This window comes from Sphingomonas oligoaromativorans, assembly GCF_011762195.1.
GTDB lineage: Bacteria > Pseudomonadota > Alphaproteobacteria > Sphingomonadales > Sphingomonadaceae > Solisphingomonas > Solisphingomonas oligoaromativorans.
This window is the reverse complement of sequence record NZ_JAASQK010000013.1, coordinates 1-42,525: the sequence shown is the minus strand read 5'-3', so window position 1 is coordinate 42,525 and position 42,525 is coordinate 1. Positions and strand designations below refer to the sequence as shown.

Sequence of the window (42,525 nt, the reverse complement as noted above, 5' to 3'; positions counted from 1 at the left end):
CCACCCGCTACGACAAGACCGCCCTGTCCTTCGCCAGCTTCCTCAATCTCGCTGCCATCCGCAGGTGGTTGCCGCACTTTGTCAACGCAACCTAGTTCGACCATAGTACGATGTCGTATTGCGCCTGGATATTGATCCGATCGAATAACATCTTCAGCCTAGAAGCTCGTTGAGCCTGTTAATCAGCAGCATGGGATCGAACGGCTTGCGAAGAAAGGCCAGAACGCCGGCGTCCATCGCCTGCCTTTCCAGTTCGGGCGACGGGAATGCGGTGATCAGGATCATCGGCTTGCCGGTCTTATGAATCTGCTTGGCAAGTCTGAGGCCGTTCGTACCGGGCATATGGACATCGCTGATTATACAATCAGCCTCGTCGATCGCGAATGTGGCTAGAAATGCGTCGGCCGTCTCGAACAGGGTCGCTTCGTAACCCAGGCTACGAATGAGTTCAGCCAATGCAATACGCACGTCTTCGTCGTCGTCCACGACGGCGATCGTGGGAGTCGATCGGACAGATACACTCTCTGACACGAGTTGGAATTCTCCACCGGTCGGACGAGCATTGCCCGGCTGCGGGGTGCGTCGCAAGCCTACCAAGGTAGTCGTTCCCGAAGCAGCCAATTCGTGCATTGGATGATGAGAACTCATAATCTTCCATCATTCCGGCGATCGAAATGTTTGCCTTCGATGGACCGATGCCCAGCGTCGAACCGATCACCATCCGACCTCATAGCAAGGCGCGACGACGAAAAGCGCTGGGAGTCATTCCGATCGCGCGGTGAAAACTGTTCGAGAAATGCTGTGCGTGGCTGAAACCGCAGGCGAACGCGATCTCGGTCAGCTTGACGTCGCTCCTTAGCAACATCGTCTTGGCGAGTTCGAGCCGGCGATCATGGACGAACCGGGCGGGCGATCGCCCGGTGGTTGCTCGAAATGCGCGGCTGAACTGGCGCACGCTCAGCCCGGCGAGCGTGGCGAGTTCGATCAGGCCGATGGATTCGTGGAGGCGAGCGCAGACATAATCCTGCACGCGGCGGAACGCCGCCGGTGTCAGGCCGCCGCTGGCATAGGCATTGGAGGGCTCCGCATCCAATCGTGCGCGAATGCGAGCGACGGCCTGGAGCGCCCAACCTTCGGCCATCAGTGAAAAAGTCGCGTCGTCGCGCCATTGCGACAGTTCGCGGATGCTGCGCTCGAGGGCGGTGTCCGAAAACCCGATCAGCGGCTCCCCCAGCAGCGACTTGCCGCGCAGTTCGAGAAACGCGGGGTCGATGAAGAGGATATGATAGGTGCAATCGGGCTTGATGTGATGTTCGCCGCGGATCTCGGCTCCGGGTGGAATCAGCCCGAAGGGCCGGCGCGAAGCCGTGTCGGCCTGCGTTTTCCCGCCGTCGACGTCAAGGTCGTAGCGAGTGAAGCCGGTTTCCCACCAGAAGAGCGAGGCCTCCGGCTGGCGAAATCGCCAGGCGACGGGCGCGTCCGAATGGAGGCGGTTGGTTTCGAAACGGACGGATGGCGCCAGTTGCCGGTTCTCCGGGGTCACCCGGGCGCTGACCTGCCGAAAATAGCTGGGGCCCGTGGCCGAGGGTGCCTTTCCCGAAAATCCGTCAGCGCCCCGGCTCATGGTCGGCCGCCCCGACAGGCAATGTCAGTCAACCGACTGCGAATGCGACTTCGCGTCCGTCCGGCGCACGTGATGGCCGTTCTTTGCAATCGCGCCTCCCGCCGCAACGCTACGGTCGGCCTCGACTGATGGAGGCGATTATGGCCCAGACTGGCTTGGCTACCGGCACTACCGAGTTTGAGTTCGACTTCGATCTCACAACGTCGAGCGGCGTCGATCGGTTCTTCGCAATCACGCATCACGCCCAGCAGAAGGTGTGCGCCACGATTCTGCATTCCTCGCTGATCGATCAGTTGATCGATCGCCCGGAAATCGACCGGGATGCCGTGAAAACCCTGCTCGGCAACATCATGTCCGTGAGCTACGCGGCCGCCGGGGCACTGCACGAACTTCAGGGTCTCGTGCGGGACCAACTCACGCCCCAATCGGCGAGCCTGTCCCGCCGACGGCCCATGAAGCTCGTCGTGGGTTAGGTGCCACCGTCGATGCAAGTCGCGACACGCGTCCCTCATTCGCGATGTCGGCCCAGTGCCGAGACCATTCCAGCGGCTATCGACAGCGCAATTTCGGCTGCTCCGATCGCGCCGATGCCAATGCCGGCCGGCCCCTCGATGCGGGCGAGATCCGACGCGCCGATACCGGCGGCCACCAGACGATCAAGCCGAGCCGCATGGCTTCGACGCGAACCCAGGGCCGCCACGTAGCCGGTCGGCCAGCCGAGCGCCGCCACCAGCCCAGGATCGTCGATCTTGGGATCGTGGCTCAGCGTGACGACCGCGCTCGCCGTATCGGGGCGCCATGCCGAGATCGCTTCGTCCGGCCAGCGATCGTCGAGCACCGCGCCCGGAAACCGTTCCGCCGTCAGGAAGCGCGCGCGCGGATCGATGACGACCGGTCGCAGGCCCAAAGTGCCGGCAATGGTGGACAAGCTCTGCGCGATCTGCACCGCTCCCACGATGAAAAGCCGGCGCTTCGGCGCGTAGTCGTTGACGAACAGCCATGCGGACTTGCCAAGGGACGTCGCACTCCGTCCTGTCGCCAGGTCGGTTTCGATCCGGACATTCTGGCCGTCATCGCGGCCGAGGCGGATCAAGTCGAACAGGTACGGCGCGAACCCCGTTACGGACACCGGCTGGACAAGAACCTCGATACCGCCGCCGCAGGGCAATCCCACCTCCCAGGCGGAGGCCGTCGATATGCCGTATTCGCGACGCTCGCTGCGCCCCGAAGCGATCACCTCCCCGGCCAGCGCCAGCACGTCGCCCTCGACGCACCCGCCCGATACCGATCCCTCGAAACGCCCATCGGCATGGACGAGCATATGGCTCCCGCGCGGCCGCGGCGCCGATCCCCATGTCGAGATCACTGTGGCGAGGGCCATCGGCGAACCACGCCAGGCATGGAAGGCCATGAGGATCGTATCGTGATCGTGCATCGGAGGGAATGTCTACTCCGCCCGTCGGGCACATCGACCCATACGATGGAAGGTATCGGCTATTGAGGCATCGAAACCATCCGAGGGCATGGCTCCAAGCCGCAGCCCCGTCCCTTCGCCAGCGTCAGCATGGAAGCTAGAAAGCGGCTCAAGGCGTTGCGCTTCCGATCCCGTAGAGGCAATCCAACAGGACCGAAAGGCAAAATCTTAAATACTCAATGCCAATTTTTACCAAACAAATTCCAGAAATAAATATAAAATCCACCTATAATACAAAAAAATCTATGAGTTTCGTCGGATATAATAGCTACTACCTCGCCATTCATGCACATCAGCCTCAATAAATATTACACGCTTCATCGCGCTCGACAAGACCGATGCGACCAGACTGCTGACCAAACTCCGCCGCCAATGGTTCAACAAGCGCAAGTCGATCACGGCGCTGCTGCGCGAGGTGCTGTACAATCAGCCGGCGCAGCTTCTCGACAGCGACGCCGACAACAAGGTGGCGGACGCCGACCTCGCGCTCCAGGCGCTCGGCGGCGACCATGTCGCCTTCGGCTATCTGACCACGACCATCACCGTCAGCGACGAAGATCGCGAGGCCGTCGAAACCAAGATCCGGCAGGTCGAGCGGATCGTCGGCTCCCTCGGCTTCACCCGCGTTCGCGAGGGCGTCAATGCCGTCGAAGCCTGGCTGTCGTCGATCCCCGGCCATGTCTACGCCAATGTCCGGCAGCCGATCGTCCACACGCTCAATCTCGCCCACCTCATGCCGCTGTCGGCGGTCTGGGCGGGGCCCGCCGGCAACGATCATCTCGCCGGAATCACGCGGACGGAATGCCCGCCGCTGCTGGTGGCGCAGACGGCCGGGTCGACGCCCTTTCGCCTGTCCACCCATGTCGGCGACGTCGGTCACATGATGGTCGTGGGGCCGACCGGGGCCGGCAAGTCCGTGCTGCTGGCCCTGATCGCGCTGCAGTTCCGCCGCTACGCCCAAGCGCAGGTCATCATCTTCGACAAGGGGATTTTCAGCCCGCGCCGCCGTGCTGGCGATGGGCGGCACGCACCACGCGCTCGGTGCTTCGGACGGAGACGCCCTGGCGTTTCAGCCCCTGCTGCGGATCGATGATCCCACGGAGCGAAGCTGGGCCTCGACATGGATCGCGGCGCTTCTCGACGCCGAGCGCGTGACCGTCGATCCGCAAGTCAAGGATGCGGTCTGGTCAGCGCTCGGCAGCCTGGCATCGGCACCACCGCAGGAACGCACGATGACCGGCCTGGCGCTTCTGCTCCAGTCCAATGCGCTGCGCACCGCCATCCAGCCCTATACGCTGGACGGTCCGCACGGCCGGCTGCTCGACGCGTCGACAAGCGGCCTCACCTTCGCCGATGTCCAGTGCTTCGAGACCGAGGCGCTGCTTGGGGCATCGGGCGTCGTCGCGCCCGTCCTGACCTACCTGTTCCACAGGCTCGAGGAGCGCTTCGACGGCCGGCCGACATTGCTGATCCTCGACGAGGCCTGGATCTTCCTCGATCACCCGCTCTTCGCCGCGCGCATCCGCGAATGGCTGAAGACCCTGCGCAAGAAAAACGTGGCGGTCCTGTTCGCGACCCAAAGCCTGGCGGATATCGTGGGCAGCAGCATCGCGCCCGCGATCATCGAAAGCTGCCCGCCGCGCATTCTGCTTCCCAATGATCGTGCGATCGAGCCGCAGAGCCGCGAGGCCTATGCCCGGTTCGGTCTCAACGACCGCCAGATCGAGCTGATCAGCCGGGCTACGCCCAAGCGCCATTATTATCTGCAATCCGCGCGCGGAAACCGCCTCTTCGAGCTCGGGCTCAGGCCGATCGCGCTCGCACTCTGCGGGGCCTCCGATCCCGCCAGCCAGCGCCGGATCGATACCATCCTCGCCGAACATGGCGCCGAGGCCTTTGCCGACCGCTTCCTGCGCGACGCCGACCTTGGCTGGGCCGCCGATCTGCTTGGCCACTTTCCCGCTCCCCGACCCTCCAGCCCCCGAGGAGAAGCCGCATGACGAAGAAACGGTCCTTGAGGAAAGCCCTGACGGCCGGTGCGCTGCTGATCGGTGCCGGTGGATCGCTCCTGATGGGGGTCATCTCGACCACCACGCCGGCGCGGGCGCAGTTCACCGTCTTCGATCCCAGCAATTACAGCCAGAACATCCTGATGGCCGCGCGCACGCTCCAGCAGATCAACAACCAGATCCGGATGCTGCAAAACCAGGCACAGAGCCTGACCAACCAGGCCAGGAACCTGACGACGATCACGTTCCCCGAATTGCAGGCGACCACCCGGACGATCCAGCAGATCGACCAGCTGATGGGCCAGGCGCAGACGATCCAGTTCCGCGTCGCCGGGCTCGACCAGCAATTCCGGGCGCTGTTCCCGACCAGCTTCAACCAGGCGCTCACCAACGACCAGCACGTCGTCGACGCGCGTACCCGTCTCGATGCCTCGATGGACGCCTACAAGCACAGCATGACCGTGCAGGCGCAGGTGGTGGAGAATGTCGCCGCCGACGCGAGCACGCTCGACGGCATCGTCCAGCGCAGCCAAGGCGCCGAGGGTGCGCTTCAGGTCGCCCAGGCCACCAACCAGTTGCTCGCGCTCGTCGCCAAGCAGCAGTTCCAGCTCCAGACGCTGATGGCGGCCCAGTATCGCGCCGATGCGATCGCACGAGCCAATCGCACCCAGGCCCAATCGGATGCAGAGGGCGCGACCCGGAAATTCCTCGGCTCCGGCAACGCCTACACGCCCCGGTAGGCGCAGCCGGTCGGGCATCGGCGGGCCTCGCCCCTCCGCCGATGTCGCCGCGGGGCGTCGCAGCCTCCCCAGGCACGCCCCGCGGCATCCCTTCCTCTCGCCAGGTCAGCAGCCACCGTGAACGACCTCAATGTCATCGACATGTTCCTGCAGGCCTTCCTCACCTACATCGACAGTGGGTTCGGTCTGCTCGGCGGCGACGTCGGCTTCCTCAGCCGCACGCTCATCGCGCTCGACATCACGCTGGCCGGCCTGTTCTGGGCCTTGGGCGGCGAGGACAATGTCCTCGCCCGATTGATCCGCAAGATCTTCTATATCGGCGCGTTCGCGTTCATCCTGAACAGCTTCCCGACGCTGGCCGACATCGTCTTCCGCTCGTTCGCGCAGGCCGGTCTCACCGCTGGCGGCGGCGGCATGGCCGCAGCCGATCTGCTCAGGCCCGGCCGCCTCGCTGGGACCGGCTTCTCCGCCGCCTGGCCGCTGCTCGAGCAGGCGTCGCAGATGATGGGCTTCACCGGCTTCTTCGACAATTTTCTCACGATCGCGGTGCTGCTCATCGCGTGGCTGATCGTCATCCTCGCCTTCTTCATTCTCGCCGTGCAGATGTTCGTGACGATTATCGAGTTCAAATTGAGCTCGCTGGCCGGTTTCATCCTCGTGCCCTTCGCGCTGTGGAACCGGACGAGCTTCCTCGCCGAGCGCGTGCTGGGTCATGTGGTGAGCTCCGGCATCAAGGTCATGGTGCTGGCGGTCATCGTCGGCATCGGCTCCAACTTTTTCTCGCAGTTCACCACGACCCTGCAGGGACAGGAGCCCGACGTGGGCCAAGCGCTCAGCCTCGTGCTGGCGAGCCTTGCTTTGTTCGGTCTCGGCATCTTCGGGCCCGGCATGGCCTCCGGTCTCGTCTCCGGTGCGCCGCAGCTCGGCGCCGGTGCGGCCTTCGGTACGGCGCTGGGTGCCGGCGGCATCATCGTCCTGGGCGCTGCCGGCGCCGTCGGCGCCGCGCGCGGCCTTGCCGCAGCCGGTCTCGGCGCGGTCCGCGCCGGCACCAGCATGGGGTCGGCCGCCGGCACGGCATACAAGCTCGGTCAGGAAGCGAGCGGCTCGGCATCCGTCGGTGCGGGGATGAAGGGCATCGCCACCGCTACATCCGGTGCCGCCCGATCGCGCATGTCCGCCGCCCTTGGCCTTGGCGAGGCGGCCGAGGCCGGACGGCAAGGCGCGTTCAACGCCATGGTCGGCCGAACTGACGCCGGGGCCACCAGCGGTTCGAGCTGCGGCGATGATCCCCGCAGCATGCCCGGCTGGGCGCGGGCAATGAAAGACCAGGCCTCGGCCCGACACCATCGCCAGACAGCCATCCACGCCATCGGCCAGGGCGACCGCGGCGGCGCGGGTGCGACCCCCGATATCAAGGAAAGGGACGACTGATGCTCTTCAAGCGTGCCGTTCAGCGTTACGGCAAGACACCCGTTCCCGAGACACCCTTCCAGCGGGCCGGGCAACTCTGGGACGAGCGGATCGGCTCTGCACGGGTCCAGGCCCGCAACTGGCGGCTGATGGCGTTCGGCTGCCTGGGACTTACCACCGCGTTGTCGGGCGGGCTACTCTGGCAGTCCCTTCAAAGCCGCGTCGTGCCCTATGTCGTCGAGGTCGACAGGCTCGGCGAACCCAGCGCCGTGACGGCAGCCGAGGCGGGCTATCATCCGACCGATCCACAGATCGCCTGGTTCCTCGGCCGCTTCATCACCAGCGTACGGTCGGTCTCGCTCGATCCGGTGCTCATGCGGCGGGACTGGCTGTCGGCCTACGACTTCACCACCAGGCGCGGCGCGGTCTTTCTCGGCGATTATGCCCGCTCGGCCGATCCGTTCGGCCATGTCGGCGAGCAAACGGTATCGGTGCAGGTCACGAGCGTCGTGCGCGCCTCCGATCGATCCTTCCAGGTGAAGTGGATCGAGACCCGTTACGAGCATGGCACCCAAGCCGGGGCCACGCATTGGACCGGTATCCTGACCGTAGTGCTCAAGCCCCCCGCGAGCGCCGACGCCCTGCGCCGCAATCCGCTTGGACTCTATGTCGATGCCATCGACTGGAGCCGCGAGCTGGAACCCGGGGAGACCGCGGCCGGAGCGTCCTCTTCCTCCACGAGGCCGACCATGTCCCCAACTCCGCCGCCTCCATCGGACAAACCGCTCGATCCGAAACTCGCCCAGCCCCAGCAGCCCCCAGCGGAGACCCGCCCATGAACTCTTTTCTGGTCATAGGCCTGCTCACCAGCGCCAGCATCGCAGCGGCACAGACCGCCCCCCTCCCCCCGTCGCCGCCGGCCGTGCCCCGAGCGGCGGCGGCCACCCCGGTCGCCACCCAGCCGGTCCCGCCGCCGAAGCCGCGGGCGGAACTACCCCGGCCCGTGCCGCCGTCTCCGGCGGAATTGCGCGTCCGCGCCGCCAACCGTGCGGCGACCCTCGAGCCCATCGCGGCCGGCTATATCGACGCGATCCAGGTCTATCCGTTCAGCGACGGCGCGGTCTTCCACGTGCTCACCGCGCCCGGACAGGTGACCGACATCGCGCTGCAGCCGGGTGAAGTGCTGGGCGCGGTCGCCGCCGGCGACACCGTCCGCTGGGTGATCGGCGACACGACGAGCGGCAGCGGCGAGGCCAGGCGGACGCATGTACTGGTGAAGCCATTCTCCGCAGGGTTGGCCACCAACATCATCATCACGACAGACAGGCGGACCTGCCATCTCGCGCTCTCGAGCACCGAGCGTTCCGCGATGGTGGCCTTGTCCTGGACCTATCCGCAGGACCGGCTCATTGCGCTGAGGGCGGCGGAGGAGCGGGCCACAGCAGCGCAGCCGGTCGCGACCGGCCTGTCGGTCGACCAGCTCCATTTCGACTATGTCATCTCCGGAGATCAGCCGGCGTGGCGGCCCCTGCGTGCGTTCGATGATGGCCGCCAGACCTTCATCGAATTCCCGGCCACTCTCGGCACCGGCGAGGCACCCCCCTTGTTCCTTGTCGATGCCAAGGGGATCGCCCAGCTCGTCAACTACCGCGTGCAGGGCCGCTATTATGTCGTCGACCGGCTGTTCGAGACGGCCGAACTGCGGCTGGGCCTGAAGCACCAGCAGATCGTGCGGATCAGCCGCACCGGTCAGTCCGATACACGGCGGAGGGCGTCGTGACAGAGACCGCACCGCCGCAAGATGCCAAGCTCGACCCCGAGACGCTGGAGATACGCGCCCGCCCACCCCGCGCGGTCCGGCTCAAGCGCGGCGCGATCATCGCCATCGCCGCTTGCCTGTCGGTCAGTCTTATCGCCGTCACATGGATGGCGTTGAAGCCGCGCCTGTTCCATCGCGGCGAAAACCAGCAGGAGCTGTCGCAGCCAGACGTCCGGCCAACGAGCGACGGGCTGGCCGCCGCGCCGGCCACCTACGGAGACGTGCCGCGCCTGGGTCCGCCGCTCCCGGGCGATCTGGGCAAGCCGATCCTCGAACGGCAGCAGCAATTGGTGACAGCAGCGGATACCGGCGACCCGCAACTCCAGCAGGCGGAGGAGGCAGAGCGCGAACGCCGGATTGCCGAATGGAAGGCCGCCCGCGAGTCGGGCGTGCTGGTGCAAACTCATCCATTCCAGCAGACAGCCGATGCGGCCATCACCGCACCGGCCGCGACGCCGGCGAGTGCTCCTGGCAAGGTCGCGCTCGATCCGACAAACGATCTCAATGCCCAAGGTCGAAAGGCCGCCTTCGTGGCAGCGCTGGATCCGAAGGGCGACGTGAACCCCCACATGCTCACCGCGCTGGCCTCGCCCTACACATTGTCGGCGGGCAGCGTGATCTCGGCCAGTCTGATCACGGGCCTGCGGTCGGACCTGCCGGGCCTCGTCACCGCACAGGTGACCGAGAACATCTACGACAGCGCCACCGGCCGATTGCTGCTCATACCGCAGGGCACCCGGCTGGTGGGCAGCTATGACAGCGTCATTGCCTTCGGCCAGAAGCGGGCCCTGATCGTCTGGCAGCGCATCATCATGCCGGACGGGCGTTCGCTGCGCATCGACAATGTGCCGGCGACCGACCCCTCGGGCTATGCCGGCCTCGCCGGCAAGGTCGACTTCCACAGCTGGCAGCTTCTGAAGGGCGTAGTCCTGTCGACGCTGCTCGGTGTGGGCTCCGATCTGGCGTTCTCCGGTCAGAGCGACCTTGTGCAGGCGATCCGGATGTCGACGCAGGATCATGTCGCGCGGGCCGGCGACCAGATCACAAGAGCCAATCTCGGCATCCAGCCGACGATCACCATCCCTCCCGGCGCGCCCGTCCGGTTGGTCGTGCACAAGGATCTGGTCTTCGCGCCAGCGGGACAGGAGGGCTGAGATGGCCGATCTGAAGCTCGCGCAACTCCCTGACCGCAATCCGGTCAAGCTCAGCATCTCGGTGATGCCCGACCTGCATCAGTCGCTGGTGGAATATGCAGCACTGTATGCCCAGACCTATGGCCGCGAAGAGCCGGTCAGCGAACTGATCCCGGCGATGCTCGCCGCCTTCCTCGAAAGCGACCGCGCATTTGGCCGGGCGCGCGGAAACGGCAAATGACCTCGCCGGACCAGCCCGAACGTTTCCTGAAGCTTGAAGAGGTCAAGCGCCGCGTCGGGTTAGGCAAGACGATGATCTATCGGCTGATTCAGGCGGGGAAGTTCCCAGCACCTTACAAGCTCTCGCCCTTTGCCGCACGATGGAGCGATCGCGAGATCGTCGCGTGGATCGATGACGTGAAGGATGGCTTTGAGGGCAAAAGGCGAAAGGTTTGAAGGATATCAGCCCTCCGTCCCAGCGCGCCGCCGATAAGCCTCGGGGATTGCCTCGTGCTGTCACCTTCGTCAGCTGCCGACCAATCTCAGACATTTGCGCCAGTCGGTTCGAACGACCGCTTTCGGAAGGAGTCGTCGTTCGCCGAACGGCCAGGCAGGTGATGTAGCGTGACCGGTTCACAACTAGACGCTTTCGTGACTTCTGAAGTGGTCTGCATGATGGCGCGATTGCAAGATGGCCAACACTCTCGGCAGCCACCCCTTGCTTAACATCGGCATTTACCGATGCATATTGACCAAACAAATTGCATCGGTTATTTACGATGCATGGACACCGAGTCAGCTCTGACAGCGCTTGCCGCCCTCGCACACCCCACCCGCCTTGACGCTTTCCGGCTACTCGTTCGGCACGCGCCCGAAGGACTAGCGACCGGGGCACTCGTCGAGGCCAGCGGCCTGACCCAGAGCACCTTCTCCACGCACCTCGCCGTGCTCGCCAAGGCCGGCCTGGTGCGCGCCGAGAAGAGGGGGCGCCAGCAGATCCAGCGCGCCGACATCGACACGCTCCGTGCCCTGATGCTCTTCCTCGCCAAGGACTGCTGCCAGGGCCGCCCCGAACTCTGCGAGCCGCTGCTCGCCGATCTCGCCTGCTGCTGAAGGACACCCCGTGACCGACATCGTCATTTACCATAATCCCGCCTGCGGGACGTCGCGCAACACGCTGGCGCTGATCCGCAACTCCGGCGTCGAACCTCATGTCGTCGAATATCTGAAGAGCCCGCCGTCGCGCGCGCTGCTCGTCGAAATGATCGGCCGCGCCGGCATGGCGCCCCGCGACCTGCTCCGCCAGAAGGGCACGCCCTACGCCGAGCTCGGCCTCGACGACGCCTCACTCACGAACGACGCTCTCCTCGACGCGATGATAGAGCATCCGGTCCTCATCAACCGGCCGCTCGTCGTGACGCCGCTCGGCGTCAGGCTGTGCCGCCCGTCCGAGGCCGTCCTCGACATCCTCCCCGACGCCCAGAAGGGCGCCTTCGCCAAGGAGGACGGCGAGCAGGTCGTCGACGCCGACGGCCGGCGCGTCACCCCAGCGTGAACCGGCAGGCGGTCCTCGCCGAGGCGCTGGGTAGCGGGCTGCTGTTCGCCACCGTGATCGGCTCTGGCATCATGGCCGAGCGGCTCGCTGGCGGGAACGTCGCCGTCGCGCTCCTCGGCAACACGCTCGCTACGGGGGCGATCCTCTTCGTCCTCGTGACGATGCTAGGGCCAGTCTCCGGCGCCCATCTCAACCCCGCTGTCACGCTCGTCATGCGCCTGCGCGGCCGGATCGGGACGGATACCGCGTTCGCCTACGGCGCCGCCCAGCTCGCGGGCGGCGTGCTCGGCGTTTGGATCGCCCATCTGATGTTCGGCGTGCCGATCCTCCAGCTGTCGGCCAAGGTCCGCGGCGGCCCCGGCCAGTGGACGGGAGAGATGGTCGCGACCTTCGGCCTGCTGGTGACGATCCTAGGCACGGCGAAGCTGCGCCCGGGGCACGTTCCAGCCAGCGTCGCGCTCTACATCACCGCTGCCTACTGGTTCACCTCGTCCACCAGCTTCGCCAACCCGGCGATCACCGTCGCGCGGTCGCTCAGCGACAGCTTCGCCGGCATCGCGCCAGCATCGGTCCCAGGGTTCGTAGCGGCCCAGATCACCGGCGCGATCGCCGCCCACCTCGCCAGCGACGCCGTCTTCCCCGACATGCCCAAGGAACCCGCATGAGCCGCGTCCGCGTCCTGACCGATCCCGACCATCTGCCCGCGCTCGATCCGGCCTTCGTCATTGACCGGCCGGCGCTCGGCCTCGGCGACGACCAGCCACCGCCCCGCATCCTGCTGCTCTACGGATCGCTCCGGGAGCGTTCCTTCTCGCGCCTCGCTGTCGAGGAAGCCGCCAGGCTGCTGCGCCTGTTTGGTGCCGAGACCCGCATCTTTGATCCGTCCGACCTGCCGCTGCCCGACCAGGTGCATGGCGACGACCATCCGGCCGTGCACGAGCTGCGCGCGCTCTCGATGTGGTCAGAGGGACAGGTCTGGTGCAGCCCCGAGCGGCACGGCGCTATCACCGGCACCATGAAGGCCCAGATCGACCATCTGCCGCTCGAGATGAAGGGCATGCGGCCGACCCAAGGGCGGACGCTCGCCGTCATGCAGGTTTCTGGCGGTTCCCAGTCCTTCAACGCCGTCAACACGCTCCGCCTGCTCGGCCGCTGGATGCGGATGTTCACCATCCCCAACCAGTCCTCTGTCGCCATGGCCTATAAGGAGTTCGACGAGGTCGGGCGGATGAGGCCGTCCGGTTACTACGACCGCATCGTCGACGTGATGGAGGAGTTGGTCCGCGTCACGGTTCTCATGCGCCCGCACGCCGCCCAGCTGGTCGATCGTTATTCCGAACGGAAGGCCGCGAGAATCAAAACGGTTGCCGAGGATCACTCAGCCGCGGCCATCGCGACTAAGTGAAATCGCTCCAGTTTCGCGTCGCCTATCGGGTTCGCGGAGCACGATGCAGGCGCGACGCCGAATTGTATAAAACTGCCTGTAACCGGACAGCAGACGCATTCGTATCTGTTGTTAACTTGACGCTCCATGAGGTCCGACCGCATTTTATGGGCATGCTCCGCCATATGGTTTCGCTGCTGCTTCTGATCGCGCTGTTCGGCGCGGCGTCGCAGCGCGTGGCCTATGCCGCGAGCCCCACGCAGGCCGCGCACATGTCGATGAGCATGGCCGACTGCATGAAGATGATGCAGCAGGACGGTTCGTCCAAGGCCGGGGCGGCCAAGCACAAGGGCTGCACCCCCAACGACTGCGTGAACTTCATGATGGCCTGCTCGGGCCTGACCGCTGTTCCGGCGGTGGACGCCACGCCGACGCTCACCCAATACGAGCCGTCGTCGATCCATGACGCGGCGATCCAGCCGCTTCTGGTCGGCGAGTCGCTGCCGCCGGTCGTTCGTCCCCCCATCGCCTGATCTGAATCACGACCTCGCCGCTCGCGCGTCGCGGATATGCCGCCGCGTGCCCTCGGCTTGGTCTCATTCCCATACAGATCAGGACGATTCACGATGAAGACCATGTTCAAGACGGCCATGCTGGCCACCCTTTCGCTCGTCGGCGGTGCGACCGCTGCCCTCGCGCAGACCTCTGACCAGCCGGGCGGCCACTATGAATGGCAGGCCGCGCGCCAATACGGCCCGCACACCCAGCTCCAGGCGCCCCAGCGGGTCTGGGTGACCGCCATGGCGATGCCGGCGAACTGCTCGATGATGCAGGACAAGGCTCCGGCCGACCGCAAGACACCCAGCAAAGCGGGCTGATCCGGTCTAGGCTGAGCTTCGGCGGAACCGTCGTGCTGGTGGAGGCCTTGGCCCCCACCAGCATCCTCGCGTCATCACCGCAAGCCCGGCCTAGCCTCATCCGATCAGGGAGGCATCCATGAGAGCTTGCTTGCTCGCGCCGCTGCTCGCGGCGCTCCCCGCCATCGCCCATGCGGACCCGTTGACCTTCGACGCGGCGCTCCGTCAGGCCCAGATCTACGCCCCGTCGCTGAAGGCCAAGGCGCTCGGTGTCGACGCCGCGCGTTCGGCGCGCGGGGCCGCCGGCGCGCTACCCGACCCCAAGCTGGATGCCGGCATCGACAGCTTTCCGATCTCGGGTCCGCTGGCCTTTGAGCCCGGCCGCGACGACTTCACCTGGGTGAAGGTGGGCGTGTCCCAGGACATCCCCAACCTCGCCAAACGCCATGCCGAACAGGCGCGCGCCGATGCCGACATCGGCACCGCCACCGCGGGCAGCTCCGTCGAGGCACGCACCGTCGAGGTCGACGCCGCGCTGGCGTGGATCAACCTCGCCTATACGGAACGCAGGCTCGCCGTCCTCGACGACGTCCTGCACGGCCTCGATCAGGTCGTGAAGACCACGCCCAAGGGCGTCGCCTCGGGCGCCAGCCGTCCGGCGCAGACGCTGTCGGGCGACTTGGCCGTCGCAACCTTGCGCGACAAGCGTGCCGAACTGGTGTCCCAGATGGCGCGCGCCAAGGCGACGCTCACCCGCTGGACGGGTGATCCCGAACCGGAGATCGCGGGCCCGGTCCCCGATCTCGCCGTCGAACCTGCAACCCTCCGCGCCGGGCTCGACGGACATCCTTCGATCCGTCTGATCGACGCCCAGCAGCGACAGGCCGACGCCGACGTCCATGTCGCCGACGCTGGCCGCCGATCGGACTTCGGGGTGAACCTCGCCTATCAGCGTCGAGACCCGCGCTTCGGCGACTATGTCTCGGCCGGCGTCACCGTCAGCCTGCCCTTCTTCACCCGCGGTCGCCAGAACGCCGAGATCGGTGCGGCAGAGGCCAAGGCCGGACAGATCGCGGCCGAACGACAGGCGGCCCGCCGTGCACTGGCCGCTGATCTCGAGGCCGATCTGGCGGATCACGCCATGCACCACGAACAGTGGATGCGCGCCCGCGACACCCTCCAGCCGCTCGCCGAGCAGCGCGTGAAGCTGGAGACAGCCAGCTACGCCGCTGGCCGCGCCTCGTTGACCGACATGGCCGACGCCTACTCCGCGCTGGCCGACGCCCGCCTCACCACCCTCGACCGCGAAGCCCTGGTCGCCGCCGACGGCGCCCGGCTGACCCTTACCTATCGGAGCGACGACCGATGAAAGCCTCTGACCTCCTTCCCCGGACGCCAGCCGGCCGTGCCGCCATTCTTGCCATCGTCGCCAGCGGAGCCATCGGCTTCGGCGTGGGGCGAACGGCCGAGCATTCCCACGCCCCCACCTCTGAGGCTCCCGCAGGCGACAAGGGCAAGCCGCTCTACTGGTATGACCCGATGACCCCGACCCAGCATTTCGACAAGCCGGGCAAGTCGCCGTTCATGGACATGCAACTGCAGCCCAAATATGCGGACGAGCCTTCTTCGGGATCCGCAACGGCGCCGGCCGTATCGGTCGATGCCGGTCAGATCCAGCGGCTGGGCGCCCGGATCGTCGCCGTCGAGTACGGCAGCTTGCCATCCGGGATCACCGCGACCGGAAGCCTCGATTTCAACCAGCGCGACGTCGCGGTCGTCCAGGCGCGCAGCGGCGGCTTCGTCCAACGCGTCTACGACCGAGCACTCAACGACGTCGTGCCGGCGGGCGCGCCGATCGCCGACGTCCTCGTGCCCGAATGGGGCGGCGCGCAGGCCGAATATCTCGCGGTCCGAAGCACCGGCAACGCGGCGCTGGTTCAGGCGGCGCGGCAACGGCTGGCGCTGCTCGGCATGTCGCCCGGCATGATCGCCTCCGTCGAGCGCAGCGGACGGGCGCACAACGTGACGACGATCACCACGCCCGTCGGCGGCGTCATCAAGACGCTCGGCGTGCGCGCCGGCATGACGCTGGCGCAGGGACAGACGCTCGCCGAGGTGAACGGACTCAGCACCGTCTGGCTCAACGCCGCCGTCCCGGAGGCGGATGCGGCCCGGCTCAGGATCGGCGCGACCGCCAAGGCCAGCTTCGCCGGCTACCCCGGCGAGAGCTTCACTGGACGCGTGACCGCGGTCCTTCCGCAGGCCGACGTCGCAAGCCACACGCTCACCGTCCGCGTCGAACTCCCCAATCACGGCGGCAAGCTCCGGCCAGGCATGTTCGCGAGCGTAACGCTCGGCGAAGGCAACCGTGAGGCGCTGCTGGTGCCGAGCGAGGCGCTGATCCGCACCGGCACGCGCACGCTGGTGATGGTCGCCGAGGACGGCGGCCGGTTCCGGCCCGCCGAGGTCCAGCCGGGTGCCGAAGCCGGGGGCAAAACGGAGATTCTCGCCGGACTGTCGGACGGCGAAAAGGTCGTCGCCTCCGGGCAGTTCCTGCTCGATTCCGAGGCGAACCTGTCCGGCATCGCCGCCCGCCCGATCGGCGGCATGGCAACCAGCACGCAGCCACCATCGACGAAGCCGACGACACTCGCCGAGACCGTCGGCCGGATCGAGCAGATCGACGCCCAGTCGGTGACGATCAGCCATCAGCCGGTCCCGGCGATCGGCTGGCCGGCGATGACGATGAGCTTCCACCTCTCCGGCCCGGCGCTCGCGCGCGGGATCAAGGCCGGAGACCAGGTGCGTTTCGCTTTCGACCAGCCGCCCGCGGGGCCGACCGTCCGCCGCATGACCAAGGTGGCCGGCCAATGATCGCGCAAGTCATACGCTGGTCGGTCGCCAACCGGCTGTTCGTCGTCCTCGGCGCGCTGGCGCTGCTCGCGGCCGGGCTTCTCGCTCTTCGCTCGACGGCCGTCGACGCGCTCCCTGACCTCTCCGACACGCAGGTCATCATCCGCACGAGCTGGCCGGGTCAGGCCCCTCAGATCGTCGAGAACCAGGTCACCTATCCGCTCACGACCACCATGCTCTCGGTGCCGGGCGCCAAGACCGTCCGCGGCTACAGCTTCTTCGGTGACAGCTACGTCTATGTGATCTTCGAGGACGGCACCGACCTCTATTGGGCGCGCTCGCGCGTGCTTGAATATCTGAACCAAGTGCAGGGCCGCCTGCCAGCGGGTTCCAAGAGCGCGCTGGGGCCGGATGCGACCGGGGTGGGCTGGGTCTATGAATATGCGCTGGTCGACAAGACCGGCCGGCACGACCTCTCCCAGCTTCGTTCGATCCAGGACTGGTTCCTCCGCTATGAGCTGAAGACCATCCCCGGCATCGCCGAGGTCGCCAGCATCGGCGGCATGGTGAAGCAGTATCAGGTGCTGCTCGATCCGGTGAAGCTCGCCGCCTATGGCATCACGCAGCAACAGGCCGTGCAGTCCATCCAGCAGGCCAATCAGGAGGCCGGCGGATCAGTCCTCGAGCTGGCCGAGGCGGACTATATCGTCCGCGCCTCGGGCTATCTGAAGACGCTCGACGATTTCCGCGCCATCCCGCTGCGCACCACAGCGGGTGGCGTGCCCGTTACGCTCGGCAATGTCGCCACCATCCAGATCGGACCAGAGATCCGTCAGGGCGTGGCCGAGTTGAACGGCAATGGCGAGGTGGCCGGCGGGGTCGTCATCCTGCGGCAGGGCAAGAATGCCCGCGAGGTGATCGCGGCCGTGAAGGACAAGCTCGCCGAGCTGAAGAAGAGCCTGCCGCCCGGCGTCGAGATCGTCACCACCTATGACCGTTCGCAGCTCATCGATCGCGCGGTCGATAATCTCAGCCACAAGCTGATCGAGGAGTTCCTCGTCGTCGCGATCGTCTGCGCGCTGTTCCTCTGGCACATCCGCTCGGCGCTGGTCGCGATCCTGACCCTACCACTCGGCGTGCTTGCCGCGCTGCTCGTGATGCATGTGCAAGGGGTCAACGCGAACATCATGTCGCTGGGCGGCCTCGCCATCGCCATCGGGGCGATGGTCGACGCGGCGGTGGTCATGATCGAGAATGCCCACAAGCATCTCGAGCACTGGCATGCCGACCACCCGGGCGAACCCCTGACCAGCGACACCCGCTGGAAGGTCGTGACCGAGGCGGCCGCCGAGGTGGGGCCAGCGCTGTTCTTCAGCCTGCTCATCATCACACTCTCCTTCGTGCCGGTGTTCACGCTGGAGGCGCAGGAAGGGCGGCTGTTCGCGCCGCTCGCCTTCACCAAAACCTATGCCATGGCGTCGGCGGCGATCCTGTCGGTGACGCTGGTGCCGGTGCTGATGGGCTGGCTGATCCGGGGGCATATCCCGGCCGCGCAGGCCAATCCGGTCAATCGCTTCCTCACCCGGATCTACCGCCCGGCGCTCGACTGGACGATGCGGCGGCCGAAGACCGTCCTCATCATTGCGGGGCTGGTGTTCGCCTCCACTCTCTTCCCGCTGTCCCGGCTCGGCGGCGAGTTCCTGCCGAGCATGGACGAGGGCGATCTGCTTTACATGCCCTCGGCGCTGCCCGGCCTTTCTGTCGCCAAGGCGTCCGAACTGCTCCAGCAGACCGACCGCCTCATCCGCACCGTCCCCGAGGTGGAGAGCGTGTTCGGCAAGGCCGGCCGTGCTGAGACGGCGACCGATCCGGCGCCGCTCGAGATGTTCGAGACGACCATCCAGTTCAAGCCGCGCGACCAGTGGCGCCCCGGCATGACGCCGGCGAAACTGATCGACGAGTTGGACCGGACGGTAAAGGTGCCCGGCCTCGCGAACGTCTGGGTGCCGCCGATCCGCAACCGCATCGACATGCTGGCGACCGGCATCAAGAGCCCGATCGGCGTGAAAGTCTCGGGCGCCGACCTCGCCGAGATCGACCGCATCGCCCAGCAGGTCGAGACCGTGGCGAAGGGCGTGCCCGGTGTCAGTTCGGCGCTCGCCGAACGGCTGACCGGCGGACGCTATGCCGACGTCGACATCGACCGCGCGGCGGCCGCGCGCTACGGCCTCAACATCGCTGACGTGCAGGCCATCGTGTCGAGCGCAGTCGGCGGAGAGGAGATCGGCCAGACGGTCGAAGGGCTCGCCCGCTATCCGATCAGCGTGCGCTACCCCCGCGAGCTGCGCGACAGTCTCGACGGTCTCCGCCAACTGCCGATCCTAACGCCGTCGGGCCAGCAGATTACGCTCGGCAGCGTCGCGAGCGTCTCGATCGTCGACGGTCCGCCGATGCTCAAGACCGAGAATGCGAGGCCCTCGACCTGGGTCTATATCGACGTCCGTGATCGCGACCTCACCTCGGTGGTGGCCGATCTCCAGAAGGCGGTTGAGGCCAAAGTGAAGCTCTCGCTAGGCGTCAGCATCGCCTATTCGGGGCAGTTCGAATATCTCCAGCGCGCGATCGAGCGGCTCAAGATCGTTGTGCCGGCGACGCTGGCGATCATCTTCCTGTTGCTGTTCCTCATCTTCCGGCGGTTCGACGAGGCGGCACTTATCATGGGCACGCTTCCCTTCGCGCTGACCGGCGGCATCTGGACGCTCTGGTGGCTGGGTTACGCCCAGTCGGTGGCGACGGGCGTGGGCTTCATCGCGCTTGCCGGTGTCTCCGCCGAGTTCGGCGTGGTGATGTTGCTCTACCTGCGCAACGCATTAGCGGAGCGCGGTGCCGATCCCTCAGCCGATGACGTGGAGCAGGCGGTGCGGGAGGGCGCGCTGCTGCGTGTCCGGCCCAAGGCGATGACGGTTGCCGTGATCCTAGCGGGCCTGCTGCCCATCCTGTTGGGCCATGGCGCGGGCTCGGAAGTGATGAGCCGGATCGCCGCACCGATGATCGGCGGCATGCTCACCGCGCCTCTGCTGTCGATGTTCGTCCTGCCTGCCGCCTACCTCCTGCTGCGCCGCCGCCGAGCGGGGCGCGCTGTCTCTCAACCCTCTCTCAACCAAGGAGCCTGACATGAAAGCCATTGCTGCCTGCCTTCTCGCCTTCGCCCTGGTGCCCACGGTCGCATCGGCTCAGGCCATGAAGGACATGCCCGGTATATTGAATACCGCAATGAAGACCGGCAAAGGCGTCGGCGTCGTCACGGCGCTCGATTCGAAGGCCGCCAAGGTCACCATCAAGCATGGGCCGATCCCGGCGGTCGGCTGGCCGGCCATGACCATGACGTTCAAGTCCACACCGCCTGCGCTGCTCAGGAACGTCCATGTCGGCCAGGCGGTCGCATTCGACATGCGGACCAAGGGCATGGATGCAGAGGTGACGGCGATCCAGCCTCGTTGATGCAGGAGCTTGGCGTCGGCCTGCGTCAGCCGGCCGGCGCCAACGCCTCGAGGATGCGACACTCGGCCGTCGTCCCGCCCTCGCACGAGGTAATCAGGCGGCTGAGCTCGGCGCGGAGCGCCTGAAGGTCTGCGATCTTGCGGTCGACCTCGCGGAGATGATCGGTCGCGATCTCGTCGACGGTGCGGCAATCCCGGCTGCGGTCGTCGGACAGGTCGAGCAGCGCCCGCACCTGGTCGATCGAAAAGCCGAGATCGCGCGAGCGGCGGATGAAGGAGAGCCGCGCCAGATGATCGGCACCGTAGCGCCGGTAGTTCGCGCTCGTCCGCTCGGGCGGCGGCAATAGGCCGGTCTGCTCGTAATAGCGGATGGTCTCCACCTTGGTGGCCGTCGCCTCGCCCAACTCGCCGATCCGCATCCCTTGACCCTCTAGTTGCTAGAGGGTTCATATAGGTCTCCTCACCGAGTCGGTCGAGGAACGGGACATGGTTTGCAGTAGCTGCGCCTCCGACAGCGGGGGCCCGAAGACGGATCCGCGTTGGCGGCGCGCACTGTGGATCGCGCTTGCGGTCAACGCGACCATGTTCGCAGCCGAAATCGTCGCCGGGATCGCCGGCGGCTCACGCGCCTTGCAGGCCGATGCGCTCGACTTCCTCGGTGATGCCGCCAACTACGCGATCAGCCTCGGCGTCGCCGGCATGGCTCTCACTTGGCGCGCCCGCGCTGCCATGGCCAAGGGGGCGACGCTGGTGTTCCTCGGCGCCTACGTCCTTCTGTCGTCCCTCTGGGCCGCGTGGCACGGCAGCCTGCCGCACGCCGAGATCATGGGCGGGGTGGGGATTGTCGCACTCGCTGCGAACGGCATGGTCGCGCTCATGCTGTTCCGCTTCCGCAGCGGCGACGCCAACATGCGGTCCGTCTGGATCTGTTCGCGCAACGACACCATCGGCAACCTCGCGGTCGTCCTCGCGGCGCTCGGCGTCTTCGGAACCCGGTCGCACTGGCCCGATATCGTCGTGGCCATCGTCATGGCGACGCTCGGCCTCTGGGGCGGGACGCAGATCATGCGGCAGGCGCACCGAGAGCTTGACGTTTCTGCGGCATCAGCCGACGGATCGCACCGTCGTTACAGCCGCCCCGTGGTCTGATAGGAGGGATCGGTGCAGCGCCTCTTCGCTCTGATCATGTCTCTCCTGCTCGCCCTAGCATGTGGGACCGTCTCGACGGCACATGCCATGGAGCCGATCGCCACGTTCGACTCCCGAGAGGCCAGCCTTCTCGGTCATGTGATCGGCGACGTCGACGAGGTCGCGGCCGACGCCGACAAGGGCTATCCGCACCACCATGCTGCCTGCCACGACCATGTCGTAGGTCTGCCGGCAATCGCCGAACAGGTCGCCGTCGAACTGCCTGCGTCGCGACGCCTTCGCCCGATGGGCGAGGAGGTCGCCGCGATGGGCGATCCCGAAGCCACCCATCGTCCACCCCGAGCCTGACGCCTTCCCGAATCTTGGGCGGTGAACCGCCCGACCTTCGCAACGTCAGGAGCAATCGTCATGCATCGCGTCATCGCGGCCGTTTTGGTCGTGACGGCCTGCGCCGCCTCGGCACAGGCTCAAACTTCAACATCCCCCGTCCTCACCCTCTCCCAAGCCATCCAGCTCGCCCGATCCGCCGCACCCACCATGGACGCGGCCTCGGCGGGCGTCCGCGCCGCATCGGCGGCCCGTGACGTCGCAGGTCTCCGCCCCAACCCGACGATCAGCACCGACATCGAGAATGTCGGCGGCTCGCGCGCCTATAATCTGGTCGAGGCGCCCAAGCAGACGGTATCCGTCGGCGTGCCCGTGGAACTTGGCGGCAAGCGTTCCGCCCGCATAGCCGTCGCCGACGCGCAGGGCCGCCGCGCCGCGATCGATCAGGCGGCCACCGAAGCCGATCTTCGGCTGACCGTGACCAAAGCCTATGTCGAAGCCGTCGCCGCGGATCGGCGTCTGACAACGGCGCGCGCGCAGGCGACGATCGCAGACGACGCAGTTCGCGCCGCTCATGTGCGCGTGGCGGCGGGACGCGCGTCCCCACTCGAGGAGCAGCGCGCGGACGTGCTCCGCGTCAACGCGGACGCGGCCGTCGACCGCGCAACCAGGCTGGCGGAACTGGCGCACGCCAACCTCCTCCGCCGCATCGGCCGGTCCGTCCTCGGTCCGCTCGACGAACGATGGTTCGACCGCATCGACAGCTATGGTCCGACCCAGCCCCTGGACGCCGGACGGACGCTGGCGCTCGCGACGGCCCGTTCCGACGAACAGGCCGCTGCCGCCCAGGTGAAACTGGCACGATCGCAGCGCATCCCCGACGTGACGCTCAGCGCGGGGGCCCGACGGCTTCCGATCAACAACAATGTCGCGGCCGTGTTCGGGATCTCGGTCCCGCTTCCACTCTTCAACGGCGGGACGGCGGCGGTCGCGCAAGCGAGCGCCGAGCAGGAACGCGCGTCCGCGCTACGCCGTGCGGCCGAACTCGACACCGATCAGGCGGTCGCGCAGGCGCAGGCAGACGTGGCCAACGCCGTGGCCACGGCACGCGCGGCGTCCGGACCGGCGCTCGCATCTGCCGAGGAGGCCGCGCGCATCGCCCGCATCGGCTATCGCGAGGGCAAATTCGGGCAACTCGATCTGATCGACGCGGAGCGCACGCTCGCGGAGACCCGCGCGGCGGCGATCGACGCTCTGGCCGCCTTTCATAACGCGCAGGCGGAACTCGACCGCCTGACCACCACGATCTCCAAGGACTAAGCCGATGATGTCACCCCTCTACCGGGCGGCGTCGCCGCTCATCCTCGCAGCCCTGCTGGCCGGATGCCACGCCGAGCCCCCCAAGGCGGAAAATTCCGAGAAGGGAGAAGCGGCGGAATCCAAGGGCGATCCCGATGCCGTGACACTGACGCGACAGCAGATCGAAACCGCGGCGATCGAGATCGTCCGCGCCACCGTCGGCGGCAACGGCGGGGCCATCGAGCTTCCCGCGACCGTGGAGGCGGACCCGCAGGGGATGCAGGTCGTGTCGGCCTCCATCGCCGGACGCGTGGTCGCTCTCGACCGCAATCTCGGCCAACCCGTTCGACGTGGGGAAACGCTGGCGGTGATAGAAAGCCGGGAAGCCGCTTCGCTCAAGGGCGAAGTTGAAGCCGCTACTGCACGCGCCGCGCTAGCCCAGTCCAATCTGGCGCGCGAACAACGCCTCTTCGCTGAGCGCGTTTCGCCCGAACAGGATCTGATCGCCGTCCGCACGGCCGCGACCGAAGCCAACATCGCGCTCCGGCTCGCCCGCCAGCAGCTCTCGGCCACGGGCGGCGGAGGCGGTTCACTCAATCGCGTCGGCGTCGCTGCACCGATTTCGGGGCAGGTCATCGCCCGGAGCGCGGTGCTCGGACAGACGGTCGCGGCCGATGCCGAGCTGTTCCGCGTCGCGGACCTCTCGACGCTGTCGATCTCACTGTCACTGTCCCCGGCCGATGCCGGACGAGTCCGGTCAGGGGCGGTCGTCGAAGTGAAGGCGCCCGGTCGGAACAGCGAGGCCCGTGTGACCTTCGTATCGCCAGCGCTCGACCCACAGACCCGGCTCGTTCCCGTCATTGCCGCCGTCGACAACCATGCGGGCCAGTGGCGGGTCGGTGAGACCGTCACCGCCGCGATCCAGATCAAGGCGGGTGGCGGCGACGCGATCCGCGTGCCGCTTACTGCTATCCAGACGATCGGCAACAAGTCGGTCGTCTTCGTCAGGACGCCCCACGGCTTCAAGGCGACCCCCGTCACCTTGGGAGCGCAGGCCGGCGACAGCGTCGTGGTGACATCCGGACTCTCCGGCAGCGAGGCCATCGCGGCCACCAATAGCTTCACGCTCAAGTCCGAACTCGGCAAGAGCGAAGGCGGGGACGAGGACTGAGCCATGATCGATCGCATCGTCACCTTCGCGGTGGAGCGGCGCTGGCTCGTCCTGCTGCTGACCACCATAGCCGCCCTCATCGGCGCCGTATCTCTATCGCGGCTGCCCATCGACGCCGTCCCCGACGTCACCAACAACCAGGTGCAGATCAACGTCCGCGCCCCCAACCTCTCGCCGGAACTGATCGAAAAGCAGGTCACCTTTCCGATCGAGACAGCGCTCGCCGGCATCAAGGGTCTTGAGAGCACCCGATCGTTGAGCCGTAACGGCTTCGCCCAGGTCACGGCGGTCTTCTCGGATTCGACCGACATCTACTTCGCCCGCCAGCAGGTTGGCGAACGTCTCGTCGACGCGAAGGAGGCGCTGCCGGCCGGCGTGACGCCCGAGATGGGCGCCATCGCGACCGGGCTCGGCGACATCTACATGTGGACGCTCCACTATCGCGAACTGGGAGCCGAGCGGCACAAGCCGGGCGAACCCGGCCTCCAGCCGGATGGCAGCTACATCACGCCCGAAGGCGACCGTCTGGTCAGCGAAGCCGACAAGGCGACCTATCTCCACAGCGTCCAGGAATGGTTCGTCGCCCCGCAGATCAAGTCGGTGCCGGGCGTCGCAGGCGTGGATTCCCTCGGCGGCTTCGACAAGCAGTATCTCGTCGTTCCCGACGTCCAGAAACTCGCGGCGCTCAAGCTGTCGCTCAGCGAGCTCGCGACGGCGCTCGAGGCCAACAACAGCGCGATCGGCGGCGGAACCGTGGACCGCAACGGCGAGGGCCTCGCCGTGCGCGCCGATGCCCGTATCCGCAGCATCGCCCAGCTTCGCCAGACCGTGATCGCCACCCGCGAAGGTGTCCCGATCCTGCTCGGCCAAGTGGCGGACGTGCGGCTGGGCCAGGCCATCCGCCTGGGCTCGGCCTCGGAGGCGGGGCGCGAGGTCGTGACCGGCACCGCCGTCATGCGGATCAGCGAGAACAGCCGCACCGTGTCGACGGGCGTCGCGGAGCGGCTACGCCGTATCGATCCCTCGCTGCCGCCTGACATCGTCACCGAGCCCGTGCTCGACCGCACGCAGCTCGTGAACGCGACGATCTCGACCGTCGCCCGCAATCTGGGCGAAGGCGCCCTGCTCGTCATCGTCGTGCTGTTCGCGCTCCTCGGCAATTTTCGCGCGGCGCTGATCGCGGCGACCGTGATCCCGATCACCATGCTGCTCACAGGGTTCGGGATGCTCCGGGCCGGCGTCTCGGCCAACCTCATGAGCCTCGGCGCGCTCGACTTCGGCCTCATCGTCGACGGGGCGGTGATTATCGTCGAGAACGCGCTGAGGCTCATCGCGGAGAGCCAGCACCGACATGGCCGGACGCTCGATGTCGGGGAGCGCCTGTCGGTCGTCGCGCACGCTGCCCGCGAGATGATCCGCCCCTCGGTCTATGGTCAGGCCATCATCATCGTCGTCTATGTGCCCCTGCTCACCCTTCAGGGCGTCGAGGGCAAGACCTTCGAGCCGATGGCGCTCACCGTCATCATGGCCCTGGTCTTCGCCTTCATCCTGTCGCTGACCTTCGTGCCCGCCGCGATCGCCTGCCTGCTCCGCAAGCCGGTCGAGGAGAAGGAGAGCCGGATCATCGCGTGGCTGCGCGGACTGTATGAGCCGGGTCTGGACCGGGCAATGCGGCGGCCGAAGCTAACCATCGGCGCCGCCGTCGGCGCGCTTGCCCTGGCGTGTGGCGGCTATGCGATGCTTGGCCAAGAGTTCCTGCCGCAACTCGACGAGGGCAATGTCCTCGTCTCGGCCTTCCGCGTGCCGGGCACCTCGGTCGAGCAGAGTCAGAAGATGCAGTTCCAGATCGAGAAGGCCCTCTCCGGGATGCCGGAGATCCGCGTCGTCTTCTCGCGGACCGGCACCGCAGAGCTCGCCTCCGATCCGATGCCGCCCAACGCAACCGACACCTTCATCATGCTCAAGCCGAGGAAGGCATGGCCCGATCCGAGCGAAACCAAGGCGGAGGTGGTCGAGCGGATTGAGAAGCGGTTGTCCGGCGTGCCGGGCAGCGCCTACGAGATCACGCAGCCGATCCAGATGCGCTTCAACGAACTGATCGCGGGTGTCCGCAGCGACGTCGCGGTGAAGGTGTTCGGTGACGACTTCAGCCAGATGAATGCCACGGCTGACAAGATCGCCGCCGTGCTCCGGCGGACGCCGGGGGCTCAGGACGTGAAGGTCGAGCAGACCGAGGGCCTGCCCATGCTCGACATCGCCTTCAACCGCGACGCGGCCGCCCGTCTCGGCGTCACCGCGAAGGATGTGCAGGACGTGGTTGCGGCCGCCGTCGGCGGCCGCGAGGCGGGCGTCATCTTCGAGGGGGACCGGCACTTCTCGATCGTGATCCGCCTGGCCGATGCAGATCGCGCGAACTTCGACACCCTCGGCCAAGTGCCCGTCCCGACGCCTTCCGGTGCATCGGTGCCGCTCGCCAGCGTCGCCGAGATCCGGATCGACGATGGTCCGAACCAGATCAGTCGCGAGAACGGAAAGCGCCGCGTCGTCGTGCAGGCGAACGTGCGCGGGCGCGACGTCACGAGCGTCGTGGCCGACGCCCAGGCTGCTATCGGTAAGAATATCAAGCTGCCGGCCGGCACCTATCTGGAGTGGGGCGGACAGTTCGAGAACCTAGTGTCGGCGCGCGCGCGACTGGTTCTGGTCGTGCCCGCTTGCTTCGCGCTGATCCTGCTGTTGCTCTACGGAGCGCTTGGCACGGCGCGGGAGGCCCTGATCGTGTTCACCGGCGTGCCGCTCGCGCTTATCGGAGGCGTGTTCGCGCTCGTGGCGAGGGGGATGCCCTTCTCTATCTCTGCTGCTGTGGGTTTCATCGCCCTGTCCGGCATCGCGGTCCTGAACGGTCTGGTCATGGTCACGTCCATCCAGGATCTCATGCGCGACGGGCGCTCGCGCGAAGAGGCGTCTCGACAGGGAGCCCTCGTGCGGCTCCGCCCCGTAGCGATGACGGCGCTGGTCGCCTCTCTGGGCTTCGTTCCCATGGCCCTCGGGCATGGCGCGGGAGCCGAGGTGCAGAAGCCACTCGCCACCGTCGTCATAGGCGGCCTCATCTCGGCGACGCTCCTGACGTTGTTCGTGCTTCCCGCTCTGTATTCACGATTTGGTAGACGCGAGATGGGATTGCAGAACAGGTGTAAGATGGGCGCGGTGTGATGATGCCACGCTTGGACGATACTTTCTGACATGTCGTGAAATTGGTTCGAATTGATCGCAGTCAAACCGGCAAGGCTGCGATCAATTCTCAACGGGACTGTGTCGACCACACGACCATAGCGGGGAAACGTCCGATCTTGGTAGAAGCCGACATATGGCGGTTCAGCCGGGAATGACCGCAATGTCCCCGAGCAGCTATTGCTAACCACGAACGAAGTTATCGGCGCGCTCGCAACCGGACTGACCGGAATCAGGAACGGCTCAGTGGGTCGGGAATGGCGACAAATGGGCGCCTTGCTCATGGGCAGCTCGGCGTCGGCAGTCGCCCAGAGCCGGACGCTCGACGCCACTCGGCTGATCGTCCGGCTCCGACAGAAGCGGTCGGTCAATCTGAGCCGCGCCGCTACGCTGATGATCCCAGCCACGGCGCTTTCCATCGTCTTCGTCACGCTCGCCGGACGCAGACGATGGATAGACGGACGATCGACCGAAGGTAGACTTCAGCCGTCCCGTCAGGGCTTCACAAACCGAAATGCGAAACGGTCCGTGTGGCCCTTCACCGAAGGGTCGAACACTTTTGCGGAATGCGGATCGCCGTCGTTCGCGAGGATGGATGTTTCCGCATCGAGGATGAAACCGGCCGCCTCCACTTCCTGACGGACAGCGGCAGGGTCGATCCGATGCAGCGATTGGGCATCGCTCGTGCCGGTCCCGTCCGCCGCGGCGTGATCGACGATGACATAGGCGCCGCCAGCCTTGAGCCGTTCGAAGACCGCGCGGTTGAAAGCCGCTGCCGTTGCGCCCTTGGCCTGGATCAGCTGGGTGTGAAGGTCGTGGTAGAACAGGTGCAGCCACACAACGTCTGCCGGCCGCGTGAAGTCGGGCATCGCCAGGAGGTCTGCAGAAACGGCCTCGACATTTCCGCGCCTCGCTTCCTTTGCCAGCGCCTGCATCTTGCCGAACGGATCGCTCTCGAAGTGCGCAACTTCGGCCGGCACGAAGCTGTAGACCCGCCCCTCCGGGCCGACGATGTCAGAGAAGCGCTTCGTCCAGTCGCCGCCGCCGGGATAGACGTCGATAACGGTCGAGCCCTCACCGATGTGGGCGAAGCGGGTCAGTTCTGAAAGCTTGGTCTGGTCGTCCATCGGAACCTCCTTACGCTTGGTTGTCCGTCCGCGACGCCCGTGCCAGCGCCTGCGTGTCGATATATTCCTGGATGCGCGCTACCCTGCCGTCGCGGACGGTCATGTCGAACACCCATTCGTCGTTGAACTGATTGCTCGTGGCCTTGATTTTCCCGGTCGCGACGCCGACGACGATCACACGGTCTCCCTGCGCCATGAATTCCGGCAGCTTTGGATAGGTCGTCTCCACCTCCGCGGACGCCTTACCCTGGACATCCGCCACACCCGCGAGCCCGCGATACGTGCCAGCAAGCGGCCAATCCTCGCCCGGGATGATCCACTCGATGTCTTCGGTCACCAGCGCTGCCAGACTGTTCCGGTCCCCGTCGCCGATCGCGGCGAAGAAGTCCTTCACGGTCTGGATGTTCTTCTCGATGCTCATGGGAAGTTCTCCGACCTTGCGATGCCGGGTCAGACCTGGGCCATGCCGCCATCGACCGCGAGATCAACCCCGGTGATGAAGGAGCTCTCATCGGACGCCAGGAAGGTGACGGCAGCCGCGATTTCCTCCGGCTCACCCCTACGACCCATCGGGATCTGCGAAGCGAACTGGGCAGCCGCCTGCTCGGCCTGCTCGGGCGTGAGGCCCGTCGTCGTCGCCAGGGCCGGTGTGTCGATGGGCCCGGGGCTCATCGAATTCACGCGGATGTTGCGATCCTTCAGTTCCAGCGTCCAGGCGCGCGCGAAGCTTCGCACCGCAGCCTTGCTCGCGGCATAGGCACTGAAGGCTGGCAATCCCATGATGTTGGAGACCGACGAGGTTAGGATAATCGATCCGCCGTCCTTGAAGAGCGGGAGCGCCTTCTGGACCGTGAAGAACAGCCCTTTCACGTTCACGTCGAACGTCTGATCGAAATGGGCCTCGGACGCCGCCTCGAGCGGCGCGACCGTTCCCGCGCCGGCATTCGCGAAGAGAACGTCGATATGGCCGTGTTTCGCCTTCACGACGGCATAGAGCCGGTCCAGATCGTCCAGCCGGGAAACGTCGCCTACGACTGTAGTGACGTTTTCTCCGATGGCGGCTGCGGCGTTCACCAATTCCTTTTCCCGTCGTCCGGTGATCACGACGTGCGCGCCTTCTTCGACGAAGCGCTTGGCAGTTGCCAATCCGATCCCGCTGCTTCCGCCCGTGATGACGGCAATCTTGCCTTCCAGCATTTTCATGGCGTTTGATCCTTTGATGTGTGTGGTTCGGTGCGCAGCGACCGCGCCAGGGTCAGAGTTGAGCCAAGCCGCCGTCGACAGCGACCTCGCTTGCGGTCATGAAGCTGCTGTCGGACGACGCGAGGAAGGCGGCCGCCGCACCGATCTCCGAAGGATCGGCCATGCGCTGGAGCGGCGTCATCGCGCCGTAAGCCTTCTGTCCCTCCTCGCCGAGAGCCTCCTTGGCGAGTTCGGTCGCGGTTGCCCCGGGCGACAGGACATTGACGCGGATGCCGGTGCCCTTCAGGTCCTCAGCCCAGGTCCGGGCGAGGTTGCGGACGGCGGCCTTGCTCGCGCTATAGGCGGTAAAGCCCGGCGCACCGGTGGTGCCGGCGCTCGATCCGGTAAGGATGATCGAGCCGCCGTCGCCCATCAGCGGCAGCGCCTTCTGGACTGTGAAGATCGTGCCTTTCACGTTGGTGTCGAATGTCTCGTCAATGTGGTCGGCGGTGATCTGGCCCAGCGGAAGCGGACTTCCCGCCCCGGCATTGGCGAAAACGATATCGAGCGTTCCGCGCCCGGCCTTCACCACCGCGTATAGCCGGTCGAGGTCGGCCTCGTCCGAGACCGAGCCCTTTATCGCGCAGGCATTCGATCCAAGCTCGGCTACGGCAGCGTCAAGGGCGTCCTGCCGGCGGCCGAAGATGAAGACGAACGCGCCCTCCTCGATGAAACGCCTTGCAGCAGCCAGGCCGATGCCGCTCGCTCCGCCGGTGATAACCGCGGTCTTTCCATTCAATCTCGTCATATCGCGCATCTCTCGTCTCGATGTTTCTGATATCGGGTTGTGCGGGGGGCCCCGGACAGCCTCAACATGGGTCCACCGACCTCAGGCGGCGAGTGCGGAGATACGCACATCGGCGGTGCGAAAATGATCCGGTCGAGCATCGAACTTGGCGGCGATCCTGTATATGGACGCTCGAAATGCTATTTTATGGGTGTGAAGCTCACGCCTCGCGGCGCAGGAATGCACCATGATCGACTGGGATGATGTACGCTACTTCCTTTCCGCCGCGCGCGAGGGGTCGGTGCGGGCTGCCGCCAAGCACCTTGGGGTAAATCACGCGACTGTCCTGCGCCGCATCGCCCAGCTTGAAGAGCGCCTCGGGGCGCAGATGTTCGAAAAGCTGCCGTCAGGCTATCGCTTGACGGACGCCGGCGAGGACGTCGTCGAACTCGCCAAGCAGATGGAAGCGTCATCCAACCAGCTGGAGGCGCGTGTGCTCGGGCGCGACCAGAGCGTGCGCGGTCTTCTGCGGGTCACCCTGACACCGATACTCGCGACACATCTGCTCGTCCCCGACTTCGCCGATTTTGCGCGGCTGCATCCCGACATCGAAATGGACATCTTGACATCCGGCGAGCTGGCAAACCTCACCAATCGAGACGCCGACGTTGCAATCCGCGTCGTCTATGAGCGCAAGACGCTGCCGCTCAATCTTCACGGGCTGAAAGGACCGGATGTGTTCGGCGGCGTCTACATGTCCCGGGATCGACTGGAAGCGTGGCGCGCCGGCGCGGCGGATCCCATGCGGTGGATCGTCATCAGCATGCACGGCATTCCGGATTGGGCGTCGGAGGGCGGGGTTCGCACCATGTCGGTGCCCTTCAGGACGACCGATGCCGCAGCACAGATCGTCGCCATACGGCAAGGGCTCGGCATCGGAACGCTACCTTGCTTCGTCGGCGATACCGACCCTGGGCTGGCCAGGGTGCCGGGCACGGATCTGCACATGTACGGTACGCTCTGGCTCCTCACCCAAGGGGAGACGCGCAAGACAGCACGCGTACGGCTGTTCACGGAGTTCGTGTCCCGCAGACTCGCGACCTACACTTCGCTGCTCGCTGGTCTGCCCATTTCGCAAGCCTAATGTGCAGCGCCCTCGTTGAGAAGGCGCCCGTTTTGCCACCACACGCCTCCAAAAGCGGTCCGACCTGGAAGCCTGAAGATCCGGCGATCGCTTCCGGCAGCGGTCGACCAGCTTAAGACGTTCAGCTTCGTTGAAGTGAGCGGCGGCTCTTGCTGAAACCTGCCATTCCGGTCGCGCAAACAAACTGGTCGGCTTTGCGCCGCCCATGTCGATCATTCAGCCACCCGATAATCGTTTTTGCAGATGCGCGCCGCTAAGTTGTCCGGCTGAACGCTCTGATCCCGGATGCGCGCGACAAGACCATCCGCGATCCATTGGCTCAGCAGCCTCCCGGCGAGCGCCAGTCCCTCCGTTTCGCCATGCTCCCCGACGAACGTCGCGCACAAAGCACTGAATGTCGCCCCCCCAGCCAACGCCTCTATGGCCTTCCGTTCGTCGTCCTCGATCGTCCGAAAAGTCGGCATGAAGGCGACGCGCCAAATAGCGACGGAGGCGGGGCGAGGCAGCATTTCGGCGACGGGCGGCCGTTTATCCTCGGCGAGGCTCGACCAGATCGAGGCGGCGTTCGTAGTCACCTCGATCATTGTCAGCGTGGGCACGAAATCGATTGTGGCTGCTTCCCAATCGATGTCGGCGAGGGTCGCCACATCGAGCGGCTCGGCATCCTTGCCAACGAAGATGCGGCCAAGCTCTCGCTCAAGACGCGCAAGCTCGGCAATCTCCGGATCAGCCACATAGATGGCGTCGAGCGTCTCTGGAAATTCCAACGCATAGTCGTCGAGCGTCCAGCTACAGGGCGGCTGCCTTTCGATGTGCGCCGCAGCCGCACTTTCGAAAGCATCGTCGCCGATCCAGGCTTTTACCGAACCAAAGCTTTCGGCAAGGCACGCCATCAGCGCGCTGCGATAGTTGTTGAGGTAAACCGAGAGACCCGGAGTTGCCTGGTCGCCGATCCGCGCTGCGGCTTCGGCAGATTCTGTGTCGAGCCACTGACGAAAGTCGCGCTGAAGGGCGAGCAGGCTCATGCCGCCAGCCTCTTTTCATCGACTGCAATGCGCCGTGCGACATCCAACTCGGCGAGTAGATCGGCGAGCGGCGGAATATCGTCATCCCGTTCAATCATCGTCGCGACCGGGCCGAGGCGAGCAAGCGCCGCGGCGTAGAGCGACCAGACCGAATCCGGCACTGGCTTGTCGTGGGTATCGATCAGAAGATCGCGCCCCTGACTGTGTCCAGCGAGATGGATCTGCCGCACACGTTCGGCGGGAATCCCGTCGAGGTAGGCGATCGCATCGAAACCGTGATTGGTCGCGCTGACGAAGATGTTATTGACGTCGAGCAGCAAGCCGCAGCCGGTTCGGGCGCAGAGTGCGGCGAGAAACTCCCATTCGGTCATGTCGCCCGTGAACGAGACATAGCTGGAGGGATTCTCGATCAGCATCGGTCGGCCGAGCACGTCCTGTGCGCGCGCAACATTGGCGCTCACGATATCGAGCGCCTCCTGTATGTAGGGTACAGGCAGGAGGTCGTGCGAATTGAAGCCCTCGATCCGCGACCAGCTCAGATGGTCTGACACGAACAGCGGATTGATCGCATCAGCGAGGCGCCGAAGGCGGCGCAGATAGTCCGGATCGACGCCATCGGCGGATCCAACGGACATGGACACGCCATGGAGCGCAACGGGGTGGCGTTCGCGAACGCGAAACAGGACGTCGACGGGGCGCCCGCCCTCGACCATGAAATTCTCGGAAATCACCTCGACGAAATCGACCGGCACGGTTGTCTCGCTCTCGAGGAAATCGGCGTAATGTGGCTTGCGCAGGCCTAAGCCGAACTGGTGCTGGGTCAGCATGATGCGCTCCTGCACGATAAGGGGGAGGACCGGCTCGCAGAGCCGGCCCTCAGGACGGGATCAGTTGGCCGGCGCGGTCAGGCTGCCGTGCTGGGCGGTGCACGCCTTGGCGGTCAGATCCTTGAAACCCTGACCCTTGCATTCGTTCTGGCCCTTGCAGTCGTGCTTGCCCGACTTGCAGTCCGAGGTGCCCTTGCAGGAGTTCACGCCGTAGCACGGCACGATCTTCGAGGCGCCGCTCTTGGCGAAAACGGGGCTGCTGACGGTGGCGCCCGACATGGCGATCAGAGCGGCGGCAGCGGCGAAACCGACGGCGGACTTCGAGGGGGTCATAAACATCTCCTGGTATGCCGGAATGGCGCTCCCCCTACGCAGCGCGTCCAGGGACGGTTACAGGATCACCAGCGGAGAAGTCTGGGACCGACCAAGGCTCCGATGCCGGCCGCAAGTAGGATGCCGAGGCTATACCAGGTCAGCACGAAGATCGCGGAAACCTCCGGACAGTGCAGGCAATAGATGGTCGCTGCCCACGCGCCGGCGGCGAGGCCCGCCGCGGCACCGGCGGCGCGCAAGCGGGTCGGCGCCATGCGGCGGAACGACCAGAGCAGGCCCACGAAGATCGGCATTGAAAGGCTGAGCACCAGCCACGGACAGACCTTCCAGCTCTGCCCCAGCCACATGGCGAGCCAGTCTTTGTAGGGTGTGGTCGCGAGTTCACCGATGCCGATGCCGGCGAGCAGCAGGACCGGGACGGCCAGCAGCCATGCACCGCGCAGCGACGATGGCGTCGGTCGCGACGGTCTCGCGACCGCGAAGACCGCGCCGACCCCAAGCGAGATCGTGTAGGTCCACTTCATCCAGAACGCGAAGCCGTGCATCGCGACGTGGAGATCGGGCCGGACACCCAGAAGTACCGTGACGAGCACGAGCGTGACCACGGCTCCGCCCGCTATCCCCCCGCCGATCCGTTGCGCGAGAGCTCGGCGCGGCACGCGGCGGACGTCTCTGGTCAGCGAGCTGATGAACTGATCGGTGTTCATGGCCGGTCCCCTTCAGCCGGGCGGCGAGAGCCTTGAGGCCTCGATGGACCGAGACCTTCACGTCGGATTCCCCGGTGCCGGCTTTCTCTGCGGCTTCGGCAATGCTGAGACCGTCGACATGCGTGTCGCGGATCGCTCGGGCCTGCTTGGGCGACAGGGTCGACAGAAGCGCGTCGACATCCATGCGCGCTGAAGCCGCCTCCTCGAAGCCCTCGGCGACGAGGATCGCTTCAACGTCCTCGATCGGCACCGAGGCACGGCGACGGCGGAGATGATCGATCAGGCGATAACGCGCGATCGCGTAGAACCAGGCCGTGAAGGGCCGGTCACGATCATAGCTCGCTCTGCGCGTGTGAATGGAAATGAGCGTTTCCTGCACTAGATCCTCGACATCATCGTCGGCTCCGCGCAGTCGTCGGCGATAGAAGCTGCGCAGCAGCGGAAGCAGAGCCCGCAACAACGCCTCGTGCGCCCCGGCGTCACCGTCGAGGCCACCTGTCATCCACGCCTTGAGCTGATCTTCGCTGACCTGCATTCGCGCTCCCGGTCAACGCCTACGTGCGTGTCCCCATGCTGGTTACATCGTCGCCCAGAACAATAGTTCGATACGCGGCGTGTAACCGCGCCGGAAGGTGCCGCGTAGGGGCGACGTGGCCCCGCTTCCAGCCTCCCCTGGGTCACCGCGCGGCCGGTAACACCCCTCTGCCGGCCGCGCGAGAGGCTAGAAACAAGGATCTTTCGATCATGACGAAGACCCATGCGGCGTTTGCCGCAACGCTCGCTCTCGGCCTCGTCGCCGGCTCCGCCCATGCCGCCGACCAGGCGAAGCCCGCGATGGAGAAGTGCTACGGCGTTTCGCTCGCCGGCAAGAACGACTGCAAGGCTGGTGCTGGCACGTCGTGCGCGGGCACCTCGAAGATCAGCTATCAGGGCAATGCGTGGAAGCTGGTCAAGGCCGGCACCTGCACCACCATCAAGACCCCGAAGGGCTTCGGCTCGCTCACCCCCAAGGCGTGATCGCCGGCGGCGTCTGTCGTCGTGCGACCCGCGACGACGGACAGCCCGCCCAAGCAACGAAAGGATAGCCATGTCGTCGCCCATCCTCGCCTATCGCCGCGCCGGTGCGCTGGCTTCACGGCTCCTTCCGCAGTCTTTCCTGCTTCTCGTAGCGAGGCTCGGCGTGGCCGCGGTTTTCTTCATGTCGGGTCGCACCAAGGTCGACGGTGTGCTGCACATCACCGATGCGACCTACGAACTCTTTCGGACAGACTATGCGCTTCCGTTCATGGATCCGGTCATCGCGGCGCATGTCGCCACCTATTCGGAGCATCTCTTCCCCATCCTTCTCACGCTCGGCTTTTTCACCAAGCCGTCCGCGCTTGCGTTGTTCGGCATGACCAGCGTGATCGAGATCTTCGTCTATCCCGACGCCTGGCCGACGCATCTGAGCTGGGCCGGGCTGCTGCTCCCGCTCATTGCGCTGGGTGGCGGCGGCTGGTCGCTCGATCGGCTGATCGGGCTCGACGGCAGCCTGCCGGAGCAGGATGACATCCGCGCACCGTTCAAAGTCGTCGCATGAGTACGCTCAACCCCGTCCTCGGCTATGCGGCCGGCGCGCTGACGATCCTGTCGCCGTGCGTGCTGCCGCTGGTCCCCATCGTGCTCGGTGGGGCCGCACAGAAGCATCGCCACGGACCGCTCTCACTCGCCGTTGGCCTCGTCCTTTCCTTCACGACCACTGGGTTTGTAATCGCCACGCTCGGCGCGTCGATCGGACTGGACAGTGACGTGGTGCGCGTCGTCGGCGCGGTCTTGTTGCTGGCGCTGGGCATCGTCCTTCTCGTACCGGCCCTCCAGCACAGCTTCGAACGGCTTGCCGGACCGCTGGCCAATTGGGCGAGCCAGCGCCAGCAGCGACTGGAACGCTTCGGCCTGCTCGGTCAGGCGGCGATCGGCGCCCTGCTCGGCCTGGTCTGGAGCCCGTGTGTCGGCCCAACCCTCGGCGCCGCCACCATTCTCGCCGCGCAGGGCCAGGATCTCGGCTCCGTCGCCGTCGTGATGGGCGCGTTCGGGCTCGGCATCGCCACGGTGCTCGTCGCGATCTCTTTCGTTGCACGCTCGGTGCTGGCGCGGTGGCGCGGCCGGCTGCTCGGCGCCGGTCAGAACGGCAGGCGGGCACTCGGCGCGCTCGTCGCCGCCGTTGCCGTGCTCATCGTCACGGGCGGTGATCGCGCCTTCGAAACGCTGGTGCTGATGCACTCGCCCGACTGGCTGACCAACCTCACCACCTCGATCTGATTGCCTCGAACATCGGAGAAAAATTATGCTCAAGACCTTCTTGCTCGTCGCCCTTTTGGCGTTGGCGGCCGTTCCGGCCGCGGCACAGCCGATCCGCCCCTTCTCTATCGCTGCGCTCAAGGCGGCCCAGGCGAAGGGCGAGCCCGTGCTGATCGATGCGTTCGCGCCCTGGTGCCCCACATGCCGCGCGCAGGCCCCCGCGCTCGATGCCATCGCGGCCTCACCCGATTATGCGAAGCTCGTAATCCTGCGGCTCGATTATGACCACCAGATTGCCGAGAAGAAGGCGCTCGGAATCAATCAGCAGTCGACCTTGATCGCGTTCAAGGGGAGCCGCGAAGTGGGCCGGACCCTTGGCGTCACCCAGGCGGACCAGATCAAGGCGTTCGCCGCGACACCGCTGAAGTAGGAGCGATCGCGATGTCGCTCCTCAGCCGGCGCCTTCTACTCGCCGCGCTCGGTGGAGCAGGCATGACCGGAGTTGCGCTCCGATCGGTCGGCGCGGCCGATCGGTACGATGATCCGCGGACGCTCTACCGGGCGCTCGCGGATCAGCCGGGTGAACGCATCGATCTCGACGGCGGCTCGATCGTATTAGTCTTCGCGGACGGCGCGCCGGGCCTCGATCGGAACCAAGTCCGCCTGTGGGTCGGAATGGCGGCCAGAGCGATCGCCACCTATTTCGGCCACTTCCCGATCAAGCACTATGGCTTGCTCGTCATCGCCGAGGACAGCGACACGGTCGGCCACGGAACGACCTTCGGCTTTGCGGGCTCTGCTACCCGAATCCATGTCGGCCGGGATGCGGCGCCGAAGGCGTTTCGCAACGACTGGATCCTCGTTCACGAGATGATGCACGCCTCGCTACCGGATCTCCCGCGTCGTGCGCTGTGGCTGCAGGAGGGCAATGCGACTTGGCTCGAACCCATCGCGCGCGCGCAGGCGGGTGAGCTGCCGATCTCGGATGTCTGGTCTCAATCGTTGCGCGGAATGCCGCGCGGCGAGCCCATGGCCGAAGAAGGTGGCATGGACGGCACGGATCGCTGGGGCCGTCTCTATTGGGGCGGTGCGACCTTCTGGCTCGAGGCCGAAGTCGCGATCTGGGAGCAAAGTGGCGGACGGGCTAGTTTGGTCGACGCAATGCGGGCGGTGTCGGCCGCGAGCGGCGGCAACATCGTGACGTGGCAGCCCGAACAGATGATGGCGATCGGCGATCATGCCTGCGGCGTGACGGCGCTAGAGCCACTCTATCGACGCTTCTCGCAGGACCGCGTTGCGACCGATCTTGGCAAGTTGTTCGAGCGGCTAGGCATTCGTAGCGCGGCCGATGGCACCGTAACCTTCGACCCGCGAGCGGAGCTTGCAGCTCTGGCCGCTCGTATCACCCGGCCGGAAGCCTTCACGAAGAAGGTTTGAGATGATCTACGCCAGACTTGGTTACGCGTGCGGGCCCGGGTCAGCTGTGAGACTTCGACCTCCCGGCGTCACAGTATCGATTGGACCCGAGGCGATCTCCAGCAGGTCAAGCCACGGCTCTCGCCGCCAGAATGTCTCAAATATCGTCTTCGAAGAAACCGATGTAGGTGTCGCCGCGGCTGATCACCTTCGACGTGGCCTCGACCGTTTCCAGCATGATGAGTGTCGGCTGCCGGTTCGTCACGAACTGCCATTGCGCTGCCTCGGCGTCCTCCAACGGTGCGAGGAGCCGGTTCGCGAAGACCTCGTCGACGATGTCCGGTAAGAGCGAAAAGAGCGCGTATCCCTCGTTCGCAAAGGCTGCACTTGCGATGCCAAGAGACCGACAGGCCTGCTGCTTGAGCTCCACGTCGGCAAGGGATGCCGCGCGATGCGCGTCGATCAGCAACGACAATTCATTGTCCGCGATGACCCCGTCCGACAACAGCAGCGGCTGGTCGGGCAGCCAGGCCCCGGGAGGGCATGCCTTCTGCGCTGGCACAAGCTGAGCGCGGGGACTGACCTCCGCAGGATAGATACGGCAGACCGTCGGTCGTGTCTCATAGGCACCGCAGCGCATATCCTGGAGGAGATGTGGGCAAGCGCCTTCAAACGCAGCCACAACGATGACGCTTACCCGGATCGGAACCGACCCGCTCATCGCAGGGAATGACCGATCAAAACGATAGCGCTCAGGCGAGCCACGCTCCGGCACCTCGTAGGCCGGTGTCGCCTCGATCAGCAACTGGACCTCGTGGCCGTTCTTCGCCCAGCGCTTCGCCTCATCGACACTCAGCGGAAGTTTGAGATTGTGGCAGCAGCGGCCGCACTGCGTGCAGTCGAAATGAATATCCAACGGTTGGTCCTTGTTGGTCAGGTAAGGGGTGATCGACGTGGATCTGGTACGAGGGCGGCCGCGTCGACGGTCACCCCTTCGCGGCCGCGAGTATCGGTCCGCCGTCGCCCGCCTGGAGCAATACGGCCGTTTTCCACGCCGCATCCTTCCCCGGTGCGATCGCGATCGACAGCGGCGCGCCGGTCCAGCGGCCCACTTTGGTCAGCTTCCTCACGACGTCGCGGTGAGGGAGTGTGCGGCCCCCATTTTCGCCGGCGCGCACGGCGACCTGAATCGTTCGGGGATCGTAGCGCACCAGCCACACGTCGGCGCCGCCGTGCGGAGCGCCGCCAGACCCGATCGCGATCTTGTTGCCCGACAAGGATACCGGAGGACCGCCGGTAAGGTGCTCCTGCGCCATCACTTGCGCGACGCGCGCCGGATTGGCGCCGAGCACAGTCGTGCGGCCGTTGATCCAATATTGCGGGGTTGCGACCTCACCCGTGTCGCTGCGCGTGGCATAGTCGCGCTGCCGCTGGGTGAACTGCTGTGAGGCGAAGCTGTCTTTCCACCCGAGATAGTCCCAGTAGGTGACGGCGAAGGACAGAGCGAGCACGTCGGGGCGATCGGCAAGCCGGTTCAGATTATCTTGTGCCGGCGGACAATCCGAGCAGCCCTGGCTCTGATAGAGCTCGACCACCACCGGGCTGTTCTGGGCCATTGAAGGCGCGGCGCCCATAAGCGTCATGATTGCAGCCGCCGCGCTCACGCAGGCGATGCCGTCTCGACAAAAGGACATCGCTAATCTCCCGACTTTCACGTCGTCAGAGCGCTGAATGGTCGCGGGCGGCTGCCTCGATCGCATCCTTCTGCTTCACGAAGGCCGCATCGACAGTCGCGGGGTCCGCCTTATTGAGCGCCACCATCGCGAGACGCTCCTTGTCACCGCGAACGACCTCGATCGCGCCGGACCGGATGGCCTCGATGACATGCGCGGCGACGACCGAGGCAGTCTCGCGACCACCATCGCGTGCGAGACCCGATGTTTGCATCATCGGCGTATCGGTCGCGGTCGGATAGACGGTGAGGACACCGATTCCCTCGCCCGAGAGTTCGCGACGCAGAGACTCGCCGAAATGGGCCAAGCCCGACTTCGCGGCTGCGTAAGTTGCGTAGAACGGCAGGCCGACGAGCGCGATGCTCGAGCTCACGTTGACGATCAGCGCGTCACCGCTCGCTCGAAGGAGGGGAAGCGTTTCGCGCGTGAGCAAGATCGGCGCGACGAGGTCGACGTCGATCATCTGGCGGATTTCGGACTCTGACGTGTTCTCGAGCCGGCCAGCCCTGACGCCGCCGGCATTGTTGACCAGAATATCGAGGCCACCCAATTCTTCGGTGACCCGAGACAGCATGGCGGATCGAACTTGCGCGTCAGCGACATCGCCCTGGATCGACACGACGCCCTGCCCGAGCTGGGCAACGGCATCTGCGAGTGCATCGCCCCGTCGGCCGGTGATTGCCACCTTCGCACCCGATGTCAGCAGGAGGCGGGCCATTTCTAGTCCGATCCCACTTGAACCGCCGGTGATCAGGACACGTTTGCCGTCAATGTTCACTGCTGACCTCCGATAACGCGACGCGAGATTCTCGGCGCTCGTTCGGTGAGCCTACGGGCGAGCGCGTCGCGTGGTTACACACCGGCATACGAAGTCGAAGGCAGACCCGCGCGCCAAAGCCATGGTAACGTGCTAAATCGAATGCACCGTCGAGGCCATCGATGGTCGCTTGAACATCAGCTTTGCCCAATTCGCCAGCCGCGGCCGTCCAGATCGCCAGTCCCGTTCGGGCCAACGGAAATCGAGATAGCCTAGCAGCGCGAGGACAGCGATCTCGCCGATCCTTGGTTCGCCGTCGAGGTCCTCGGGCTCGAGAGCATCAAGCACGCTGTCGCGGGCAGCGGCGAACCGAACCATCATTGCCTCCGAGCGCTCGGTCTCGGGCCGGTGCTCGTCGGCGAAGAGCCGGCCGACGGCGGTTGCCGCCCCGTCCGCGATGCCTTGGAGACGCAACGCGCGCCAGCGGTCGGGACCTTGGACCGGACATAGCTTCCGCTCATCCGACAGGTGATCGAGCCATTCGCAGATGAGGCTGGATTCGGGCAGCGCGGTGCCATCGTCGAGGACGAGCGTCGGCACCTTGGAAAGGGGATTGCGCTCGCGGAGCCGGTCGTCGGTCCACGGGTCGACGCGCACCAGGGCGATCTGATCGGTGAGGCCGAGCTCGGCAACGGCGATCCGAACCTTGCGGGCGAAGGGCGAGGTGGTCGTATACCAGAGTTCCATGTTCATCGGCCTTGGTGGGGCAGTGTTTCGGTCTCTCGCCCCAGTGTGTGGGAAATGAGCCGGTCTATGGAGAGAGGACCAGCGCCGCCGAGGACGAGCGCGGCGAGCCCGGCCAGATAGAGCAGGTCGCATTCGTAGCCTGGTTGGCCGAAATGTGCTCCGTCGGGGCCGAAGGACTGCAGCTTGATTGAGCTGAACCCATTCGGGAAGTGGACGGTGAGGATGGCAACAATCAAGACGATCGCCATTGGGATGCTGGCGAGCGCGACGAATGCGCCGAGCAGGATGGCGAGCCCTCCGAGAATCTCGATCAGGACGGTGGACCAAGCCAGCAGCGAAGAGAAGGGCATGCCAATTGCTTGGAGGATGTGGGCGAACCCGTCGACGCCCCGGCCCAGCTTGGCGAAGCCGTGCTCCATGAAGCCGTAGCCGACGATCAGACGGATCGGCATCGCGGTAACGCTCGGTGCGAACCCCTTAGTGGAAGGTATGAGCTGTCGCATCAATATGGGCATTCTGATCTCCTGGCGGCGGTTCATCATTCTACGCGCCGACAGACCGATCCGTTACAGACATAATGATGTCACTATGTCATAGAGGATTTATGATGTCGGAAACTGATCGCCTTCCTCTTTACGCGCAGGTGGAAGCCACTCTCGCGGCCCGCATATCGACTGGCGAGCTTGAGCTCGGAGAACGGCTTCCGTCAGAGGACGAGCTCGTCCGGGACTTTGCGGTGAGCCGCACGACCGTCCGCTCCGCCGTCCAGAGTCTGGTCAAGCGCGGGATGGTCGAGATACGGCGTGGGCGCGGCACATTCGTCGCACAGCCGAGGATTGAGGTGGTCCCGCCTTCTTGGACAGTTTGGCGGCTGAGTTAAGCTAATCCCGGTTGTCGTTCATGCCGCCTGTTTGATCATCAGGTCATGGGG

The 42,525-nt window shown here is 65.8% G+C and carries 47 protein-coding genes and 2 pseudogenes; 31 read left to right on the top strand and 18 right to left on the bottom strand.

Features of this window, described 5'->3' with window-relative positions; genetic code table 11:
* Positions 1–153: 153 nt before the first annotated feature.
* Positions 154–486, bottom strand: a complete 333-nt coding sequence (locus FHS98_RS17700) for a response regulator (protein ID WP_167108425.1) — start codon at positions 484–486, stop codon at positions 154–156.
* Positions 487–727: 241 nt separating this feature from the next.
* Entirely contained in the window at positions 728–1,624 is an 897-nt protein-coding gene (locus tag FHS98_RS17695; RefSeq protein ID WP_167108422.1) for a helix-turn-helix domain-containing protein, read from the bottom strand.
* Positions 1,625–1,764: 140 nt separating this feature from the next.
* On the opposite strand from FHS98_RS17695, the gene FHS98_RS17690 reads away from it, so the two are divergent.
* The gene (locus FHS98_RS17690) at positions 1,765–2,097 is read left to right on the top strand and encodes a hypothetical protein (protein ID WP_167108419.1); all 333 of its coding nucleotides are present in this window, start codon (positions 1,765–1,767) and stop codon (positions 2,095–2,097) included.
* A 35-nt stretch (positions 2,098–2,132) separates the two neighbouring features.
* Here FHS98_RS17690 and FHS98_RS17685 read toward each other — a convergent pair whose 3' ends face one another.
* Positions 2,133–3,059 (bottom strand): XdhC family protein, encoded by a 927-nt coding sequence (locus FHS98_RS17685; protein WP_167108416.1) that lies wholly within the window; start codon positions 3,057–3,059, stop codon positions 2,133–2,135.
* 346 nt (positions 3,060–3,405) lie between these two features.
* On the opposite strand from FHS98_RS17685, the pseudogene FHS98_RS17680 reads away from it, so the two are divergent.
* The 18 genes and pseudogenes from FHS98_RS17680 to FHS98_RS17595 form a co-directional block, all read left to right on the top strand.
* A pseudogene (locus FHS98_RS17680) lies at positions 3,406–5,098 on the top strand (TraG/VirB4 family ATPase); the annotation flags it as partial.
* Entirely contained in the window at positions 5,095–5,847 is a 753-nt protein-coding gene (gene trbJ / locus FHS98_RS17675) for a P-type conjugative transfer protein TrbJ (RefSeq protein ID WP_167108413.1), read from the top strand. The pseudogene FHS98_RS17680 and the gene trbJ, both read left to right, overlap by 4 nt.
* 117 nt (positions 5,848–5,964) lie before the next feature.
* Positions 5,965–7,278 carry a P-type conjugative transfer protein TrbL gene (gene trbL, locus FHS98_RS17670; RefSeq protein WP_167108409.1) on the top strand — a complete coding sequence of 438 codons (1,314 nt, stop codon included), beginning with the start codon at positions 5,965–5,967 and terminating at the stop codon, positions 7,276–7,278.
* Positions 7,278–8,096, top strand: coding sequence for a conjugal transfer protein TrbF (trbF, locus tag FHS98_RS17665; RefSeq protein WP_167108406.1), 819 nt, complete (start codon positions 7,278–7,280; stop codon positions 8,094–8,096). The genes trbL and trbF overlap by 1 nt, the downstream gene beginning before the upstream one ends.
* Positions 8,093–9,037 (top strand): P-type conjugative transfer protein TrbG, encoded by a 945-nt coding sequence (gene trbG / locus FHS98_RS17660; protein WP_167108403.1) that lies wholly within the window; start codon positions 8,093–8,095, stop codon positions 9,035–9,037. The genes trbF and trbG overlap by 4 nt, the downstream gene beginning before the upstream one ends.
* Positions 9,034–10,230, top strand: a complete 1,197-nt coding sequence (locus tag FHS98_RS17655) for a TrbI/VirB10 family protein (RefSeq protein WP_167108400.1) — start codon at positions 9,034–9,036, stop codon at positions 10,228–10,230. Before trbG ends, FHS98_RS17655 begins: the two co-directional genes overlap by 4 nt.
* A gap of 1 nt (position 10,231) precedes the next feature.
* Positions 10,232–10,450, top strand: coding sequence for a DUF2274 domain-containing protein (locus FHS98_RS17650; protein ID WP_167108397.1), 219 nt, complete (start codon positions 10,232–10,234; stop codon positions 10,448–10,450).
* A complete protein-coding gene (locus FHS98_RS17645; RefSeq protein ID WP_167108394.1) occupies positions 10,447–10,665 on the top strand; it encodes a helix-turn-helix transcriptional regulator in 219 nt (72 codons plus the stop codon). The genes FHS98_RS17650 and FHS98_RS17645 overlap by 4 nt, the downstream gene beginning before the upstream one ends.
* A gap of 327 nt (positions 10,666–10,992) precedes the next feature.
* A complete protein-coding gene (locus tag FHS98_RS17640; protein ID WP_167108391.1) occupies positions 10,993–11,322 on the top strand; it encodes an ArsR/SmtB family transcription factor in 330 nt (109 codons plus the stop codon).
* Between the two features lie 10 nt (positions 11,323–11,332).
* Positions 11,333–11,764 (top strand): arsenate reductase (glutaredoxin), encoded by a 432-nt coding sequence (arsC, locus tag FHS98_RS17635; RefSeq protein WP_167108388.1) that lies wholly within the window; start codon positions 11,333–11,335, stop codon positions 11,762–11,764.
* Positions 11,761–12,429, top strand: coding sequence for an aquaporin (locus FHS98_RS17630; RefSeq protein WP_167108385.1), 669 nt, complete (start codon positions 11,761–11,763; stop codon positions 12,427–12,429). Before arsC ends, FHS98_RS17630 begins: the two co-directional genes overlap by 4 nt.
* Positions 12,426–13,169: an arsenical resistance protein ArsH gene (gene arsH, locus FHS98_RS17625; protein ID WP_167108382.1), complete on the top strand. Its 744-nt coding sequence runs from the start codon at positions 12,426–12,428 to the stop codon at positions 13,167–13,169. Before FHS98_RS17630 ends, arsH begins: the two co-directional genes overlap by 4 nt.
* Positions 13,170–13,321: 152 nt before the next feature.
* On the top strand, positions 13,322–13,681 hold the full coding sequence (locus tag FHS98_RS17620; protein ID WP_167108366.1) for a hypothetical protein: 360 nt from the start codon (positions 13,322–13,324) through the stop codon (positions 13,679–13,681).
* 93 nt (positions 13,682–13,774) lie between these two features.
* Positions 13,775–14,026: a hypothetical protein gene (locus tag FHS98_RS17615; protein WP_167108363.1), complete on the top strand. Its 252-nt coding sequence runs from the start codon at positions 13,775–13,777 to the stop codon at positions 14,024–14,026.
* Between the two features lie 118 nt (positions 14,027–14,144).
* The gene (locus tag FHS98_RS17610; RefSeq protein ID WP_167108360.1) at positions 14,145–15,374 is read left to right on the top strand and encodes a TolC family protein; all 1,230 of its coding nucleotides are present in this window, start codon (positions 14,145–14,147) and stop codon (positions 15,372–15,374) included.
* Positions 15,371–16,879 carry an efflux RND transporter periplasmic adaptor subunit gene (locus tag FHS98_RS17605; protein ID WP_167108357.1) on the top strand — a complete coding sequence of 503 codons (1,509 nt, stop codon included), beginning with the start codon at positions 15,371–15,373 and terminating at the stop codon, positions 16,877–16,879. The genes FHS98_RS17610 and FHS98_RS17605 overlap by 4 nt, the downstream gene beginning before the upstream one ends.
* Positions 16,876–20,031 carry an efflux RND transporter permease subunit gene (locus FHS98_RS17600; RefSeq protein WP_167108354.1) on the top strand — a complete coding sequence of 1,052 codons (3,156 nt, stop codon included), beginning with the start codon at positions 16,876–16,878 and terminating at the stop codon, positions 20,029–20,031. The genes FHS98_RS17605 and FHS98_RS17600 overlap by 4 nt, the downstream gene beginning before the upstream one ends.
* A gap of 1 nt (position 20,032) precedes the next feature.
* A complete protein-coding gene (locus FHS98_RS17595) occupies positions 20,033–20,359 on the top strand; it encodes a copper-binding protein (RefSeq protein ID WP_208402358.1) in 327 nt (108 codons plus the stop codon).
* A gap of 25 nt (positions 20,360–20,384) precedes the next feature.
* Here the strand turns inward: FHS98_RS17595 and FHS98_RS17590 are convergent, their stop codons facing one another.
* On the bottom strand, positions 20,385–20,777 hold the full coding sequence (locus FHS98_RS17590) for a MerR family transcriptional regulator (protein WP_167108351.1): 393 nt from the start codon (positions 20,775–20,777) through the stop codon (positions 20,385–20,387).
* A 67-nt stretch (positions 20,778–20,844) separates the two neighbouring features.
* On the opposite strand from FHS98_RS17590, the gene FHS98_RS17585 reads away from it, so the two are divergent.
* From FHS98_RS17585 to FHS98_RS17565, 5 genes are all read left to right on the top strand, one after another.
* Positions 20,845–21,507 (top strand): cation efflux transmembrane domain-containing protein, encoded by a 663-nt coding sequence (locus FHS98_RS17585; protein ID WP_167108349.1) that lies wholly within the window; start codon positions 20,845–20,847, stop codon positions 21,505–21,507.
* Positions 21,508–21,594: 87 nt separating this feature from the next.
* Complete coding sequence (locus tag FHS98_RS17580; protein ID WP_167108346.1) at positions 21,595–21,855, top strand: hypothetical protein; 261 nt, start codon at positions 21,595–21,597, stop codon at positions 21,853–21,855.
* A gap of 60 nt (positions 21,856–21,915) precedes the next feature.
* Positions 21,916–23,154, top strand: coding sequence for a TolC family protein (locus FHS98_RS17575; RefSeq protein ID WP_167108343.1), 1,239 nt, complete (start codon positions 21,916–21,918; stop codon positions 23,152–23,154).
* Between the two features lie 4 nt (positions 23,155–23,158).
* Positions 23,159–24,304 carry an efflux RND transporter periplasmic adaptor subunit gene (locus tag FHS98_RS17570; protein ID WP_425057362.1) on the top strand — a complete coding sequence of 382 codons (1,146 nt, stop codon included), beginning with the start codon at positions 23,159–23,161 and terminating at the stop codon, positions 24,302–24,304.
* A gap of 3 nt (positions 24,305–24,307) precedes the next feature.
* Complete coding sequence (locus tag FHS98_RS17565) at positions 24,308–27,514, top strand: efflux RND transporter permease subunit (protein ID WP_167108340.1); 3,207 nt, start codon at positions 24,308–24,310, stop codon at positions 27,512–27,514.
* Between the two features lie 512 nt (positions 27,515–28,026).
* Here FHS98_RS17565 and FHS98_RS17560 read toward each other — a convergent pair.
* Genes FHS98_RS17560 through FHS98_RS17545 form a run of 4 tightly spaced genes read right to left on the bottom strand, consistent with a single transcriptional unit; the run spans position 28,027 to position 30,649 of the window.
* Entirely contained in the window at positions 28,027–28,659 is a 633-nt protein-coding gene (locus FHS98_RS17560; protein WP_167108337.1) for a class I SAM-dependent methyltransferase, read from the bottom strand.
* Positions 28,660–28,669: 10 nt separating this feature from the next.
* Positions 28,670–29,080, bottom strand: a complete 411-nt coding sequence (locus FHS98_RS17555; RefSeq protein WP_167108334.1) for a nuclear transport factor 2 family protein — start codon at positions 29,078–29,080, stop codon at positions 28,670–28,672.
* Positions 29,081–29,109: 29 nt separating this feature from the next.
* Entirely contained in the window at positions 29,110–29,862 is a 753-nt protein-coding gene (locus FHS98_RS17550) for an SDR family NAD(P)-dependent oxidoreductase (protein WP_167108331.1), read from the bottom strand.
* Between the two features lie 52 nt (positions 29,863–29,914).
* Positions 29,915–30,649, bottom strand: a complete 735-nt coding sequence (locus FHS98_RS17545) for an SDR family NAD(P)-dependent oxidoreductase (RefSeq protein WP_167108434.1) — start codon at positions 30,647–30,649, stop codon at positions 29,915–29,917.
* 226 nt (positions 30,650–30,875) lie between these two features.
* Here FHS98_RS17545 and FHS98_RS17540 point away from each other — a divergent pair, with 226 nt between their 5' ends.
* A complete protein-coding gene (locus FHS98_RS17540) occupies positions 30,876–31,772 on the top strand; it encodes a LysR family transcriptional regulator (protein ID WP_167108328.1) in 897 nt (298 codons plus the stop codon).
* A gap of 212 nt (positions 31,773–31,984) precedes the next feature.
* On the opposite strand, the gene FHS98_RS17535 is transcribed toward FHS98_RS17540, so the two are convergent.
* From FHS98_RS17535 to FHS98_RS17515, 5 genes and pseudogenes are all read right to left on the bottom strand, one after another.
* A complete protein-coding gene (locus tag FHS98_RS17535; RefSeq protein WP_167108325.1) occupies positions 31,985–32,797 on the bottom strand; it encodes an HvfC/BufC N-terminal domain-containing protein in 813 nt (270 codons plus the stop codon).
* The gene (gene bufB / locus FHS98_RS17530; protein ID WP_167108322.1) at positions 32,794–33,624 is read right to left on the bottom strand and encodes an MNIO family bufferin maturase; all 831 of its coding nucleotides are present in this window, start codon (positions 33,622–33,624) and stop codon (positions 32,794–32,796) included. Before bufB ends, FHS98_RS17535 begins: the two co-directional genes overlap by 4 nt.
* A gap of 60 nt (positions 33,625–33,684) precedes the next feature.
* The gene (gene bufA2 / locus FHS98_RS17525) at positions 33,685–33,957 is read right to left on the bottom strand and encodes a BufA2 family periplasmic bufferin-type metallophore (protein ID WP_167108319.1); all 273 of its coding nucleotides are present in this window, start codon (positions 33,955–33,957) and stop codon (positions 33,685–33,687) included.
* A gap of 65 nt (positions 33,958–34,022) precedes the next feature.
* Positions 34,023–34,664: a DUF1109 domain-containing protein gene (locus FHS98_RS17520; protein WP_167108316.1), complete on the bottom strand. Its 642-nt coding sequence runs from the start codon at positions 34,662–34,664 to the stop codon at positions 34,023–34,025.
* Between the two features lie 7 nt (positions 34,665–34,671).
* Positions 34,672–35,199: pseudogene (locus FHS98_RS17515) on the bottom strand (sigma-70 family RNA polymerase sigma factor); the annotation flags it as partial.
* Between the two features lie 209 nt (positions 35,200–35,408).
* Here FHS98_RS17515 and FHS98_RS17510 point away from each other — a divergent pair.
* The 5 genes from FHS98_RS17510 (at position 35,409) to FHS98_RS17490 (ending at position 38,378) form a co-directional block, all read left to right on the top strand.
* Positions 35,409–35,681, top strand: coding sequence for a BufA1 family periplasmic bufferin-type metallophore (locus FHS98_RS17510; protein ID WP_167108313.1), 273 nt, complete (start codon positions 35,409–35,411; stop codon positions 35,679–35,681).
* A gap of 70 nt (positions 35,682–35,751) precedes the next feature.
* Positions 35,752–36,243, top strand: a complete 492-nt coding sequence (locus FHS98_RS17505; protein WP_167108310.1) for a DoxX family protein — start codon at positions 35,752–35,754, stop codon at positions 36,241–36,243.
* A complete protein-coding gene (locus FHS98_RS17500) occupies positions 36,240–36,962 on the top strand; it encodes a cytochrome c biogenesis CcdA family protein (protein ID WP_167108307.1) in 723 nt (240 codons plus the stop codon). The genes FHS98_RS17505 and FHS98_RS17500 overlap by 4 nt, the downstream gene beginning before the upstream one ends.
* A 25-nt stretch (positions 36,963–36,987) precedes the next feature.
* Positions 36,988–37,371, top strand: a complete 384-nt coding sequence (locus FHS98_RS17495) for a thioredoxin family protein (protein WP_167108304.1) — start codon at positions 36,988–36,990, stop codon at positions 37,369–37,371.
* 62 nt (positions 37,372–37,433) lie between these two features.
* A complete protein-coding gene (locus FHS98_RS17490) occupies positions 37,434–38,378 on the top strand; it encodes a hypothetical protein (protein ID WP_243848095.1) in 945 nt (314 codons plus the stop codon).
* A 136-nt stretch (positions 38,379–38,514) separates the two neighbouring features.
* On the opposite strand, the gene FHS98_RS17485 is transcribed toward FHS98_RS17490, so the two are convergent.
* The 5 genes from FHS98_RS17485 to FHS98_RS17465 all read right to left on the bottom strand — a co-directional run bounded on the left by FHS98_RS17485 (position 38,515) and on the right by FHS98_RS17465 (position 42,046).
* Positions 38,515–39,273: a YkgJ family cysteine cluster protein gene (locus FHS98_RS17485; protein ID WP_167108299.1), complete on the bottom strand. Its 759-nt coding sequence runs from the start codon at positions 39,271–39,273 to the stop codon at positions 38,515–38,517.
* Between the two features lie 70 nt (positions 39,274–39,343).
* Positions 39,344–40,021 carry a DUF1223 domain-containing protein gene (locus FHS98_RS17480; protein ID WP_341786099.1) on the bottom strand — a complete coding sequence of 226 codons (678 nt, stop codon included), beginning with the start codon at positions 40,019–40,021 and terminating at the stop codon, positions 39,344–39,346.
* Positions 40,022–40,076: 55 nt separating this feature from the next.
* Entirely contained in the window at positions 40,077–40,868 is a 792-nt protein-coding gene (locus FHS98_RS17475) for an SDR family NAD(P)-dependent oxidoreductase (RefSeq protein WP_167108296.1), read from the bottom strand.
* Positions 40,869–41,000: 132 nt separating this feature from the next.
* A complete protein-coding gene (locus tag FHS98_RS17470) occupies positions 41,001–41,594 on the bottom strand; it encodes a glutathione S-transferase family protein (protein WP_167108293.1) in 594 nt (197 codons plus the stop codon).
* Positions 41,595–41,596: 2 nt separating this feature from the next.
* Entirely contained in the window at positions 41,597–42,046 is a 450-nt protein-coding gene (locus FHS98_RS17465; RefSeq protein ID WP_243848094.1) for a DoxX family protein, read from the bottom strand.
* A 125-nt stretch (positions 42,047–42,171) separates the two neighbouring features.
* On the opposite strand from FHS98_RS17465, the gene FHS98_RS19170 reads away from it, so the two are divergent.
* The gene (locus FHS98_RS19170; RefSeq protein WP_425057361.1) at positions 42,172–42,474 is read left to right on the top strand and encodes a GntR family transcriptional regulator; all 303 of its coding nucleotides are present in this window, start codon (positions 42,172–42,174) and stop codon (positions 42,472–42,474) included.
* The last annotated feature ends 51 nt before the right edge of the window (positions 42,475–42,525 follow it).

Bases quoted from the DNA above. Each gene is read 5' to 3' on its own strand.
- trbG (WP_167108403.1), top strand. From the start codon at position 8,093: ATGAACTCTTTTCTGGTCATAGGCCTGCTCACCAGCGCCAGCATCGCA.
- FHS98_RS17555 (WP_167108334.1), bottom strand. From the start codon at position 29,080: ATGAGCATCGAGAAGAACATCCAGACCGTGAAGGACTTCTTCGCCGCG.
- FHS98_RS17590 (WP_167108351.1), bottom strand. From the start codon at position 20,777: ATGCGGATCGGCGAGTTGGGCGAGGCGACGGCCACCAAGGTGGAGACC.
- FHS98_RS17490 (WP_243848095.1), top strand. From the start codon at position 37,434: ATGACCGGAGTTGCGCTCCGATCGGTCGGCGCGGCCGATCGGTACGAT.
- FHS98_RS17510 (WP_167108313.1), top strand. From the start codon at position 35,409: ATGACGAAGACCCATGCGGCGTTTGCCGCAACGCTCGCTCTCGGCCTC.
- FHS98_RS17615 (WP_167108363.1), top strand. From the start codon at position 13,775: ATGAAGACCATGTTCAAGACGGCCATGCTGGCCACCCTTTCGCTCGTC.
- FHS98_RS17595 (WP_208402358.1), top strand. From the start codon at position 20,033: ATGAAAGCCATTGCTGCCTGCCTTCTCGCCTTCGCCCTGGTGCCCACG.
- FHS98_RS17575 (WP_167108343.1), top strand. From the start codon at position 21,916: ATGCATCGCGTCATCGCGGCCGTTTTGGTCGTGACGGCCTGCGCCGCC.
- FHS98_RS17570 (WP_425057362.1), top strand. From the start codon at position 23,159: ATGATGTCACCCCTCTACCGGGCGGCGTCGCCGCTCATCCTCGCAGCC.
- FHS98_RS19170 (WP_425057361.1), top strand. From the start codon at position 42,172: ATGATGTCACTATGTCATAGAGGATTTATGATGTCGGAAACTGATCGC.
- FHS98_RS17695 (WP_167108422.1), bottom strand. From the start codon at position 1,624: ATGAGCCGGGGCGCTGACGGATTTTCGGGAAAGGCACCCTCGGCCACG.
- FHS98_RS17580 (WP_167108346.1), top strand. From the start codon at position 21,595: ATGGAGCCGATCGCCACGTTCGACTCCCGAGAGGCCAGCCTTCTCGGT.
- FHS98_RS17545 (WP_167108434.1), bottom strand. From the start codon at position 30,649: ATGACGAGATTGAATGGAAAGACCGCGGTTATCACCGGCGGAGCGAGC.
- FHS98_RS17640 (WP_167108391.1), top strand. From the start codon at position 10,993: ATGGACACCGAGTCAGCTCTGACAGCGCTTGCCGCCCTCGCACACCCC.
- bufB (WP_167108322.1), bottom strand. From the start codon at position 33,624: ATGCTGACCCAGCACCAGTTCGGCTTAGGCCTGCGCAAGCCACATTAC.
- FHS98_RS17540 (WP_167108328.1), top strand. From the start codon at position 30,876: ATGATCGACTGGGATGATGTACGCTACTTCCTTTCCGCCGCGCGCGAG.
- FHS98_RS17605 (WP_167108357.1), top strand. From the start codon at position 15,371: ATGAAAGCCTCTGACCTCCTTCCCCGGACGCCAGCCGGCCGTGCCGCC.
- FHS98_RS17620 (WP_167108366.1), top strand. From the start codon at position 13,322: ATGCTCCGCCATATGGTTTCGCTGCTGCTTCTGATCGCGCTGTTCGGC.
- FHS98_RS17565 (WP_167108340.1), top strand. From the start codon at position 24,308: ATGATCGATCGCATCGTCACCTTCGCGGTGGAGCGGCGCTGGCTCGTC.
- FHS98_RS17500 (WP_167108307.1), top strand. From the start codon at position 36,240: ATGAGTACGCTCAACCCCGTCCTCGGCTATGCGGCCGGCGCGCTGACG.
- FHS98_RS17535 (WP_167108325.1), bottom strand. From the start codon at position 32,797: ATGAGCCTGCTCGCCCTTCAGCGCGACTTTCGTCAGTGGCTCGACACA.
- bufA2 (WP_167108319.1), bottom strand. From the start codon at position 33,957: ATGACCCCCTCGAAGTCCGCCGTCGGTTTCGCCGCTGCCGCCGCTCTG.
- FHS98_RS17550 (WP_167108331.1), bottom strand. From the start codon at position 29,862: ATGAAAATGCTGGAAGGCAAGATTGCCGTCATCACGGGCGGAAGCAGC.
- FHS98_RS17690 (WP_167108419.1), top strand. From the start codon at position 1,765: ATGGCCCAGACTGGCTTGGCTACCGGCACTACCGAGTTTGAGTTCGAC.
- trbF (WP_167108406.1), top strand. From the start codon at position 7,278: ATGCTCTTCAAGCGTGCCGTTCAGCGTTACGGCAAGACACCCGTTCCC.
- trbJ (WP_167108413.1), top strand. From the start codon at position 5,095: ATGACGAAGAAACGGTCCTTGAGGAAAGCCCTGACGGCCGGTGCGCTG.
- FHS98_RS17610 (WP_167108360.1), top strand. From the start codon at position 14,145: ATGAGAGCTTGCTTGCTCGCGCCGCTGCTCGCGGCGCTCCCCGCCATC.
- FHS98_RS17585 (WP_167108349.1), top strand. From the start codon at position 20,845: ATGGTTTGCAGTAGCTGCGCCTCCGACAGCGGGGGCCCGAAGACGGAT.
- FHS98_RS17520 (WP_167108316.1), bottom strand. From the start codon at position 34,664: ATGAACACCGATCAGTTCATCAGCTCGCTGACCAGAGACGTCCGCCGC.
- FHS98_RS17505 (WP_167108310.1), top strand. From the start codon at position 35,752: ATGTCGTCGCCCATCCTCGCCTATCGCCGCGCCGGTGCGCTGGCTTCA.
- FHS98_RS17685 (WP_167108416.1), bottom strand. From the start codon at position 3,059: ATGCACGATCACGATACGATCCTCATGGCCTTCCATGCCTGGCGTGGT.
- FHS98_RS17650 (WP_167108397.1), top strand. From the start codon at position 10,232: ATGGCCGATCTGAAGCTCGCGCAACTCCCTGACCGCAATCCGGTCAAG.
- FHS98_RS17645 (WP_167108394.1), top strand. From the start codon at position 10,447: ATGACCTCGCCGGACCAGCCCGAACGTTTCCTGAAGCTTGAAGAGGTC.
- FHS98_RS17560 (WP_167108337.1), bottom strand. From the start codon at position 28,659: ATGGACGACCAGACCAAGCTTTCAGAACTGACCCGCTTCGCCCACATC.
- FHS98_RS17495 (WP_167108304.1), top strand. From the start codon at position 36,988: ATGCTCAAGACCTTCTTGCTCGTCGCCCTTTTGGCGTTGGCGGCCGTT.
- arsH (WP_167108382.1), top strand. From the start codon at position 12,426: ATGAGCCGCGTCCGCGTCCTGACCGATCCCGACCATCTGCCCGCGCTC.
- FHS98_RS17465 (WP_243848094.1), bottom strand. From the start codon at position 42,046: ATGCCGATCCGTCTGATCGTCGGCTACGGCTTCATGGAGCACGGCTTC.
- FHS98_RS17600 (WP_167108354.1), top strand. From the start codon at position 16,876: ATGATCGCGCAAGTCATACGCTGGTCGGTCGCCAACCGGCTGTTCGTC.
- FHS98_RS17470 (WP_167108293.1), bottom strand. From the start codon at position 41,594: ATGGAACTCTGGTATACGACCACCTCGCCCTTCGCCCGCAAGGTTCGG.